This is a genomic window from Nocardia iowensis, from assembly GCF_019222765.1.
Lineage (GTDB): Bacteria > Actinomycetota > Actinomycetes > Mycobacteriales > Mycobacteriaceae > Nocardia > Nocardia iowensis.
This window is the reverse complement of sequence record NZ_CP078145.1, coordinates 3,552,823-3,610,493: the sequence shown is the minus strand read 5'-3', so window position 1 is coordinate 3,610,493 and position 57,671 is coordinate 3,552,823. Positions and strand designations below refer to the sequence as shown.

At 66.3% G+C, this 57,671-nt stretch carries 48 protein-coding genes and 2 pseudogenes (2 of these 50 only partly in view); 31 read left to right on the top strand and 19 right to left on the bottom strand.

Features of this window, described 5'->3' with window-relative positions; all coding sequences use genetic code 11:
- The 4 genes in view from KV110_RS16640 to KV110_RS16625 are tightly spaced (at most 32 nt apart) and all read left to right on the top strand, a layout consistent with a single transcriptional unit that may run on beyond the window.
- Positions 1–492: the end of an MlaD family protein gene (locus KV110_RS16640; RefSeq protein WP_218478527.1), read on the top strand. 774 nt of this gene lie to the left of the window's left edge; 492 of the gene's 1,266 nt are visible here — the last part of the coding sequence; the start codon falls outside the window, past its left edge; the stop codon is at positions 490–492.
- Between the two features lie 19 nt (positions 493–511).
- Positions 512–1,264, top strand: coding sequence for a DUF3329 domain-containing protein (locus KV110_RS16635; protein ID WP_218477114.1), 753 nt, complete (start codon positions 512–514; stop codon positions 1,262–1,264).
- Positions 1,265–1,293: 29 nt separating this feature from the next.
- Complete coding sequence (locus KV110_RS16630; protein ID WP_218477113.1) at positions 1,294–2,010, top strand: hypothetical protein; 717 nt, start codon at positions 1,294–1,296, stop codon at positions 2,008–2,010.
- Positions 2,011–2,042: 32 nt separating this feature from the next.
- Positions 2,043–3,467 carry a carotenoid oxygenase family protein gene (locus tag KV110_RS16625; RefSeq protein ID WP_218477112.1) on the top strand — a complete coding sequence of 475 codons (1,425 nt, stop codon included), beginning with the start codon at positions 2,043–2,045 and terminating at the stop codon, positions 3,465–3,467.
- Positions 3,468–3,504: 37 nt separating this feature from the next.
- On the opposite strand, the gene KV110_RS16620 is transcribed toward KV110_RS16625, so the two are convergent.
- The 4 genes from KV110_RS16620 to KV110_RS16605 form a co-directional block, all read right to left on the bottom strand.
- Positions 3,505–5,046, bottom strand: coding sequence for an aldehyde dehydrogenase family protein (locus tag KV110_RS16620; protein ID WP_246634584.1), 1,542 nt, complete (start codon positions 5,044–5,046; stop codon positions 3,505–3,507).
- Positions 5,047–5,075: 29 nt separating this feature from the next.
- Positions 5,076–6,143, bottom strand: a complete 1,068-nt coding sequence (locus KV110_RS16615) for an NADP-dependent oxidoreductase (RefSeq protein WP_425518168.1) — start codon at positions 6,141–6,143, stop codon at positions 5,076–5,078.
- A 7-nt stretch (positions 6,144–6,150) separates the two neighbouring features.
- Positions 6,151–7,608 (bottom strand): carotenoid oxygenase family protein, encoded by a 1,458-nt coding sequence (locus KV110_RS16610; protein ID WP_218477110.1) that lies wholly within the window; start codon positions 7,606–7,608, stop codon positions 6,151–6,153.
- 277 nt (positions 7,609–7,885) lie between these two features.
- Positions 7,886–8,539, bottom strand: a complete 654-nt coding sequence (locus KV110_RS16605; RefSeq protein WP_218477109.1) for a TetR/AcrR family transcriptional regulator — start codon at positions 8,537–8,539, stop codon at positions 7,886–7,888.
- A gap of 1,120 nt (positions 8,540–9,659) precedes the next feature.
- On the opposite strand from KV110_RS16605, the gene KV110_RS16600 reads away from it, so the two are divergent.
- Positions 9,660–11,009: a carotenoid oxygenase family protein gene (locus KV110_RS16600; RefSeq protein WP_218477108.1), complete on the top strand. Its 1,350-nt coding sequence runs from the start codon at positions 9,660–9,662 to the stop codon at positions 11,007–11,009.
- Between the two features lie 329 nt (positions 11,010–11,338).
- Here the strand turns inward: KV110_RS16600 and KV110_RS16595 are convergent, their stop codons facing one another.
- From KV110_RS16595 to KV110_RS16555, 9 genes are all read right to left on the bottom strand, one after another.
- Positions 11,339–12,493, bottom strand: coding sequence for a polymorphic toxin type 44 domain-containing protein (locus KV110_RS16595; RefSeq protein ID WP_218477106.1), 1,155 nt, complete (start codon positions 12,491–12,493; stop codon positions 11,339–11,341).
- Positions 12,490–12,825: a hypothetical protein gene (locus KV110_RS16590; protein ID WP_218477105.1), complete on the bottom strand. Its 336-nt coding sequence runs from the start codon at positions 12,823–12,825 to the stop codon at positions 12,490–12,492. Before KV110_RS16590 ends, KV110_RS16595 begins: the two co-directional genes overlap by 4 nt.
- Before the next feature lie 562 nt (positions 12,826–13,387).
- Positions 13,388–14,842, bottom strand: coding sequence for an MFS transporter (locus tag KV110_RS16585; RefSeq protein ID WP_218477103.1), 1,455 nt, complete (start codon positions 14,840–14,842; stop codon positions 13,388–13,390).
- A 150-nt stretch (positions 14,843–14,992) separates the two neighbouring features.
- Positions 14,993–15,937, bottom strand: a complete 945-nt coding sequence (locus tag KV110_RS16580; protein ID WP_218477102.1) for a Gfo/Idh/MocA family protein — start codon at positions 15,935–15,937, stop codon at positions 14,993–14,995.
- Positions 15,937–16,743 carry an aldo/keto reductase gene (locus KV110_RS16575; RefSeq protein ID WP_218477100.1) on the bottom strand — a complete coding sequence of 269 codons (807 nt, stop codon included), beginning with the start codon at positions 16,741–16,743 and terminating at the stop codon, positions 15,937–15,939. The genes KV110_RS16580 and KV110_RS16575 overlap by 1 nt, the downstream gene beginning before the upstream one ends.
- Complete coding sequence (locus tag KV110_RS16570; protein ID WP_218477099.1) at positions 16,740–17,564, bottom strand: VOC family protein; 825 nt, start codon at positions 17,562–17,564, stop codon at positions 16,740–16,742. Before KV110_RS16570 ends, KV110_RS16575 begins: the two co-directional genes overlap by 4 nt.
- Positions 17,565–17,630: 66 nt before the next feature.
- On the bottom strand, positions 17,631–18,662 hold the full coding sequence (locus KV110_RS16565; protein WP_218477097.1) for a DNA-3-methyladenine glycosylase family protein: 1,032 nt from the start codon (positions 18,660–18,662) through the stop codon (positions 17,631–17,633).
- 69 nt (positions 18,663–18,731) lie between these two features.
- Entirely contained in the window at positions 18,732–21,059 is a 2,328-nt protein-coding gene (locus KV110_RS16560; RefSeq protein ID WP_218477095.1) for an ATP-binding cassette domain-containing protein, read from the bottom strand.
- The gene (locus tag KV110_RS16555; protein WP_218477093.1) at positions 21,056–21,757 is read right to left on the bottom strand and encodes an NADPH-dependent F420 reductase; all 702 of its coding nucleotides are present in this window, start codon (positions 21,755–21,757) and stop codon (positions 21,056–21,058) included. Before KV110_RS16555 ends, KV110_RS16560 begins: the two co-directional genes overlap by 4 nt.
- An 88-nt stretch (positions 21,758–21,845) precedes the next feature.
- Between KV110_RS16555 and KV110_RS16550 the strand changes: the two genes are divergently transcribed.
- Positions 21,846–22,811: a helix-turn-helix transcriptional regulator gene (locus tag KV110_RS16550; RefSeq protein ID WP_218477092.1), complete on the top strand. Its 966-nt coding sequence runs from the start codon at positions 21,846–21,848 to the stop codon at positions 22,809–22,811.
- A gap of 95 nt (positions 22,812–22,906) precedes the next feature.
- On the opposite strand, the gene KV110_RS16545 is transcribed toward KV110_RS16550, so the two are convergent.
- A complete protein-coding gene (locus KV110_RS16545; RefSeq protein ID WP_423710179.1) occupies positions 22,907–24,322 on the bottom strand; it encodes a lipase family protein in 1,416 nt (471 codons plus the stop codon).
- A 36-nt stretch (positions 24,323–24,358) separates the two neighbouring features.
- Positions 24,359–25,201: an LLM class F420-dependent oxidoreductase gene (locus KV110_RS16540; RefSeq protein WP_218477088.1), complete on the bottom strand. Its 843-nt coding sequence runs from the start codon at positions 25,199–25,201 to the stop codon at positions 24,359–24,361.
- Positions 25,202–25,567: 366 nt separating this feature from the next.
- Between KV110_RS16540 and KV110_RS16535 the strand changes: the two genes are divergently transcribed.
- From KV110_RS16535 to KV110_RS16445, 19 genes are all read left to right on the top strand, one after another.
- Positions 25,568–28,249: a phosphoenolpyruvate synthase gene (locus tag KV110_RS16535; RefSeq protein ID WP_218477086.1), complete on the top strand. Its 2,682-nt coding sequence runs from the start codon at positions 25,568–25,570 to the stop codon at positions 28,247–28,249.
- The gene (locus KV110_RS16530; RefSeq protein WP_218477084.1) at positions 28,246–29,916 is read left to right on the top strand and encodes a hypothetical protein; all 1,671 of its coding nucleotides are present in this window, start codon (positions 28,246–28,248) and stop codon (positions 29,914–29,916) included. Before KV110_RS16535 ends, KV110_RS16530 begins: the two co-directional genes overlap by 4 nt.
- A complete protein-coding gene (locus tag KV110_RS16525; RefSeq protein WP_218477083.1) occupies positions 29,913–30,830 on the top strand; it encodes a nucleoside-diphosphate kinase in 918 nt (305 codons plus the stop codon). Before KV110_RS16530 ends, KV110_RS16525 begins: the two co-directional genes overlap by 4 nt.
- The gene (locus KV110_RS16520; protein ID WP_218477080.1) at positions 30,827–31,804 is read left to right on the top strand and encodes an AfsA-related hotdog domain-containing protein; all 978 of its coding nucleotides are present in this window, start codon (positions 30,827–30,829) and stop codon (positions 31,802–31,804) included. Before KV110_RS16525 ends, KV110_RS16520 begins: the two co-directional genes overlap by 4 nt.
- Positions 31,801–32,475: a nitroreductase family protein gene (locus KV110_RS16515; RefSeq protein ID WP_218477078.1), complete on the top strand. Its 675-nt coding sequence runs from the start codon at positions 31,801–31,803 to the stop codon at positions 32,473–32,475. The genes KV110_RS16520 and KV110_RS16515 overlap by 4 nt, the downstream gene beginning before the upstream one ends.
- Complete coding sequence (locus tag KV110_RS16510; protein ID WP_218477076.1) at positions 32,459–33,382, top strand: hypothetical protein; 924 nt, start codon at positions 32,459–32,461, stop codon at positions 33,380–33,382. The genes KV110_RS16515 and KV110_RS16510 overlap by 17 nt, the downstream gene beginning before the upstream one ends.
- A gap of 37 nt (positions 33,383–33,419) precedes the next feature.
- Positions 33,420–34,796 (top strand): cytochrome P450, encoded by a 1,377-nt coding sequence (locus tag KV110_RS16505; protein ID WP_218477074.1) that lies wholly within the window; start codon positions 33,420–33,422, stop codon positions 34,794–34,796.
- A gap of 41 nt (positions 34,797–34,837) precedes the next feature.
- The gene (locus KV110_RS16500; protein ID WP_218477073.1) at positions 34,838–36,040 is read left to right on the top strand and encodes a PucR family transcriptional regulator; all 1,203 of its coding nucleotides are present in this window, start codon (positions 34,838–34,840) and stop codon (positions 36,038–36,040) included.
- Positions 36,041–36,391: 351 nt separating this feature from the next.
- Positions 36,392–37,207 (top strand): N-acyl homoserine lactonase family protein, encoded by an 816-nt coding sequence (locus tag KV110_RS16495; protein WP_218477072.1) that lies wholly within the window; start codon positions 36,392–36,394, stop codon positions 37,205–37,207.
- Between the two features lie 9 nt (positions 37,208–37,216).
- On the top strand, positions 37,217–37,576 hold the full coding sequence (locus KV110_RS16490) for an FmdB family zinc ribbon protein (RefSeq protein ID WP_218477071.1): 360 nt from the start codon (positions 37,217–37,219) through the stop codon (positions 37,574–37,576).
- 142 nt (positions 37,577–37,718) lie between these two features.
- On the top strand, positions 37,719–38,753 hold the full coding sequence (locus KV110_RS16485; RefSeq protein WP_218477070.1) for a zinc-binding dehydrogenase: 1,035 nt from the start codon (positions 37,719–37,721) through the stop codon (positions 38,751–38,753).
- 29 nt (positions 38,754–38,782) lie between these two features.
- Positions 38,783–39,442, top strand: coding sequence for a UbiX family flavin prenyltransferase (locus KV110_RS16480; RefSeq protein WP_218477069.1), 660 nt, complete (start codon positions 38,783–38,785; stop codon positions 39,440–39,442).
- Complete coding sequence (locus KV110_RS16475) at positions 39,439–40,896, top strand: aldehyde dehydrogenase family protein (protein WP_218477068.1); 1,458 nt, start codon at positions 39,439–39,441, stop codon at positions 40,894–40,896. The genes KV110_RS16480 and KV110_RS16475 overlap by 4 nt, the downstream gene beginning before the upstream one ends.
- Before the next feature lie 3 nt (positions 40,897–40,899).
- Complete coding sequence (locus tag KV110_RS16470; protein ID WP_218477067.1) at positions 40,900–42,330, top strand: non-oxidative hydroxyarylic acid decarboxylases subunit C; 1,431 nt, start codon at positions 40,900–40,902, stop codon at positions 42,328–42,330.
- 8 nt (positions 42,331–42,338) lie between these two features.
- Positions 42,339–42,575, top strand: a complete 237-nt coding sequence (locus KV110_RS16465; protein ID WP_218477066.1) for a non-oxidative hydroxyarylic acid decarboxylases subunit D — start codon at positions 42,339–42,341, stop codon at positions 42,573–42,575.
- A gap of 150 nt (positions 42,576–42,725) precedes the next feature.
- A complete protein-coding gene (locus tag KV110_RS16460; protein WP_218477064.1) occupies positions 42,726–43,613 on the top strand; it encodes a DEAD/DEAH box helicase family protein in 888 nt (295 codons plus the stop codon).
- Between the two features lies 1 nt (position 43,614).
- Entirely contained in the window at positions 43,615–44,577 is a 963-nt protein-coding gene (locus tag KV110_RS16455; protein WP_218477063.1) for a radical SAM protein, read from the top strand.
- Between the two features lie 304 nt (positions 44,578–44,881).
- The gene (locus KV110_RS16450) at positions 44,882–45,448 is read left to right on the top strand and encodes a helix-turn-helix domain-containing protein (RefSeq protein ID WP_218477062.1); all 567 of its coding nucleotides are present in this window, start codon (positions 44,882–44,884) and stop codon (positions 45,446–45,448) included.
- Positions 45,432–45,791, top strand: a complete 360-nt coding sequence (locus KV110_RS16445; RefSeq protein ID WP_218477061.1) for a hypothetical protein — start codon at positions 45,432–45,434, stop codon at positions 45,789–45,791. Before KV110_RS16450 ends, KV110_RS16445 begins: the two co-directional genes overlap by 17 nt.
- Before the next feature lie 385 nt (positions 45,792–46,176).
- Here KV110_RS16445 and KV110_RS16440 read toward each other — a convergent pair whose 3' ends face one another.
- The 3 genes from KV110_RS16440 to KV110_RS16430 form a co-directional block, all read right to left on the bottom strand.
- Entirely contained in the window at positions 46,177–47,406 is a 1,230-nt protein-coding gene (locus KV110_RS16440) for an alpha/beta fold hydrolase (RefSeq protein WP_246634583.1), read from the bottom strand.
- A 699-nt stretch (positions 47,407–48,105) separates the two neighbouring features.
- Complete coding sequence (locus tag KV110_RS16435; protein WP_218477060.1) at positions 48,106–48,594, bottom strand: hypothetical protein; 489 nt, start codon at positions 48,592–48,594, stop codon at positions 48,106–48,108.
- A gap of 1,290 nt (positions 48,595–49,884) precedes the next feature.
- On the bottom strand, positions 49,885–51,006 hold the full coding sequence (locus KV110_RS16430; RefSeq protein WP_218477059.1) for an FAD-dependent oxidoreductase: 1,122 nt from the start codon (positions 51,004–51,006) through the stop codon (positions 49,885–49,887).
- A 213-nt stretch (positions 51,007–51,219) separates the two neighbouring features.
- On the opposite strand from KV110_RS16430, the pseudogene KV110_RS41930 reads away from it, so the two are divergent.
- The 6 genes and pseudogenes from KV110_RS41930 to KV110_RS16400 form a co-directional block, all read left to right on the top strand.
- Positions 51,220–51,360, top strand: a pseudogene (locus KV110_RS41930) (DUF4158 domain-containing protein); the annotation flags it as partial.
- A 589-nt stretch (positions 51,361–51,949) separates the two neighbouring features.
- Positions 51,950–53,296 carry an MFS transporter gene (locus tag KV110_RS16420; RefSeq protein ID WP_218477058.1) on the top strand — a complete coding sequence of 449 codons (1,347 nt, stop codon included), beginning with the start codon at positions 51,950–51,952 and terminating at the stop codon, positions 53,294–53,296.
- Positions 53,293–54,435, top strand: a complete 1,143-nt coding sequence (locus KV110_RS16415; RefSeq protein WP_218477057.1) for an ROK family transcriptional regulator — start codon at positions 53,293–53,295, stop codon at positions 54,433–54,435. Before KV110_RS16420 ends, KV110_RS16415 begins: the two co-directional genes overlap by 4 nt.
- Before the next feature lie 87 nt (positions 54,436–54,522).
- Positions 54,523–55,236, top strand: a complete 714-nt coding sequence (locus KV110_RS16410) for an SDR family NAD(P)-dependent oxidoreductase (protein ID WP_218477056.1) — start codon at positions 54,523–54,525, stop codon at positions 55,234–55,236.
- A 121-nt stretch (positions 55,237–55,357) separates the two neighbouring features.
- The gene (locus KV110_RS16405; RefSeq protein ID WP_218477055.1) at positions 55,358–56,557 is read left to right on the top strand and encodes a cytochrome P450; all 1,200 of its coding nucleotides are present in this window, start codon (positions 55,358–55,360) and stop codon (positions 56,555–56,557) included.
- A 281-nt stretch (positions 56,558–56,838) separates the two neighbouring features.
- Positions 56,839–57,176: pseudogene (locus tag KV110_RS16400) on the top strand (IS701 family transposase); the annotation flags it as partial.
- A 185-nt stretch (positions 57,177–57,361) separates the two neighbouring features.
- Here KV110_RS16400 and KV110_RS16395 read toward each other — a convergent pair.
- Positions 57,362–57,671 carry the 3' portion of a VOC family protein gene (locus KV110_RS16395; protein ID WP_218477053.1) on the bottom strand. 128 nt of this gene lie beyond the right edge of the window, so 310 of the gene's 438 nt are visible here — the last part of the coding sequence; the start codon falls outside the window, past its right edge — the gene reads right to left on this strand; the stop codon is at positions 57,362–57,364.

Genomic DNA, 57,671 nt, shown 5'->3' with positions numbered 1-57,671 from the left:
CAGGTCCTGGCGGGGGTGGACACTATGATCGCGCAGAATTCGCCCACCATGGTGCAGTTACTGGGGAACCTGGCCACCGTCGCCCAACTGTCCTATGTGCGGGTTCCGGCACTGCAACAGCTGTTTCGCGACGACCGGACCTCGCTGCTCGAAGCGGTGCAGTCGATCATGCACGACGGCGGCGTCTGGGCAGTGGCCAGCCTGTATTTCCGCCGCTTCTGCGATTACCCGCACCCACGTGACGTGCCGTTCGAACCGAGCTATCCCGAGCCGTTTGTCAATACCTACTGCCTGGACGAGGATCCGGCACTGCTGATCCGCGGCGCGCGCAACGCGCCCCGCCCACCGGGGGACGACACCGCTTATCCGCCACCGGGATTCGATCCGATGCAGCGCACCGATCCCACCCCGATCGGAGAACACACGATCCCCCTGCCGTACGGCGGACCGACCATGCCGCCGGAATCCGAGCCACAGCGGTACGGCAACTAGCCCGACCCCGAGGAGGACCATGCCTGACAACCAGATCGAGGACCGCAACGACAGCACAACCACCACCGAGACCGATACCGAAGTGGCCGAATTCGATTCCGCGACAAGCGAACCTGATCGCGGGCACGCCGACGACATCCGAAACGAGCCCGACACCGACGAGGCCGACATCGGCCAGACGCACGCGGCCGAGGCTGAAAGTGGGACCACGTCGGACAGGGACGACTCCGACGATGCCGACGGTTCCGCGCGGACTGCGGTCGGCAGGGGCGCCGTCGCGCGACGCATCGTCGGCTCGGCCAGGCGCGCATTGCCATTCGTCGCGGCATTGCTGCTCGTCGCACTGGCCGTCGCCACCGGCGTGCTGGGATGGAAGCTCGACCACAGCCGCGATATCGACGCGGCCGCGGCGGCGGCGCTGCGCGCAGCGTCGGACTATGCGGTCACCCTCACCTCGGTGGATACCGCCAACCTCGACGCCGATTTCACGGCGGTCCTGGACGGTTCCACCGGCGAGTTCCGCGATGTCTACACCAAGTCCAGCAGTCAGCTTCGCCAGTTGCTGATCGATCACAAAGCGGCCGGGCACGGCACGGTACTGCAGGCCGCGGTCAAGTCCGCCACCGAACGCGAGGTCGTCGTGTTGCTGTTTGTGGACCAGTCGGTGTCCAACACCGAAATGCCCGATCCCCGTATCGATCGCAGCCGCATCGTGATGACGATGCAGAACATCGACGGTCGATGGAAAGCCGCCAAGGTCGACATTCCGTGACGGTTCAGTCGCGGTGAAAGAGGTGAAAGATGAACAAAGCCACCATATCCGGACCGGTCGTGGCGCTACGCGACGATTTGATCATGCGATCGATGCTGGCCAGGGTCGGTGACATCCCCGAGGCCGTACTGCTGCCTGTGCTGCGGATGGTCAGTGACGACCGCGAAGCAGTCGACGCGGGGTGGGCCGCGCTCACGGCACATCGCGTGCGTGGCCCGCGGCTCGAACCGCCGCGCCGTTCCTACCAACGCCGCTATGGCCAGTACGTGAGCGAACTCGAATGGGTCGCTACCGAACTGACGCGGCACCTGCCGAAGCAGGATGTCAGCGAGCTGATCGCCACCGCCGTCTCGACGCGGCTGCGGCGCTGGCTGCGCTACCTGCTACCGGCTTTCGGCGCGGTCAACGCCGTGCCCGCGAGCAGGTACGCCCAAGTCATGGACATCGGCGTTGGCTTTGCCGGCTTCCTGGTCGGCCCGATCCACCGCACCGGCGTCGAACCCGACGGAACGCTGATCTACCAGATCCCGGAGTGCGCGATGCACACCGCCACCGGAACCGGTGTAGCCCAGGAGAATTCTTGCCTGATGGGCTGTAAGGCCAGCTGCGAGAGCGTATTCGACGCCGACTCGGCGATCCCGCTGGAGTTCGAGCCGCACCTGCCCGGCCTGTCGTGCACGTTGCGGATCCGCCCGGCGCAGTCGCACTCCGGTACGGCTGGATCGCGCCCGACGGCCGATGTCTGACCCCATCCCATATTTCACCCTCAGGAGAGGCCATGACTACGGCCGACAACGAGCACCGCGACTACATTCCGCTCTACGACGAATACGACTACGACATCGATGAGGTTGCGGGCGCACTGCCCGAAGATTTGCGCGGCACCCTCTACCGCAACGGTCCCGGCAAGCTCGACGCCGGTGGGCAACAGCTGGGCCACCTGTTCGACGGCGACGGGATGCTGTCGATGTTCTCGATCACCGACGGCAAGGTCCGCTACCGCAACCGGTTCGTGCGCACCAAGCACTACCGCAAGTCACTCACCTCCACGGGCGCGCCCTATCGGGCACTGGGCACCATGCGTCCCGGCGGAATCCTCGCCAACGCACTGCAATTCCCGGCCAACGTCGCCAACACCGGTGTCGTCATGCACGCCGGTAAACTGCTCGCACTCTGGGAGGGCGGCCCGCCCACCGAAATCGATCCCGATACGCTCGACACGATCGGCGTGCACCGCTTCGGCGGCGCGCTCAAATGGCTCGGCGCGTTTTCAGCACATCCCAAGTGGGACAAGGCGACCGGCGACATGTACAACTTCGGGCTCGCGATGGTCCCCAAACCCTCGCTGGCCTGTTACCGAGTCGATCGCACCGGCAAACTCGGCAAGATCGGACAGGTGAGCCTGCCGCGGCCGATGTTCAACCACGACTTCGGTTTGACACCAAGGCATCTGGTGTTCGTGGTGGCGCCACTGGTATTCCCGATCGGCAAGATGCTCGGCGCCGGGCTCGGTCTCCGTAACTACATCGAGGCCATCGAATACGACGCCGCACGCGGCACCATGATCGCGCTCATGCCCCGCTACGGTGGCAAACCCCGCATCGTGCACACCGATCCACTGATGCACCTGCATGTGAGCAACGCCTACGAAGACCGCACCGACACCGTCGTCGAACTGGTCAACTACCACGCCACCTGGGAACAGCTCAACGGTCAACTCCAGGGCGTGCAAGGCGGTCTGGCCGACACGGCGATGCCCTACGGCGGTACCCTGCTGCGGTTGCGTATCACCCGGTCCGGCCGCGTTATTCAGGAACACCTGTCGGATATGCAGGGCGACTTCCCCACCTTCAACCTGGGCTACACCAGCAGACAGAACCGCTACACCTACCTGGCGGTCGGTCTGGACGGCAGCGCGCACCCGAACGCGATTGCCAAGGTGGACAACGTATCCGGCGTCCAGCAAGCGCACCGGCTACCGGCCGATCACTTCGCCCACGAGGCCATCTACACCCCACGCCCCGGCGCCACCGACGAAGACGACGGCTGGCTGCTGGTCGCCACGCAGGACCGCCCCCGCGCCTTGGCGCATCTGCGTGTGCTCGACGCCAAGAACATCGAGAACGACCCCTGCTACGTGGGCGCGCTGCGCCACCACTTGCCGCTGTCGTTCCACGGCAACTTCACCCCGCGGGCCGCGTGAGTCGTCGGCGGACGGTCCGCGGCGGTCGGTGACGCTGTCATCTGCCGCCGCGCGGCCGAAACGGCAGTTTGCGTAGTCCACGCGCGTCCACCGCCCGCATCAGCGTCGTCACCAACCGCGACCGAGTTCGCGAAGCGGGATACCATAGCGGCTCGCGCGTCAACTCCGGACCCCTCGGCACGGTAATAGCCTGCTGACGGCAGTATTTGCGGATTCCAGCGGCACCACCCCAGCGGGCGCCGATGCCCGAGTCCTTCCAGCCGCCCATCGGTAGTGCGAAGTTGACCAGGTTCGCGAACGCGTCGTTGATATTGACCGCACCGACCTCGAGCCGTCGGGCGATGTGCTCCCCGCGTTGCCGGTCGCCGGTCCACACGGTCGCCGAGAGTCCATACGACGAATCGTTGGCCAGCCGCACCGCCTCGTCCTCGTCGGCGACCTCGATCACCGGGATGGTGGGGCCGAACGTCTCCTCGGTAACGCACGACATCGAATGCTCCACATCGACCAGGACGGTCGGTTCGAAGAAATTCCCTGTTGCGTTTCCACCGGTCATAATGCGCGCACCGCGCGCCACCGCCTCCGCCACGTGACGCTGCACGATGTCACGTTGCGTTGCGGTCGCCATGGCGCCTATGTCGTAGTCGAAACCACGACCGTCCTGCCCCTGGCGTAGCTTTTCGACTTGCTCGGTGAGACTGGCGACGAACCGGGTGTAGATCGGCGCTTCGACATATACCCGTTCTACCGAGATACACACCTGCCCCGAATTGAACAGCCCCCCATAGGCGATGCCCGCGGCAGCACGTTCTACGTCGGCGTCGGCGAGCACAATCGCCGGGTCTTTTCCGCCCAGTTCCAAACTGCACGGTGTCAATGCCGCACCGCACGCGGCGGCGATCTCCCGTCCCGTCTTCGTCGATCCAGTGAACTGCACAAAGTCGACCTGGTCGACCACCGCGCGTCCGGTGTCCGCGCGCCCGGTGACCACGGTGAATACCGGTGGTGCGCCGATCTCGGCCCAGCCGCACGCCAACTCGACCGCGCTGAGCGGCGTGATCTCCGACGGCTTTACCAGGACCGCGGCCCCGGCCAGCAGCGCCGCGAACGCGTCGAAACACGGATTGAGCAACGGCAGGTTCCACGGCGTGATGATGCCGACCAGCGGATACGGCCGAAACACCGTGATCAGTCGCTTCATTCGCCCGATCGGGCTGTGCGGGGCGGGGCGTTCGTCGGCAAGAAATCGTGGCGCGTTGCGGGCCCAGTACTTGGCCAGATCGATGGCGGCCGGTACCTCGATTTCGGCATCGAAGCGGGTCTTGCCGGTCTCCGACTGCACGACGTCGGTCAGCCGAGCGGCGTTGTCGATCAGCCAGTCCTGCCACCGCAGCAGCCACTGTGCCCGTTCGCGTACACCGCATGCCTCCCAATCGGCCTGTGCGGCCCGGAGTTGGCCGACCTCGGCGGCGACCACCGCGCCCGGGTTGTCGGGAACTCGTCCCACCTGCCGCCCGTCAGCAGGGTTGCGAACCTCGATATCCTGCTCGGTGGCCGCAGGATTGACGGTTTTATCCACCCGATGTCCCCTTTTATGAGCTCGGTCGATCAATGCGATGAATGCCGTTGCCGCGCCGGAGCTTTGGCTGGTGCAGCCGGGGAAGCAGAGTCGTCGCCGCTGCGGGGCAGATGGACGAGCATCTTGCCGATATTCCCGCCGCGCATCATGGTCAGGAAAGCCTCGACGGCCTGGTCGATGCCCACGGCCACCGTTTCGGTCACCCGCAGGGAGCCATCCGCGAGCCACCCGGCGGCGGTACGGACCCAGTGCCCGGCACGCTCGGTGTGATCACCGACCACATAGCCGCGCAACGTGATTCGCTTCCGGATCGCCAAGTTCAGGTTGTCCGGTCCCGGTGCGGGATGGTTGTAGCCCGAAATCGCACCACACAGCGCGACTCGGCCGAAGGTGTTCAGCACCGACAGCGCGGCCTGCAGGTGCGCACCGCCGACGTTGTCGAAATACACATCGACGCCCTCGGGCGCGGCCGCAGCGAGTTGCCCGGTCAGATCACCCTGCCGGTAATCGATTGCGGCATCGAAACCCAACTCGGCGAGCAGGTGCGCGGACTTGTCCGGTCCCCCAGCAGACCCGATCACCCGGGTCGCGCCGAGCTTGCGGGCGATCTGCCCGGCCGCCGAGCCGACAGCGCCTGCGGCCCCGGAAACGAAGACGACATCGCCGGCGCGGACGGGGGCGATCTCGGTCAGGCCCACGTAGGCGGTCAGTCCGGTGGCGCCCAAGACACCCAGGTAAGCCTGCGCGGGCGACCGGCGCACGTCCACCATCTGGGTGTCGGCGGCCGCCAGCACCGCGTGCTCGCGCCAACCGGCGAAATGGATGACGGTGGTACCCACTGGGATCGAATCGGCCCGCGAGTCGATCACGGTACCGACCGCGGCGCCGGTCAACGCCTGACCGAGTTCGAACGGCGGCATGTAGGACTTGCCTTCGTTCATCCGTCCGCGCATATACGGATCGACCGACAACCAATCATTCGCCACCAGAACCTGCCCGGGACCCGGGTCTTCGAGCCACGCGGTGACGAGCTGGAAGTTTTCGGACGCCGGTTCCCCTGCCGGGCGGGCGACCAGCTGCCATTCGCGTGTCGAGATGGCCACGTCAGGGCTCCCGGCTCAGCGCCTGCCGATACAGCGGACTATCGGCACTGTAGTAATTGCAGTGGAATCCACTGGGAATGGCGAACGGGATGCGGACCCGCGCCAGCGGACCACCCGACAGGTCCGCGGCGTCGAACACCACCAGCTCGGTTTCCGCGGCCCCGGCTCGGTGGACCAAAGTGAGGGCATACCCATCGAGTTCGTCCGTACCGCCGAGGCGGGGGGCGAAGATCAGTTCCCCCGCCGCAGCACCGTCGCCGAAGTGGTAGAGATCCTCATCACCGCTACGTGTGTCGACGCGCAGCACCGCATCCATCCCGTCGATCCGGCCCTCGACGGAGTGCAGATTGCTGTTCGCGAAGACGAATCGGCTGGGGCGGGTCATGAGCCGGTCGTCGGGTCGCGGGAACTGGATGTCGTGGTCGTCGAGGGTGTCCTCGCGCACCACGTCCGTCGCGGCAGCGGGATCGATGGTCCAGCGGCGCAGACTTTGCACGGAATCACGGTGGGATCGCCAGCGGCCCTTGGTATCCGGGAACAGCGAGGTGCCCTCGGCGGCGGCCACATCGGCGACGATGCGCCCCTCGTCTTCCCACACGTTGGCCTGGTGCATCATGTGGCGGGGCTCGGCCTCGAACCAGCGGACGTCGGCGGCGGTGCCGCGGCGCGGCATCACGCCCAGTTTCGTCGGGCGGTTCCCGTCCCAGGCGACGATCGGGCCGCCGGACATGGCCCGCCGGATGCTGACATCCAGCGGCGTCACCGGGAAAACGACGTAGTTCTCGGTGACGAAGAACGTATGCATCATGCTGTGATGCGGCATAGGAATGGTCTCGGTCTTGATTGGCTGGCCCGCGAAATCGATGATGTCGTAGCGGATTTCGGCAGCCGTCCCTCCGCGGCGCGCGATCGTGCCGATGTTGACCAGTTCCCCATTGTCGTGGTCCACCGTTGGATGTGCGGAGAAGGTGGTGGTGACCACTCCTCCGTAGTGCTGTTCCCCGATGGTGTCGAGGGTGCGCGGGTCCAACTCGACCGGCGGCGCGCCTTCCATCAGCGCCAGCAGCTTCCCGCCGTGCAGGATGATGTTGGTGTTGGCGGTGTTGTATCGCGTGCCCTCGGCCAGCGGGTCGGTGGTGGCCGGATTTCCGTGTACGCCGAAAAGCCTGCGGCCCGCTTTCATCTCGAGTAGCAGCTTGTCGGTGCGTACCCATCGGTTGCGCAGCGCGACCCGGCCGTTGTCGATGAAGAAGGCATAGACCATGCCATCGCCGTCGAACCAGTGGTAGTCCTCGTCCGTGGGTGGGTACAGCGGTTCGGCGCCGTTGCGATAGAAAACCCCGGCCAGATCCGCAGGCAGCTCACCGTCGATGAATAGATCTGGCGCGTCCACCTCCATCCGGCTCGGCCGATGGTGCCCGGCGAGAAACGGACTCGCACGAAAATCAGTGGTCGCCATGATCTCTCCTGAATCCTCGCAGCATCGATACCGCTCGCCGTCCGCACATCGCGAGGAGACTGTATTAGTTAGTGAGATAATTAATTAGTAACACTCGTCACTTCCCGCTGTCAATAACGACGACAACCTGGACCAGGTCAGGTCGAAAAGTCTTTCGCCGCTACGGAGTTCAGGGCGGCCCGGAGCGACAGTCCTGGCTTACCAGAGCCGCCAGTCGAGCACAGGTACCACTGAACGGGATTCACGCCCTCCCCGCCGTCGCACCGGCATCAGGAGGTCAATCGGGCCGCCCGGCATTGCCGGGCGGCCCATGCACTCCGAGCAGCAACGTCTCGAACAGTTCGGTGAGCCGGTCCATCGCGATCGGGTCGGTGGCCGCGGCCGCGTGCGCGAAGCCGTCGACTACCGCGCTGACCAACCGCGCCACCTCGATCGGGTCGAGATCGGCGGGAATGAGCCCGGCGCCCTGGCCGCGTACTACCGCCTCGGCGAGGCCCTCGTTCATCTGCACGCTCAACGCGTCGAAGGCATCGGTCAGTTCGGCGTGGCGGCGAGCGTCGATCGGGGCCGTCGCCACGAATCCGGCCAACTCCGGACGCTCGTGGTTGATCCGCATCGAGACCGTCAACACCGCACGCAGCAGATCCGGAACCGACAGCGCGCCGGCCAGCGCTAGCTGGGAGCGTTCGATGATCTTGCCGTAAACCTCGGCACACACCGCTTCGAACAGCCGCGGTTTGGTACCGAAGTGATAGAACACCGACCCCGCGGTAACACCGGCGACCGCAGCGATCTGACTGTTCGTCGCCGGACCATAACCATTGCGCGCGAAGCAATCAATCGCCGCATCGATCACCCGCTGCCGAGTCTCGACACTGTCTATACCGGCCCGGCGGCCAGGACCGGTCCGAACCTGCTTGCTCCGCGTCACCACGCCATTATCACGCACCCGATTCCAGACCCCGTGCGACGACCCTCGCCTTTGACTCGAGCCATGATCGGCGTAGGCCCGCCCGGCCAGCACAGAGCCTGGCTTGACGCTCGGTCATCGATCAGGCACTGGGCATCTCGACGGGCCAACAACGTCACTTCGGCCATAGGTCACCACGGCGCCCACATTGTTCGACCGATACTCGCGGCAGTACCGGTAGTCGAGACCAGATCTGTGTCTTCCGTCGACTTTTCGATCGTGCGAGTTATTCACAAGAAGGACAAAGCGTCATACGGCATCCCATGCGCTCGCGTGGCTCATCCCGCCACGATCATCGAGCCCGGGCACTGGTCGCGCCACACCCTGTAGGCGCTCGAATTGTCTATGCCACAGCATTTTTCGCCGTAAAGTGGAATAAGCGTCAGCCGTGCTCAAGGGGTGGTGGTCACGGCGGAGTCGGCGCGAACGGTTCACCGAGCACTTGTGTGCCGGTGGCCGTGCTGAACGACGAACTGCAGAGGTTGTCGTGTTGATCGATCCCCACCGGGAGCCGGTGTGCGCGGTGGTTGTCGCCGTGCTCACCGACCCCAGCAACGTGGACGGTTTCGGGTGGACGACGGCGGTGCAATACCTGCCCAGCGTCGATGCCCGCGGTATGCGACCCGGACCACGCCCAGATCATCCGCCGCTACGCCACCTGGCACCTGCTGTCCCAACTGCGGGGCACAGCCGAACGGACATCCCTCACCACACCCGCTCGACGCCACGCCCACGACCAAGTCAAACAAGCGACGCTGTTCCTGGAATGGCTTGCAGGACAAGGGGTCACGCTCGCCGCCAGCAGCCAATCCAGCATCGATGCATGGCACGCCCAGAACGGCTCTCACTGCCGACGCTGTCTGCGAACGTTCCTGTTGTGGTGCATGGTCGCTGTACCCACTGTCGCCGACCTGACTGACACCGCCCTGGCACAGGCCTGTCATTCCCACTGACACCTCGCGGAAAGCGTTGTCCTGCGCGTTTTCTCACCGGCTGACGACGTCGACAAGAACAAGACTGTTTCTTTCTCGATTGCCCCGGCATCCTGGCACAGCCGAGCCAGCGACAGGAGAACCAGCAGATGCCGACCACACCCAACGCCGACCTGCCTCTGCACCTCGCGGGGAACAATGCACCGGCCACCGAAGAGGTGACGGCGGAGCCGACCGACGTGATCGGAGTGATTCCTAAGGAATTGAGCGGGACCTACTTCCGCAACGGTCCCAATCCGCGCACCGGCTGGTCGCCGCACTACTTCGCGGGCGACGGAATGGTCCATGCGGTCGCCTTGGACGGCGGCCGGGCCCGCTGGTATCGCAACCGATATGTGCGGACCCCCCTGTACGCGCACCCGGGACAGTCGCGCTTGGCCCTGGCTTTCGACCAGACCACGGGACAGGTGGATTACCGGGTCACGACAGCCAACACTCACGTGGTCGCGCATGCGGGCCGGTTGCTCGCGCTGGAAGAAGGTGGCTTCCCCTACGAGATCACCCCAGAGTTGGAGACGGTGGGACCGTTCACCTTCAACGGCGCGCTGCACACCCCGATGACCGCCCACCCGAAAATCTGCCCCCGCACCGGGGAACTGCTGTTCTTCGGCGTCCGGCTGCGTCCCCCATATCTGACCTACTATCGCGCCGCACCGACCGGTGAGCTCCTGCGGGCCCAGGTAGTGCGGGTTCCACGCGCGACGATGATGCACGATTTCGCGATCACCGAAACCTCGGTGGTCTTCATGGACCTTCCCGTGGTCTTCGACCCGGTCGCTGCCGCGGGCGGTATGCCGTGGCGGTGGGACGACGGGCACGGCGCCCGGTTCGGCGTGATGGGTCGCGAGGGCGGGGACGTGCGGTGGTTCGACGTCGAACCCTGCTACGTGTGGCACACCATGAACGCGTTCGAAGCCGACGGCGTGCTCACGGTGACCGGTACTCGGGTGCCGACACTGTGGCGAGAAGGTTCCGACGACATCGGTGGCGGACTGCCCCGGCTGCACCAATGGCGGCTGAACCTGGGCACGGGCACGGTCGCCGAACAGCCGCTCGATGATGCGGCCGTCGAATATCCCCGGGTCGCGGATACCGAGATCGGACAGCGCCACCGTTTCGGCTACATCACCAGCTTCTCCCTGGACGCCGAACCCGAGCACTCGACAATCTACAAATACGATCTCACCGACGACGCGTCGCGCCAGATGCACCGGCTACCCACGGGCCACACCTGCGGCGAAGCCGTTTTCGTCCCCCGCCACGACACCGCGCGCGATGACGACGGATACCTGATGACCTTCACCCACGACCGCGCGAACGGCACCAGCTATCTGGCGATCCTGGACGCCACCGACCTGACAGCCCGACCGGTAGCGCAGATACACCTCCCCGTCCGCGTCCCCGCCGGCTTCCACGGCAACTGGCTGCCCAGCCGCTGACCTTGTCACCACCGAAGGCCGCAGGCGCGCCGGCCGCCACGCGACCCGACACTGCGTGCGCTCCGTCACCGTCATCGTGCGACGCGAGGTGACGACCCGGCCTCCGAGTTCTGAGCGGATGAATTCTCCCGCGGATTCAGTCAGATACACGTACGCAGACGGTTCGTAGAGTGCCATCTCCCGAACAAACGGTTCGACCGCTTCAACCAACGAGTATCCACTGCTGATGAAATCGCCTCCAGAATTCACCACGCGAGACAGACTCGAAGGGCCTCCGCCAGCGCGTGCGTTCGGGGCACTACCGCGTTGGCAAGGGAATCCCGGCCGGTTCAGCGTCCGCTGTCGTGTTTGATCTGCGGAACATGCTGGCCTTCGCTTTGGGCAGCTTCCATCTCGTCGATGGCCGCGACCATACCCTGGTGAAATTGCTCGTCGGTGATGTTGGGGCCGTACTTGTCATACATCGCGATGCCTGCCCGCATGGTGATCTCGTCGCCTTGGTCGTGCTGGCTGGCCATCCTCGCTCCCTCGAGCAGTGTGTCGCCGTCGAATCCTGCGTGACGGCCAACGAATCCGAAGTGGATGTTCGAATACATGTCGTAGTTCACTTGTCGATGGGTGCCGGGCTGCTGGAAGAAAAAAGCGGGATCCTGGCGAGGATCCCCTACCAAGCCGAAATCCCTTGCTATCTGCGGCTTGTGATCCCAGCGCTTTTCCGAACCAACCAGGTCACGCCAGGCAGCGAGAGCCTGAATACGGTCGACCGCAGTGCTCCGTCCGCCATGGCGCGGATCTGAGTATTCCAGCCATTCCAGAAATGATTGCGGCGAGCGCAGGAGCTCTTGGATCTGCTTGACGGAGTCGGAGTTCAGGTTTCGCCGCATTTCGTCGAGGATGAACCTTTCCGCCCTGTTGAAATGTCCTTCGCTGTGCGTGGTTTGGCTATGGCCGACTGCGTCGAACTGGGCTTTCATCGCCGTGCCGAGCGCCGATAGATCCTGCTGCAGACGCGTATCCGCTGCTTCCACAGCATCGGCCGCGGCCACGATCTGGTCTTCCCAGTTAGCTCGGACCGCCTCCCGCTCGGGGGTCGGGTCGCGCCCGGCCGGATGGGAGACGTATACGGGCATAGGTGCGTTGAGGAAGCCAAGGCCGGTAGCGGGAACGAGAAATCCGGCCGTTTCGGCGGAGGCGATGAGGTGGCGCGCGTTGCGTAACGGGGTACTGATGTCCCAGTACCCCTGTTCGAGTCGGCCTGCCGCCCCTTCCAAGGTGTCGACCAGTGCGTTGGCCGTCTTGCGGTCAGCGACGGCCCGGCTGTGCGCCGCCTCAGCGGCCACCCCTTGCCAATCGGACGCGGTGACGGTGGTGACGTAGCGCTCGAACATGCCCTCGATCTGAGTGGCGGAAGTCCTGACCTGGTTGGCGAAATCCAGCAGCGGTTGGGCGTCGTAGTTGTCGAGGTCGCTTCTGCTCGGAGTCATTCCGGGGCAACCCATTCACCGGAGGAGGAGGTGTAGGTTGCGGCCAGGATGTCGGCCGCATTATCGGCCTCGGTTGTGCGGAACTCGATCGTGGCCTGGTGCATGAGGTCCCCGATCTCATGCAGTCGACTCGACAACACGGGCACCAAACCGGTCTGAATATTGTGCGCCAGCCTCTGCATCTCGCCGATTGAGCGTAGCGAGTTCGTCGTGGGATCCAAGAATGTCCCGGCCGGACCCGCGCTAAATGTCAGTCCGGCCGCTTCGCCGCCCAAGCTGTGCAGCGCATTGGACATCATGCCCAGCTTTTCCAGATCGGCTTGCAATGTCATCGATGATCCCCCGTTCACGCGCCGCATAAGCCGCAGCGTCAGGGCCTTTTTCGCACGCGTATACTGCCGACGAGCCTTCCTTGTCCGCCCGCACTGCCGAAATGCATTGTGCCCTATCATTCTCCCGGACAGGCATCAGGGCAACTCGACTTTGGCAAGCGCATCCACGCCGGGAAAAAGCCCCGCTAGCAGTGCTGATAGCCCATCGCCAGCTGATCTCGATACGGCTGCTCGGTTTTCGACGTTGACTCCGCCGACGTTCCCGCCCCCCTAGGTCCGGAAACGCTGCACGTCTGCGGTATCGGTGGGAGTTCGCCAGCGGCAGTGATCATGGCGGTGTTGCGTGCTGGTCGGATCGGGAGACCATTGTTAACCAGCCCATTTGGTCCCGGTCCAAGTCCATCTGACCTGGCGGCAAGGACCCGACACGCCACCGTGGCCAAATAGCAGGACACTCCCCATACCGCCCCAAGATGTCCTAGCCGAACACAAACACTGATCCGCACGTGCGCGCCAGGTGACATCGCGGGCACGGTCTACGACAGCGCGCCAACAGAAGTGGTCAGGACGCGACGGTGCCCGCTGTCGGCGCGGGGGCAGGCCGGTTGCGGACGGTGAACAGCAGCGCGAAGGCCAGAACGAACGCGGCGGCGACGTACCACAGTGAGTGTGCGAACGCGGCCGGGAGGCCGGTGCCGTGGTCGAGGCGGCCGAAGAACACCACCGAGCACAGGCCGATGCCGAGGGCTTGGCCGAGCTGGGTGGTGGTGTTGAGCACGCCCGAGGCCGCGCCGGAGTCGGTTTTGGGGACGTCGGCCAGAATCAGGTCGGCCAGTGGGGCGATGATCAAGCCGAGCCCCAGTCCCATGGGCACGATCGCCACGATGGCCTGCCAGGTCGCCAAGTCCGCGGCGTAATGCACGACGAGCAGGTGATAGCCCAGCGCGCCGACGGCGGCGAGCACGGCACCGACCTGCAGGACGGCGCGACCGAAGCGCGGCACGAGCACCTGCGAGGACACCCCCGCACCGGCCATTAGCGCCAGCGACATCGGCAGACCGGCCAGTCCGGCTTTCAGCGGCGACCAGCCGAGAGCGACCTGTAGGTACAGGGCCCACGCCAGGAAGAAGACGCCGGAGGCGAGGCCGAACATCAGCTGCACGCCCAGGCCACCGGAGAAGGAGCGCAGGCCGAACAGGTGCGGCGGTACTAGCGGCTGGCCGCCGGTGCGGTCGAGACGGTACTGGTGAGCGACGAACAGCGCCAGCACCGGCACCGCACCGACCAGGCACGCGATCGACCAGGCGGGCCAACCCAGTTCGCGGCCCTGGGTCAGCGGCAGCATGATCATGAACAGCGCGGCGGTGAGCAAACCGACGCCGGCCAGGTCCAGGCGGCGGGCGTGTTCGGCGCGGGATTCACCGATGACGGCGTTGCCGAGAATCAGCCCGGCCACGCCGAGTGGCAGGTTGATCAGGAAGATCGGTCGCCACCCGAGGCCGAACAGGTCCCATTCGAGCAGCAGTGCACCGATGATCGGCCCGGCCACGGTACCGAGCCCAAGCACGCCGCCGTAGATGCCGAAGACCTTGGAGCGTTCCTCGTCGGGGAAGATGACGTTGACGATGGAGAGCACCTGCGGCACCATCAGCGCTGCGGCGGCGCCTTGGGCCAGTCGCCCGATCAGCAGCACGTCGGGGTTGGGCGCGATTCCGCACAGCAGTGAGGTGGCGGTGAAGGCGGCCAGGCCGATCATGAGGATGCGTTTGCGGCCGTAGAGGTCGCCGAGCCGCCCGCCGGTGATCAGTCCGGCGGCGAAGGTGAGCGCGTAACCGCCGACGATCCATTGGATGTCGGCGGCGCTCGCGCCGAGGTCGCGTTGCAGGCTGGGGATGGCGATATTGACGACCGTGACGTCGACGGTGTCCATGAACGCCGCTGTCAGCAGAATGGCCAGCGCTATCCAGCGGCGCGGATCGGCCGCGACCACGGGCTGGGTGGAGGTCCCGGTAACCATGGAAGGCTTCCTCTCGTCGTGCACTCGTCGGGGGATTTGACTGCTCGACGATAGGAAGCCAATAGGTCATTCAATGTCCGGTTAGCGGGCCGGTGGCTGCAGATGTGGCCGGGATCTCGGGCACCGCGTCGGCATACGCCGGGGAGGCCGTCACTGGGTGCTGTTGACGGCCCGGTCGAGGTCGAGGGTGAGTGTGAGCGCGTCGAGCACGCTGGCGGGCGTTATCTGGTTCTCGGCCTGCCCGCGCAGCACCGCTAGAACGTGGTCGATCATGGCGGTGTACTGGTCGGCGGGCGGGAGGTCGAGTTCTGTCACGCCGTGGGCGGTGTAGGCGGTGACGGTCCCGGTGGGTTTGCCGTCGAAGCCCATGGTGGAGGCGGCTTCCAGGACACCGTCGGTGAAGGTGGCGGTGTAGCCGCCGCGTGCGCCCCACGGCATCGGCATCAACGCCGACACGCTGTCGCGGACCATGGCACCGGGGAAGGTGAGCAGGGCGTCGATGGACCCGGACTTTTCGTCACGAGCGTGGGTGGCGACGGAAATGTCTTGTGGCATACCGAGAATACGGGTGACGATGTCCATGTCGCTGTGCATGGCCTCGAGCGGCAGCACCTTCAGCCCGAGTGAGGCGCCCGGCCACAGGTGGGCGGTGGTGTTCCACAGGTTCAGCTGTTCGAGCCGACCATAGGTGCCGTCACCGACGGCGTCGAACAGGGCCTGGTTGGCGGGGATGAACCGTTCGAACATGTCCACGAACACCTGCCGGTCGCTGCGCGCGGTGGCGTCGATGACGCGCTGGGCATCGGCGAGATCGTCCGCCAGCGGCAGTTCGACCAGCGCGTGCTTGCCCGCTTCCAGCGCGCGCAGCACATGGTCGGCGTGCAGTCCGATGGGTAGGCAGATGTCGACCAGGTCGAACGAATCATCGGTGAACGCCGCGTCCATGTCGGTGGCGTGCTCGAAGCCGAACTGCTCGGCAGCCTTCGCGGTCTTGTCCGGGTCACGGCCGAACATGACCACCTCGACGTCGCCGCGGGCCGCGTACACCGCGGCGTGGGCTTGGCCGAATCCGGTTCCCAGCAAAGCGATTTTCATCAGTGTTGTCCTCCTGAGGCGTGTAGTGAGCTTTCGTGGCGGCCGAGGGCGTCGATCTCGGCGATGTCGGCAGTGGTCAGCCGCAGCCCCAAAGCCGCGTAGTTCTCGGCGATCCGTTCGGGGTGAACGGATTTCGGAATGACCGGGACTCCGTGGGCGAGATGCCAGGCCAGCACCACCTGCGCGGGTGTCGCGCCGCGGCGCTCGGCCACGGCGGCCAGCGTCGGGTGATCCAGCCGCGGCTGCCGCAGCGGGCTGTGGGCTTGCAGCGTGATGCCGCGATCACGATGCGCCGCGACCAGGTCCGGGTCGTAACGAGCGGGGTTGAACTTGACCTGGTTGACCGCCGGGGCCACGCCGCTGGCGGTGGTGAGCGCATCGATCTGCTCGATGCTGTGATTGCTGACCCCGGCCGCGGCAACCCGCCCAGCGTCGGCGGCACCGAGGAACCACTCCCACACCGCCAGGTTCTCGGCCGGATCCTTCAGCGGGAAATGCATCAACCACAGATCGACGCGGTCCACGCCGAGTTTCTCGATGCTCTCGGATAGCGCACGCTCCTCGCCACCAGGACGGTATTGGGCGTATTTGGTGGTCAGGAATATCTGGTCGCGGTCGATGCCACTGTCGGCAAGCGCGCGGCCGACCTGGGCTTCGTTGCCGTAGAGGCGGGCGGTATCGATCTGGCGGTAGCCCGCCTCGAGCGCACACCGCACCGCCCGGTAGGCGTCTTCGCCCTTGATCTGCCAGGTGCCCAAACCGATCGCAGGGAGGACCGGCCTGGGCGCGTGAGCGTGGGGCATCATTGTCCCGACTTCGTCGAATCCGGTAGCGAGAACAGCCCGAACCGGTTGCCGTCTGGATCGAGCAGCCGGGCGAAGACCAGCCCGCCCGGATTGGACTCCGGCGCGACTTCGACGGTGGCGCCGAGCTTTTCGCCCCGGGTGGTCACCGCGGCGACGTCGGCGGCGAGGAAGCTGGGCATCAGGTAGTCGACGCCATCCTTGCCATGGTCATACATCCCGCCCGAGGGCCACTCGGTGGTGGTGACAATGCTGTAGTAGGGCTTGCCGCCGGCGGAGTCGTCGAATTCGAACTTCCAGCCGAAGCCTCGCCGGTAGAAGTCCTGGGTGGCCGCCGCGTCGGTGGTGCCGATCTCGAACCAACCCATCGCACCCGGCTTCGGCGCGTAGGCGGCCTCGCTCATGGCCTTGCCGCCCTGCTCCATACGCTCGGCGAAACGCTCGGACTTGGACTGGGAGAACAACGAAAACGCGTTGCCCTTCGGGTCGGTGAGCACCGCGAACCAGGTGACGTCGGCGACCTGGGTCGGCGGAATCTGGACGGTCGCACCCAGTTTCTCCAGCCGCTGAGTGTCGTCGGGAACATCTGCGGAGACAATCGACATGTTCATCGTGGTCGGCTGACCGGCTGCTTCCCTGATCGCGCCCATCGGGAACGGCGCGTTCGGTGCGATGATCCGGATGTAGCGCCTGCCATCGACCGAGGAATCTTCGTCGACTTCGTAGGTCCACTCCAGCAGCTCGGAATAGAACTTCTGCACCGATTCGGCATCACCGGTGGCGATCTCGAACCAAACGATGTTGCCAGGATCCATGAAACCCATGATGTTTCTCCTATTCGTATATCGGTGAATCTCGATGCGCGCCCGGGGATCCCGGCCGCGGAGTTATCACATGCGGATCTCGGCGGCGAGCCAGTCGATCGGCTCGCGCTGATGCCGGGCGAACAGGTCCTCGAGCATGTAAGCCGAAGCCAGGGCCCGGAACCGGCCGTAGCGGGCGGTCATGTCGGTGACCATCCGCGCCGGGTCGGCGGTGTCGGTGTCGTAGAGCAGACGCGCGTAGAGCCTGGCGTCCCATGGCGGGATGACATCGAGGCTGTCGTAGTGGTGGAAGGTCTGGAACAGCAGATAACCCACCGAGGTCGGGCCGATCCCGTAGAGCCGCAGCAGCGCCTTGCGCGCCTGGGCGCGGTCCATGGCGCGGATCGCGTCCTCGTCGTAGCCGCCGCCGAGGAACGATTCGGCGATGCGTACCAGCGATTTGGCGCGATAGCCCAGTTTCAGCGCGCGCATCGGCTGTTCACCGGCGGCGGCGATATCGGCCGGCCGCCAGAACACGAACAGCTCTCGACCGTCGAAACGGACACGGCGACCGTAGTTCTCGAACACCGCGGCGGTCATCTTGCTGATCCGCCCTGCGGTAGCCATCTGCAGCAGTGCCAGGATGCTCACCCATTCATACAACGAGAATGCGCAACTGACACGCATGCCGCCGATGCGGCCGATCGGCCCGGCCAGCACGGGATCGTCGGCGAAATGGCGGCAGAACCAGGACAGGTCGGTGTCCAGGTCGTAGCGCCAGGTCAGCTCCTCGACGAGCGAGTTCACCACCTGCTCGGGCACCGGCCGTTCGGCGAACACCGCCAGCCCGATCTCGGGATCGTCGCGAGTTCCCCGGTCCTCCAGGCGGATTCCCAGGTCGCGGCCGTCCCAGCGCAGCGTCTGCCAGTGCACCCCGGGCTCGTGATGGTGGGTGGGGTCGGGCAGGGTGGACGGTTTCGCCGTGGTCGGGTCGAAAGCGAACGGCGCGGGCGGGCTCAGCGTGCGGGTGGCGCACGCGGTGAGGTCGAACCCATTGCTGGACCGGGCCGCCGATATTCTCGGTGCCGCCGACGTCGATGCCTTTGTCTTCGATGCCATTGCTCTCGCCTTTCGGATCGAATCGCGCTGACGCCACCACGGTAGGAAGCCAATAGGACGATGAATGTCCTATTGGTCGCTGGGTGCCGCGGTGCGACCGAGGTCACGGCGCACGTACTGTGCGGTGTAGGAGTTCCGCGCGTCGAGCAGTTGGGCGGGGGTTCCCTCGAAGACCACCTGGCCGCCGTGGCGGCCGCCGTCGGGGCCGAGGTCGATGATGTGGTCGGCGTGCTCGATCACATCGAGGTCGTGTTCGATGACCAGGACCGTATTGCCGGCGTCGACGAGCCGGTCCAACAACCTCAGCAGGGTGTCGATGTCGGACATGTGCAGGCCGGTGGTGGGTTCGTCGAGAATGTAGAGCCCGCCGGACTTGCCGAGTTCCCCGGCCAGTTTCAGCCGCTGGCGTTCACCACCGGACAGGCTCGACAGCGGTTGCCCCAGTGTGAGGTAGCCGAGCCCGACCTCGACCAGGGAGCCGATCTTGCGGCGCACGGCGCGGTCGGTGAAGAAGTCGACGGCCTCCTCGGCGGTCAGGGCGAGCACCTCGACGATGGACTTGCCGCCCAGCGTGTAGCCGAGCACGTCGGGGTCGTAGCGGTCGCCGTGGCAGCGTTCGCACACGGTGGTGACCGGATCCATGAACGCCATGTCCGCGGTCACCTCCCCGCGTCCGCCACAGGCCCGGCACGCGCCCTTGCTGTTGAACGAGAACAGCCCGGCATCAACGGAATTCGCCGCCGCGAAGGCCTTACGGATGGCGTCCATGACACCGAGATGACTGACCGGCGTGGAGCGGGTGGAAGTGCCAAGGCCCGCCTGGTCCACGATGATCGCCTCCGGGTGCTCGGCGGCGAACACCTCGCTCACCAGCGTCGACTTGCCCGACCCGGCCACGCCGGTGAAGACCGTGAGCACCCCGGTGGGAATGTCCACACTGACGTCACACAGATTGTGCAAACTCGCGCCCGTGACCTTCAAATAGCCGGTGGGCGTGCGGATTCCGGATTTGATCGCGCTGCGACGCCGCAGCGCCCGCCCCGTCGCGGTGTCGGCGGCGCGCAGGTCGGCGACGGTTCCCTCGAACACCACTTCACCGCCGTGCACGCCCGCCGCCGGGCCCATGTCGACGACGTGGTCGGCAACGGTGATGACGTCACGGTCGTGCTCGACCACAAGCACGGTGTTGCCCTTGTCCCGCAGCTGGGTCAGCAGCCGATTCATCCGTCCCACATCGCGCGGGTGCAGCCCGACGCTGGGTTCGTCGAAGATGTAGGTCATCCCGGTCAGCGACGAGCCCAGGAACCGCACCATCTTCAACCGCTGCGCCTCGCCACCGGACAGGGTGGTCGTCTCCCGCCCCAGATGCAGATATCCCAACCCGATCTCGTCCAAGCGCCGCAGCCCGGCGATGGCCTGCGCGGCCAGCTGCACACCGAGCGGGTGATCGATCTTGCCCAGCACCTCGACGAGCTCGACGACCTCCATGTTCGCGTAGTCGTCGATGGTGTAGCCGTCGAGCTTGGTCGCCAGTGCCGCCTGGTTCAGCCGCGCCCCGTGGCACAGCGGGCACACGCCCTGTGTGGTGAACTGCTGCACGGCTTTTCGCGTCCGGGCCGACAAACTCGACAGGTCCCGGTTCAGATACAGCCGCTGAAATTTGTCGAGCAGCCCCTCATAGCTGGTCCACGGACCCGACCGCTCGAGTTGCACTCCATCATCCGGGCCGTAGACGAGGTTGCGCCATTCGGTCTCGCTGTAGCGCCCCACCGGCTTGTCCAGGTCGAACAAGCCGGACGCGGCGAACATCTGCCACTGCACCATGCCGGGCGCGAAGAGCGGAAACCGCAGCGCCCCTTCATTGAGCGATTTGGTCTTGTCGATCATCGCGTCCAGATCGACCGTGGTCGTGCGGCCGAGCCCGTCGCATCGCGGACACGCGCCCTCGGGAGTGTTGAACGAGTACGCTGTTGCCATTCCCGCCGACGGCTCACCGGCGCGGGAGAACAGCACCCGGATGATCGAGTAGATGTCGGTGGCGGTGCCGACCGTAGAGCGGGCGCTGCCGCCGATCGGCTTCTGGTCCACCACCACCGCCGTGCTCACTCCCTCGATGCGGTCGACCTCCGGTTTCTCGTACCGCGGCAACCGGTTTCGCACGAAGGTCGGGAACGTCTCGTTGAGCTGACGCTGGGACTCCACCGCGACGGTGGAGAACACCAGCGACGACTTGCCCGACCCGGACACCCCGGTGAACACCGTGATCGCGTCCTTGGGGATCGCCACCGACACCGAGCGCAGATTGTGCTCACGCGCGCCGTCGATGACGATCCACTTCCTCGGATCCCGAGCGACATCCCCGCGGTGATCGGTGCCGCTGCCGGTGGTGCCACTCATACGATCTTGACTCCGAATCGGCGGCCGAGCGCGAACCCGACCGCGGTGTGCAAGTGCGCGTACATCTCCATCCCGCGCGCGGACACCAGCGGCCCCAGATCCACGATGTGTGTCCAGCCGTAATCGTGGAGCAGCTGCGTGGCCACGGCTTTCGCGTCGTCGTGGTCACCGGCGAGGAACATCGTGTGGTCCCCCTCTTCGATGGCCTTCGGGTCGACGACGGTCTCCTGCTCCTGGGTGACGAACACCTTCACGACCTGGGTGGCGGGCAGGGCGCGCTGGATCTGCTCGCCCAGGCTGTCGCTGTCGCAGGGATTCAACGCGGGCATCACCCCCCACGGGGTCGGCCACGGGTGGTCGCGGGCGGGGTTGTAGACGTAGGGGACCGCGTAATCCAGCAAAGGCTTGCCGCGCAGTTGCTCGGTGAGCGGCGCAAGCGTGGCGAGCGCGTGGTCGCCGGAGATGCCGTTGATGATCACCTCGCCGTGGGCGGCGGCCTCGGCGAAGGGCAGCAGAGTGGCCATCGGATGCTGCTCGAGCCACTCCCGATACGGTGGCGTGCCCATCATGTCCGGTTCGGTGCGCGCCAGCGTCGCCGCGCGATCCCGCGTCCCGACGACCACGTCATGGCCGAGCTGTAGCAGTTTCCCGGTGTGCGCGCGGGCACCGGCCCCGGTGCCCAGTATCGCGAACCGCATCGTTGGATCTCCTTTCGCTTGCGTACGTCCCGACGGTAGAACCCCAATAGGTCATTCAGTGACCTATATGCGTGTCAGAATGGGCGTCATGCGTGATCCATCGGCTCGGTTGTTGGCGTTGTTGTCGCTGTTGCAGTCCCCGCGCGAATGGACCGGAGTGGAGCTTGCCGAACGTTTGCAGGTCACCCCCCGCACTATTCGCCGAGACATCGACAGATTGCGCGAGCTCGGCTATCCGGTGCACGCCACACAGGGCAATATCGGCGGCTACCGTCTGGCGGCGGGCACCGCGATGCCGCCGCTGCTGCTCGACGACGAGGAAGCCGTCGCCATCGCGCTCGGCCTGCGGGCCGCCGCCACTGCGGCCGTGGTCGGCATCGAGGACGCGTCGCTGCGCGCGCTGGCCAAACTCGAACAGGTCCTGCCCAGCCGCCTGCGCCGCCGCGTCTCGGACCTGTCGCACACCGAGCTCGTCGACACCCCGACCGGCCCGCCCGTGGACCCCGACACCCTCGCCGCCCTCGCCGCGGCCGCCCGCGCGCACGAGAAGGTCCGCTTCACCTACACCAAACCCGGCACCGAGGCCACCAAACGACTGGCCGAACCGCACCGCCTCGTCGCCGCCGGACCCCGCTGGTATCTCATCGCCTTCGACAACGACCGCGGCGACTGGCGCACCTTCCGACTCGACCGCATCACCGCCGTGCACCACACCGGCGTGCGCGTCCCGGCCCGCGACCTGCCCGACGGCATGGACGCCGCCACCTGGCTGACCCGCTCGCTGCGCCGCACCGTCGGCACCCGTCAAGCGCGCGTGCTGCTGCACGAACCCCTCGCCAGCGCGCAACGCCGGCTCAGTGCCCGCCAAGGCATCCTCGAACCGGCCGACGAGAACACCTGCGTCCTGACCACCTATCCCGACACCGTCGAATACCTCGCCGCCCAACTCGCCGTCCTGCCGGTCCCCTACACCCTGCTCGACCCACCTGAACTCACCCCGCTGCTGCGCAGACTCGCACACCGAGCCCTGGCCGCACTCGCCGACGACCACTGATCCCCGAGCACTGATCCTGTTCGATTCCGACACATCGCCAGACAGCGAGCTCGGTGTATCCACTGGCGCGGGCGCAACGAGGCGCGAAGCTGCCATCAGCGGCTGCCGATGGGTTGCTGGAAGACTCCCGCGAGGATGGCTCCAGCGGTTTGCAGCCACTGCGGCCAGGTCCTGGGGTCCAGGGCCATCGAGCCTTCGTCGTGCGTGCCGCAGCCGTCGGCGGGAAGTCCGGCGAAGCGGTCGGCCAGCCACAGCAACGCGCGAGGGATTCCGATGATCTCCAATGAGATGTGTTCGCTGAAGTGGTCGCGCACATACTGCACCCGCGCTCGGGGGTCGGCACAGTAGGTGTCGACCAAAGCGTTGACCGGGCCGACGGGCGCGATCCAGTCCGGGTTGGCTTGATAGATGAACATGGGGACATCAGGGACCGCGTGACCCATGCGGATGGTGTCCAAGACGGCGGCGGGCACCGGATCGTCGAGGGGGTCCCCCGGAGAGTCGATCAGGCCCTTGTTGTTCATGAACGGGAAGATCGCGGCTGAGTACAGGCACAACGAGTTCTTGATCGGCGCGATCGCCTTGCCGAAGCCGTTCATCCGCTGGTCGAGGTAGGCAGCCAGTTGCGGGTATTCGCGGGCCACCCCGAGGATTCCGGAGAGAATCAGGCCGGAGCCGAGGTTGTTGTTGGACAGGTTGATCATGGCTTTCAGGTCAGCGGGCACCCCGCCCTCGGCCGCGCCGACGATATTGAGTTCGGGCGCGTAGGAGCCGTGCTGCTCGGCGGCGTGGCCGGTGGCGATCGCCCCGCCGGAGTATCCGGCCAGGCCGACCTCGGTGTCGGGGGTCAGGCCCATGGGCGCGAAGCTCTCGGTCGCTCTGATGCCGTCCAGGACAATTCTGGCGGCCAGCGGGCCGGCCGCGAATGCCGAGTTCGGGCCCTCATGGTCGGGCATGGCCACCGCCCACCCGGCCGCGAGGGCGGTCAGGGGTGCGAGCAAGAATTCGAACGGTATGTCGAACTGGCCGGAGATGTTACCCGGAATCGAAGCCTGCTGTAAGGAGTAGGACGGTGCGCAGTATTGGGCGTTGGCGTCCTCGGGGAACTGATACGACAGCAGCGGGCGCGGGCGGCCACCATCATCGCCGCGCGGTTTCATCACCGTGGTAACCGCCGCGATCGGCTCATCGCGGGTGTTGGTGGAGCGGTAGGACAGCTGCCAGGCGTCGATGTTGAGGGGGATGACCGAGTAGAACGCGAGATGGACCTCGCGTGCGGCGATGATCTGGCCCGGCTGCTTGCCGGCGACGACCTCGGGCGGCGGCGAATAGAACTGGGAATCGAATTCTGGCGGTAGCGGCGGTATCGGGAACGGCAATGCCGGTTGTACCGGAACCGGTGGGGCCCCAGGGGTGTCCTCAGGGGCAGCGGTCGCGGCGGGCGTGCCGGCTACGACGGCCAACGCGAGCAGGACTGCCCCGCAGCGATACCTTCCGCGACGCGAGATAATCGGAACCATCGGATCCTCCTGTCGAACTCGACCCGGTCACGCCGGATCGATCAAGGTTGCTGCCAGCGCGCGATAGGCCGGCACAGGGTCCTCGCCCGGCTGGCAAAGCAACTGCAGGCATACGTGGTCGGCGCCGGCGTCGAGGTGAGCGCGCAGCCCGCCGGCAATGGTGCTCGCGTCGCCGTGCAGGGCGAGCGCGTCGATAAGGCGGTCACTGCCGCCCTGGCGCAGCTCATCGCGCGAGTAGCCCAGTCGCAGAAGATTGTTGATGTAGTTGGTCAACCCGAGGTACGGGTTGACGATCACCGCTCGACCCAGCGCCCGGGCTCGCTGGGCATCGGTATCGAACACCACCTTCTGCTCCACGGCCAGCAACGGGCCGGCCCCGAGCAGCACACGAGTTCGACGGGTGTGTTCGGGAGTCGTCAGGTAGGTGTGCGCGCCGGCCGTGCGCGACCCGGCCAGACACACGACCTTGGGGCCCAGGGCCGCGAGCACACGCCGGTCGGTGGGCACACCGGCGGCGTCGAGTTCGTCGAGCCAGCGGGTCAGCGTGTCGTAGGGTCGCTCATATCGCGCTGTTCCCTCCCGATGGCCCACCCCGATCCCGAGCAGGAACCGGCTGCCGTACCGGTCGGCGATGCGGTGGTAGCTGTGGGCGACCTCGTGGGGGGAACAGCTCCAGACGTTGACGATGCCGGTGGCGATCGTGACGTGTTCGGTTGCGTCCAGCAGTGACTCGGCCAGTGCCAGATCACCGGGCGGGGAGCCACCGATCCAGACGGTGGCGTAACCGAGTTGTTCGAGTTGCCGGATCAGACCGATCGACAGCTCGGAGGCCAGTCGCCACACTCCGATCTTTCCGATGTCCGGTCGCATAAGTGGTCCTCGGTTGGGGAATCGACAGTGCTTTCATAAAACCGGCCGAATACCCGCTCGCCATTGTTCGGTGGCCCAACAATTCGCCGCTTGCGCTAGGCGACGGCCCATTGTCCCGACGCACGGCCCACCGGACGACGGACGGTTTCGTCGACTATCCGCAGTCGCGGCACGTATCCGCAGTCGCGGCACGCGGTGATGAACGGCCCTGGCACCGGTGCTGGCCGGGTTCGGAATGGCGGCGGCTTGTGCCCGCGCATAAGGCAGCGCAGCTAAGCCGCGCCGTCGGCACAGCGTCGACAACGCCGCACGCGCCCACAGTGGAGTCGTGAGCCGAAACAATGTCCGGCGCGATGCGGAGGTGTGATGAGTACGGGAAATGATGTTCCCCGGCCGGGTATCGGCGGAAAGGCGAATAACCTTCGGATACTGGGTGATCGCGGTCTGCTCGTGCCGAAATGGACAGTGCTGGAGATAGCAGACTTTCGCAACTTCCTCGACGGTCACGATGTCGGCGCCGATTGGGAAGCGTTGATCAGCCGAGCCGAGGATCGTGAGCCGGGCGAGGCCGCCGACGACATCGCGGCGCTGTTGCGGCGGCTTTCCTCTTCGTCAGGGCTGCGTTATGCGGCCGCGCGTGCGGTGGACCGGGTGGGCGGGTTTCCCGTGGCTGTGCGTTCGTCGGGGCTGGAGGAGGACGGCAACCGCCATTCGTTCGCGGGACAATTCGCGTCTTTTTTGAATGTGCTCGATTTCGAAGCCGTGGTCGAGGCGATCATCGACTGCTGGGCGTCGGCGTATTCCGAACGCGCCCTGCGATATCGGTGCCAGCGCGGTATTCCGTTGTCTTCCGACGGAATCGCGGTGATCGTGCAGACCATGGTCGACGCCGATTGCAGCGGGGTGATGTTCACCCGCGATCCGATCACCGGAGCGCGGCGCACGATCATCAGTTCGGTCTTCGGTCTCGGCGAAGGATTGGTGTCGGGAATGGTCGATGCCGACACCATCGTCCTGGACAACCGGCGCGACGTCGTGACCAGAACCGTCGGGAACAAACAGCTCGAAACGGTGTGCGCGGCCAACGGCGGATTGGCGGTCCAATCGGTGCCTGACGCCGACCGTGCCCGTTTCTCGTTGTCCGACAGCGAAATAGGCCGACTGTGCGATCTCGCGGATCGGGTGCGGGCCGTGTTCGGCACCGATCAGGACATCGAGTGGGCCATCACGGACGACACCGTGTGGGTCCTGCAGTCGCGCCCGATCACCACCGGCCCGGCCGCAGACCTCGATCCTGGTGGAGGCGAACTACGTATCTGGGACAACTCGAATATTGTCGAGAACTTCGGCGGCGCGTCCTCGCCGCTGACCTTCACCGTCGCCGCCGATATGTACGGTCGGCTGTATCGGGAGTATGCGCGGTCGCTGGCGGTTCCCGAACAGCAGCTGTTGCAGATGGACCGCTGGCTTCCCTACATGCTGGGCAGCTTCCATCATCGGGTGCACTACAACCTGCTGCACTGGTATCGGATGGTGCGCATCGCGCCGGGATATCGGCTCAACCGCGCGATGCTCGAAGTCTCACTCGGTGTCGCGGAGCCCCTCGACGACGAACTCGCCCAGCAGCTACACCCGTTCGATTTCAGCTCACGCCCGCGCGCCCTGTGGTGGCGGACCCGCTCGGCGCTGGTGTATCTGCGCAAGATAGTGACCGTCGAACGGCTCGCCGAGCATTATCTGCGTGAGTACCCCGGCTGGCAGGCTCGCTACGAGCGCATCGACTACGAAACCTTCTCCGCTGACGAAATCTATCGGCTGCTGCGGGAATTCGAACGCGATGACGTCATCGCCACCGGGCCGATACTCGTCCTGGATGCGGTCCTGCTCACCTGCGGGGCATTGTTGTTCGGTCTGGCCAACCGGTGGCTGCCTCACGCGCCCACCTGGTTTCCCTGGGCGGTCGTCGCACCGGGACCCGACATCGAATCGGCCGAGCCCGCGGCGGCGCTGATCGAGCTGTCCACCGCGATTCAGGCCGACCCCGATGCCGCGACGCTGCTGGATCGAGTCCCGCCCGCCGAACTGCTCGACGCATTGCGGGCGGCCGGCAAAACCTCGCTGCTGGCCGACATCGACCGCTATCTCGACGATTTCGGTTACCGCAGTCCCGACGAATTGAAGCTGGAATCACCGAGCCTGCGTGATGACCCCGCACTGCTGGTCACCTTCCTACGGCAGGTACCGGTCACTCGCGCCGAGGGCAACGACGCCGCGCAGCAATATCTGGCCCAGCATCTGCACGGCCCGCGCCGGTTGGTTTTCGAATGGCTGCGCCGTAAGGTTCGCCGCGGGCTGGGCTACCGAGAACGAGTCCGCTTCTGCCGCACCCGAACCTTCGGCACGAAGAAGCGGATGATGCGTGCGCTCGGGCGTGGCCTCACGCGTCGAGGAGTCCTGGCCCGTGACACCGACGTCTTCTTGCTGCGTCTCGAGGAACTGCGCGGTTGCTTCGAAGGCACGGCCGACCCCGCAGACCTGGCCCGGGTGGTCGAGCTACGCCGAGCGCGACTGGCCGCCGACGAAAAGCTGCGTGCACCGGCACGATTCGACACCCACGGCTTTCCCTACGACGCGAACCTGTTGCGCGACGCCGGATTCGTCGCCACCGACTCCCCCACACCCAGCCAGGGACCCGTGTTGCAGGGCATCCCGTCGTGTGCCGGTGTGGTGGAGGCCGCCGCCGTGGTCACCGACACCCCGGTCGACGCCGAGGGCGGAATCCTGGTGGCCTACCGCACCGACCCAGGGTGGGTTTCGGTACTGCCCTCAGCGTCGGGACTGATCATCGAACGCGGCAGCCCGCTGACCCATCTGGCGATCGTCGCCCGCGAACTCGGCATCCCCACCATCGTCCAGGCACCCGGCATCACCGACCGCCTAACCACCGGCACCCGGCTACGCATCGACGGCGGGACCGGCTCGATCACCATCCTCGCCGCCGCCGAGCAGGCCGCGGCCCAGGACACGAACGAAAGGACGCAACAATGATCGACCTGGCTATCTCGAACGAGCCGAGCGTCGGCAGTGCTATCACGCCGCATGAGATGGCAACGCTGCTGGCCTCGGTCGCCGCGTCGGTGGATGTGCCCTCCGAGGCGGCGGTCCTGCTCGAGGGTTCACACGCGGAGGGGTTCGCCAATAGCAGCTCCGACGTCGACTTCCTGCTCATTCACCCCGGTGACCAGGAGTACCCGCTGCTGCGCAAGATCCTGTACCCGCCGGGGCGCCGCGTCGAAGTACGAATGCTGTCGGCGGGTCAGCTCGCCGTGCAACTGCGGTGGATCAAGGCCAGTGCCACGTCCGAGACCGGTCTCGACCAACTCACCGAGGATGACCTCGACCGCTGCCAACGGTTCCTGGGCGGGGTCGTGCTGGCCAACCCCGACCTCGCCGACGAACTGCGCGCTGTTTTGCCCCGCGAGGAGCTCGCCTACATCGTGTCGCGCTGGTGGGCGATGCAGGCCCGCCGATCGCTGTGGTACGCGGTGGGGCTGAACGCACTCTCGCAGCACGAGTCGGCCGCGGGCTGGGCACGCAACGGCCTGCAGCAGGCCATGAAGGCATATGTCGCGCGGCGCGGTGAGAGCTATCTGAAGATGAAATGGCTCGACCACCAACTGGATCGATGCAGTGGCCCGCTCGCCGCCGAATATCGTGATCTCCTCGACAGTGCCGGACGCGCAGACGGTTGCGGCCCCGCGCAATTCACTACCGCCGCCCTTGACCTCGCCCGCCACACCGGGTGGTCGACGGTCACCGACACACCTGCGTGCCTGGTCCTTACCCCGGCGGAGAACGTCGCGGAATTCGACTCCTCAGGACGAATGCACCTCATCCGCGACCGAACCGACGTTTTCGTGCTCAACGACAACGCCGCCCAGCTGTGGCGCAACCTACGAGCCGACCAGCCACTCACCGAGACACTCGCCGCGCACCCCGATCAAGCCGCGACCGTAGCCGAGTTCCTGCGGCTGGGCTTCATCACTCTGGGCCACGACGCCGAGGCCCCCCTGATCCCCTGGCAGCCCGAATGCCCACCCCTCGCGCCGCTGACTCCCCCGCCTGCCCGCACCGATATCACGCTGACACTATCCGGCGCCCCGATCGCACCCGACGACGACATCACCCTCTCGCCGCTGCCCGCGCCACGCTTTGCCCGATGCGGAACCGAATTGTTGTGGGCCGTCATCTTTTTCGCCGCCACTCGCGAGGACATGATCGGCGCGCTCGCACAACAGGACTGGACGGCCGCGACCGCGGCCTCGACAGCAATGCTCACCTACCTCGCCCGAGAAATCCTCACCGCCCACGGGATCGAACCGCTGCCCCCCGACAGCGACGTCATGCTCACCCTGCGCCGATTACGGTGCGAGCACCGCACCATGTTCGACTCCACCGCGCGCGCCGCGGCCGGCCCCATCAGCTCAGCCGACGATGGCGCGCACCGGCTGGGACTGCTGGACCGTTTGGCCGCGGACGTGGGCAAGGTCAGCGGCTGCGATCGGGTGCGCACCTACCTCGAGTCCAGCGAAGCCATCGAACGGATGGATCAGGTCGGGCGCACCTGGGGACAGCTCAATCTCACCCTGGGTCTGGGCCTGCGCTACGAGGAAGCCTATGGCGTGCTCGACGACGCCGGAAAGGAATCTCGATGACTCTGGCACTGGATGCGCCGCTAAGCGCCGATACCGACAAGCTGCGCCGCTATGTCGAGGAGGACCTCTATTTCTCCGAAAGCTTCGAGCAGCTGAGCGCACTGGTCGAGGACCCGGTGGCGTTCGCGCACCAGCACGCGATCTTGTTGTGCAAACCCGATGCCGTCATCGGGCGCCGACTCCAACCGTGCCTGCAATGGCTGGCGGCCAACGATTTCCGGATTGTCGCCGCCCGGTGCGGACGCCCCGACCGGCACCTGGCGCGCGCGTTGTGGACCCAACCGTGGCGCCACGCCAGCCGGGAACGGCGAATACTGGCAGATCTGCTGTGCGGACTCGCCGACGCGCTGGTACTCGTACTCACCCCCGGCACCGACACGGTTGCGGCAACGGCGGCCTTGACCGCCGCCAAGGGACCCGCTGATCCTCGTGCGCGCACACCCGGCCAATTACGCGAAACTCTTGGCGATTTCGGTTACCTGCTCAACCTGGTGCACACCCCCGACGACTCCGCCGACCTGATACGCGAGCTCGCGATCTACTTCGACGAACTCACCCGCACCCACGTCATCACCGAGGCACTGACGGGCCGCGATCGCAGTGCCGAGGCCGAGGCGCTGATCGGTGAACTCTACGACCGGACTCCGGCGCGCAGCCTGCATTTCGATGATGCCGCCGACGCGCTGGAACACTGGGCGCGCCAGCGAATCAAGCAGGCGGACAATGGTTTCGCCGACGCGGTGCGCGTCGCGTGGGACGCGGCGGGCAACGATCGTAGCGCCCGGCTGGCCGCCGTCCTGCGCCTGGCCTATCAGCACGACGAAACACCCGATCCCTGGGACAGCATCGTCGTCGGATCCGCAGTGCTGCCGATGGTCCGGACAGCTTCGGCCCGCGGGGTAGGTGTGTCATGACCGCACTGAATTTCGCGCACACCCTGGATCGGCGACTGGTGCACCGGCACGCCAACAGCGAGGTATTCGTCACCGCGGTCGACCGAGTCGACGAGAACCACTACGGCTTCGCCGCGCAACTGCCGCGCTGGCACCCGTTTTTCTCCGACGGCTGCGACGACCCGCATGCCTGCCACGATCTGCTGCTGCTCGTGGAGGTCGCTCGGCAAGGATCGTTCGCTTTGGCCCACACCTACGAGGCAGTGCCACTGCCCCAGCAGTTCCTCATTCGCTGGGTCAACGCGCAGATCCTCGAACCTGATGCCCTGCGCATCGGCGACACTCCGCTCGATGTGGTCTGTCACTGCCGGCTCGTGCGGCGTTTCCACCGCGAGCAGCAGCTCGTCGGCGCAATCTGCGAGAACGAGGTACGGGTCGGCGACCGCACGGTTGCCCGGATCGATTTCTCCGCGTCCTGGATGCCGCCGGAGCTGTTCGAGCGTCTGCGCCGCGAGTGGCGGGCCTCTTGCGGGCTGGGCTATCCCCCCTCGGCCCGGGTCGAACCGACCCGGTTACACCCCTACACGGTGGGGCGGACCAACCCGCTCAACGTGCTGATCGAGGCGGTGGTGCCGGGTGACGGCGCGATCGAGGCCACGGTCGTCGCCGACTCCCGCAACCCCACGCTGTTCGATCACCCGGTCGATCACGTGCCCGGGATGGCCCAGCTCGAGGCCGCACGTCAGCTCTCGACCATCGCGTGCCCGGCCCGGGGACGCCACCTCCAATTACGGTCGCTGCGCGCGGAATTCGCTTTCATCGCCGAACCGGATGTGACGTTGTCCTGCCACACCGAACTCACCGACGACGGTTCGACCCGCAGCCGCCTGCGCCAGCACGACAGGACCGTTGCCGAGATCAACCTGGGCTGGTCCGCTGCCTCAGCACCATCGCCGAACCGGGCCGTCGAACAGTGGGAGGTGGCTCGCACATGAACACCTCGACCACATCGAACATCGACCAGGCGCTGACCACCACCAGGGCGATCCGGCGCCGACTGGATCTGGATCGGCCGGTGCCGCGCGCAGTCATCGATGAATGCCTGCAGGTGGCACGCTACGCGCCCTCGGGGGCGAACCGTCAGGCGTGGCAGTTCCTCGCCATCGACGATCCGGCCACCAAACTGGCCGTGGCCGAACTCTATCGGCACGCCTTCGACCAATATCAAGCGCGCCTGACTATCGGATCGGAGCTGGACGTACCCGCCGAGGCACGGCGAGTGCTGGATTCGGCGCGGTTCCTCGCTCACCATTTGCATCGAGTGCCCGTGCTCGTGCTGGTGTGCCAGGACGGGCGCCCGCCATTGGCGGCGGGCCATCCCCGCCTATCAGGCTATTACGGCTCCATCTACCCGGCGATCTGGAGTTTTCTTCTCGCCGCGCACGCACGTGGGCTCGGCTCCTCCCTCACGACCGTGCACCTGGCTTACGAGCGCGAGGTCGCCGCGGTGCTCGGGATTCCCCACGAGCGCATCACGCAGATCGCGTTGCTGCCGGTGGGATTTCGCACCGGTCGCACACACCAGCCTGCTGCGCGGGCTGAGCTCACCGGCCGGGTGCATTGGAACGCGTGGAAGGAGGACGGCACCGATGACGATCGAGGTTGAATCCTCGGCCCGCGACAGTGGTTTCGGGCGGTTGACCCGGTTTGTCGCCGTGCGATTTCCGCCGTGGGTCCATGGACCTGTCGCGTTGTTGCTGGCGTGGTCGTTCGAGGCCTTGACGGTGTCGGTGGGCAGTCACCGGCCGTGGTCACCGGGGATCGGCAGCGTGGACCGAGCGGTGACTGTGGTGCTGGTGTTGCTGTTTCTGCGGATGGTCGATGAACACAAGGATCTCGACTACGACCGGATACACCACCCGGGTCGGCCGCTGGTCACCGGTGCGGTGCGGACAACCGATTTGCGGACCGGCCGGTGGATAACCGCCGGTCTGGTGTTGCTGCTCAATATGTACTCCCCCGCGCTCTGCGTCGCCGTGCTGCTCGTCCTCGGCGCGGGCCTGCTGTTGTGGGCGGTGGAGAACACCTGGCCGCCCGCGCGTGCGGACATCGTCGTCAATCTTGTTCTGGCCGTGCCCATTCACCTGCTGCTGAGCGGTTACCTCTATCTGTCACTGGTCCTGGCCGGAGCTGTGCGCGCCGACGCGAGGGTGCTGGTGGGCTTGATGGTGGTGTTCTGTGCACTGTTCATGCACGTCGAATTCGCGCGCAAGACCCGCCCTGGCGAATACGGAGAACGCCTCTACAGCGACGTGCTGGGCCCCGGTCTCAGCGCCACCATCACCGTGGCGCTGGCGGTGCTGGTGTCGGTGGTGCACGCGAGCCTGACGCGGCCGTGGCAGTTCCAGCACAGCGCCCTGGCGATCGCCCTGGTCCCGCAGCTGGCGCTGATCCTGCCGCTCTACGGCGCCCTGCGATTCCGACGCACCCGCAGCTGGCCGGTCGCCACGGCGGTGGCTTTCGCCGTGGTCTGCTGCCTGGGCTTCCTCGCCCACGCCGCACTGCCGCGGTAGCAAACGAATCCACCCCGCTTCGAGGAAGGAACAAGCCATGGATAGTTCCGCAATCCGAGTCGGCGTCGCGCCCGGACGGCTTCCGCTGCTCGGCCACGCATTGCCGGTGCGGCGCGACCCGCTGGGCTTTCTGCGTTCACTGCCTGAACACGGGGACATCGTTCGACTTCAGCTCGGCCCTCGACCGGTCTATCTCTTCACCGATCCGCACCTGGCACACGAGCTGCTGATCGGCCGCTGCGGACGGGTCAACCGCGACGGCCTGGCCGATGCCGGTCAGGCGCTGTTCGGCCGTTCCCTGGCGGTGATCAGCGGCCGTGCGCATCGGGCCCGCCGCCGCCTCTACAGCCCACCCCTGCGCGCCCAAGCCATCCCGCGTTACGTCGCCGCGATCGAGCAGCAAACGCGGGCGGTCACGGGGAGCTGGCACGACGGTGCGGCGCTCGACCTCGACCAGCAACTGCTCACTGTCTCGCTGGCCACCATGTGCGCTGCGTTGTATGGCACCCACCTCGCACCCGCACAATTGCGCACGGTCCAGACACACCTCCCCAGGGCCGTCACCGCGGCTTTCGACCTGGGGGCGGTACCGGCGCCATTGCGGTGGTCGATGTTGCGATCCCATCGTCGGCTGCGTAGCTGTGGAGCGGCATTGCGGCAGGTCATGAGCGATGTCGTGCAACAAGCACGCACCCGCGGGAACACCGGTGACCTGGTATCGGCCCTGCTGTTCGACACCGACGCCGAACTCGGCCGCCCGCTCAGCCACAGCGAAGTGGTCGACGAAATGTGCGGACTGCTCGAGGCCGGGGTCGACACACCCGCTACCGCGCTCGGATGGGCGCTCTACGAGATCGCCGAACACGCCGCGATCGCCGAGCAGTTGTACGCCGAACTCGACGCGGTCCTATGCGGCGGGCCCGTGACCGCCGAGCATCTGGACGCCTTGCCCTTCACGCGGTGGGTGATCCAGGAAGTCTTGCGGAAGTACTCGTCGTGGATTGTGCCGATGCGTACCGAATCCGACCTCCGGATAGGCGGGACGGTGATACCGGCAGGCAGCGTCGTGGCGGTGAGCCTGTATCTGATCCATCACGACCCCCGGTTCTTCCCCGACCCCGACCGGTTCGATCCGCAGCGGTGGTCACCCGAACGCGGTCAAGGATTCGGTCATGAAGCCGCGATTCCTTTCAGCGCCGGGGCCCGCAAATGCCCCGGAGACTCCTTCGCCATGACCGAACTGCTCATTCAACTGGCCACTATCGCCACGCAGTGGCGCTTCGAGCCGGTACCGCACACCACTGTTCGCACGACTGTTCGCGGTGTGGTCATCCGGCCCGAGCGGCTACCAATGGTGGCCCGGCGGCGCGGTGGCCCCAGCCATACGCCAGCTAAACAATGCGGCCGGGGTTGAACGCCGAGGTGAGCGGCATCCAGGGTTTCCGAGGAGGTGTGGTGGTGGGTCGAGTTGGAGTGCACGACGACATGGATGCGCGGGCTGAAGCGGTCTTCGGCCAGTTGCGTGATCGGGTGCCGGAATTGGCGCGCAGGATGATCGCGCGCGCCCGCGAGGTCATCCCCGAGGTCGCCGATCTCGATCCCGAGCAGCAGTCCCGGATGGAACGCTCGTTGCGGGAGGTGCTGGATCAGATCTGCAATCATTTGACCGGAGCGGATATGCGCGTCGATCATCTGTTCCTGGCTGGTTGGCAGCGCGCCGAGGCAGGGTTTCCGTTCGCCGCAATAGTTTCGGTGGTGCTCGAAACCACGCGTATGTTCCGAGAGGCGGCTGCGGCGCTGATCCCCGACGACGACCGTGTGCTGCGGGAAATGCTGAGCGATCGAATGTTCAGCGCGGTGAACGTGGGCACCCGCACACTGCTCGAGGGCTACCAGCAGGCGGCGGTCGAGCGCGCCCAGCGTGACACCCAGCGGCTGAGCACTCTGATCGAGGCGCTGCTTGCCGGGCGCGGCCGAGATCCCGACGTGCAAGGAACGGTCGCCGAATCGCTGGGACTACCGTTACGCGGTCGATTTTGTGTCGCGGTAGCGCGCCAGGACAAACCCTTCGAGGCAGTCGGTGTCGGTATACAACGCCGACCCAACGATTCAGCGCGGATTGTCCGCAGGCTCACGGCCGACGAGCAGGTCGCGATCGTGTCCCTGGCCGATTCGGACTGCCGACTCGTTCAGCAGTTCTGCAACGATCATCCCGACGCGCGGATCGGGCTCAGCATCGAGTATGCCGACATCGGTGAAACCGCCGAAGCGCTGCGGCAGGCCCGGCGTGCGCTGGCGAGTCTGGCGGGGACCACGCGACGCGCCGGCGTCTACGGAGACGACCCGCTGGCGATAGTTCTGCTGGCCGCACCGCGGGAGGCAACAGAACTCATCACCCGGCGCCTCGGCGCCGTGCGGGCGCTAGCTGTCCAGGACCGGGATATGCTGCTCGAGACGATCCGGGCCTGGTTCGACGCGGCCGGCTCGACTCCCCAGGCGGCCAATCGCCTGCATTGCCACCGCAATACGGTGCGCTACCGGCTGCAGCGAGTGCAGGAATTGACCGGCGTCAGCTTCGACGATCCGGTATCGACCGCCGAGCTACGCGTTGCTTTGCGAGCCTGCGAACTATTCCCCGACCGACCCGAGACGCGATAGACGGTGTGTGCCGGTGCCGCACGGCGTGCGGTGCATGTCGATGCCGACCGGTTCGGGGCTCGGGTGTCTGGGGGCACAACGAACGGGCGCAAGTATGGGTCCGGCGTCCATGCCCGCGGCGGGCGGGTCGTGCAAACGTGTAGCTATGGGCGTCAACAGTAGTCGCTACTGGTCGAGCCGAGGTGCACCCTCGCACTGGTGACCGGGCAATCGGTTGCCGACGTGTCCTTCGCGGGCAAGGACCCGACCCGCGTCGAGTCGAGTTCTTCTGGGAAGACCGTGCCCGCCGTGCGGTATCGGAATAGAGCAGCGGCAATCTCGTGCCGACCAAACCCCAGTCAGGAGGGTGCTTTGACCAGCCAGGACATGACGGTGCAGCTACTCGACACCGGCACGATGGAATGCGACGAAACATGGTTGCTCCTGCAGGGTGGGCGCACGATCGCGGATCGACATCATCGGGACATGCGCCGCCGCTGGGTCGGCTGCCCCACCCATGCCGTGCTGATCCGCCATCCCGATGCGACGCTGCTGTGGGACACCGGCGTACCCCGGGATTGGGAAACGCGGTGGTCAGCAACGGGATTCGAGGAGTATTTCCCGGTGCGCGAGCCGGTCGATGGTCCAGGGTTCCTGGATTCGGCGCTGGCGGAGCTGGAACTGGCTCCCGACGATATCGACATCCTCGTGCTGTCGCACCTGCATCTCGACCACGCCGCCAATGCGCAAATGTTCACCGGCGGCCACACCCGCATATTCGCGCACACCGACGAGATCGACGGCGTCGCCGGGCTGCCGGAATCGACAGGCGCCTACATCATTGACGACTTCGACGGCATCAATTTCGAGCCCGTCAGCGGCGACACCGAAATTTTGGACGGGGTCACCTTGGTCGAGTCACCGGGCCATAGCTGGGGAACCATGTCGCTGCAGGTGGATCTGCCCGAGGAGGGGACCAAACTGTTCACCTCCGACGCGGTGTATCTGGAGGCCAACTGGGGTCCACCGGCCGCGGGCGCGGCGATCGTGTGGGACAACGTGCGGTGGCTCGAGAGCGTGCAGCGGCTGCGCCAGATCGCCGAGCGCACCGACGCCCAGGTCATTTTCGGCCATGACGAACACCAGAAGGACAGTCTGCGATTCGCGCCCCACGGGCATTACCGCTAGGCGGCTGTGATGATTCTCTACGAATACAAATGCCGGCGCGGCCACCGTTTCGAACACCTGGCACCGCCGGACACCGAAATGATCTGCTCGGCGTGCGGGACACCAGCGCACCGCCTTCCCGGTGGGGGCCTGGTCGGTCACGCCGACCCCGGACCCGACCGGGCGCGGGCACCGGCCAGCTGGCGCGCGACCGGCAACGGTGATCGCGACACAATCCGCCATTGGCATCAAGTGATGACCCGGCGCCAACGGCTCGAGACGCAGTACCCGGAGCTGGCCGGCGACCGTCGACCGGTGCTCGCGCATGAGGGCCCCTTCGCGGCCCAGCCGCTCCGTATGGGTGATCGGGCAGTGCCGCGCGACTCGTAAGGAAGGGTCTCGGCTGGCGTGTCGCTGGTTGTGCGCGGGCACAGCCGCGTCGAGCAAACCCGCGCCGCACCAACAGCGTCGATGCACCCGCCACGGCGGCACGCTGAAGACAGGACAAGACACCGGACAAGGAGAGGTGACCATGCGAGCAGCTGTTGTCCACGCCACGGGTGACATCGAGATCGATGAGGTCGCCGACCCCGTTGTCCGCGAACCCACCGACGCGGTGGTCCGAGTGCACGCCAGCGGTATCTGCGGTACCGACCTGTGGCTGTACCGGGGTGACCAGCAGGTCGAGCCCGGCCGGCGGGCAGGACACGAATTCGTGGGCGAGATCATCGACGCAGGCCCGGAAGTACGCACCGTCGCCGTCGGCGATTTCGTGATCGCCCCGTTCCGGTGGAGCGACGGGACCTGCCCGTATTGCCTTGCCGGACTGCACAGTTCGTGCCCCAACGGGGGCGTGTGGGGCACCGGCGGGGTCGACGGCGGGCAGGGCGAGGCGGTGCGGGTGCCCTTCGCCGACGGGACGCTGGTACGGGTACCGCCGCCGGTGCACGACTCGATGCTGCCGAAGCTGCTTGCGTTGTCGGATGTGCTGGCCACCGGCCGCCACGCCGCCCGATGCGCGCGCGTGGAGCACGGGTCGGTGGCGGCGGTGATCGGTGACGGCGCGGTCGGGCTGTGCGCCGTGCTGGCAGCGAAATCGCTGGGGGCACAACAGGTCATCGCGCTGAGCCACCACACCGAACGAGCCGAGATAGCGAGCCGATTCGGTGCGACCGACATCGTGTCCGAGCGGGGTGAAGAGGCGGTGGCGCGGGTGCTGGAGTTGACCGGCGGGCTGGGCGCGAGCGCGGTACTCGAATGTGTCGGCGGAGCCCAGACCTGGCAAACCGCGATCGATATCGCCCGCGACGGCGCGACGATCGGCTATGTCGGCAAACCGGTCGGCATCGACGGGCTACCCCTCACCACCCTCTACAGCCGCAATATCGGCGTCGCGGGCGGTCTGTCCCCCGCGCGCGCCTATCTGCCGGAGCTGCTCGACGACGTCTTGGCAGGGCGCATCGATCCCTCGCCGATCTTCGACACCGAGGTAGTCCTCGACGATGTCGCCCGCGGCTATGCCGCGATGGCCGACCGCAAATCCATCAAGGTCATGGTCCGGCCATAGGGCTCGCGCTCAGGAAAGGAGATACGCCTATGTCTGCTCGGCACACACCGGCCCGGCTCGTCGTCGGCATGTCCGGTGCGACCGGCGCGATCATCGGGGTGCGGCTACTCGAACGATTACGCGAGATCCCTGAGGTGCAAACCCATTTGGTGATCAGCCGATGGGCGCGTAGCACCATCGAATGGGAGACATCGAGGACGGTACGGGAGGTGTCGGCACTGGCAGATGTCAGTTACAGCCCTGATGACCAGGCCGCCGCCATCTCCTCGGGCTCGTTCCGCACCATCGGCATGATCGTGGCCCCGTGCAGCATGAAGACGGTAGCCGCCATCCGCAGCGGATACGCCGACGGGCTACTCGCCCGCGCGGCCGATGTCACGTTGAAAGAGCGACGCAAGCTGGTCCTCGTGCCCCGCGAGACCCCGCTCAACGACATCCACCTCGACAACCTGCTCGCACTGAGCCGGATGGGCGTGGTGATCGCCCCGCCGATGCCCGCGTTCTATCGCCGCCCAGAAACCCTCGATGCACTGGTGGATCACACCGTCTCACGCCTACTCGACCAGGTCGAGTTGGGCGAGACCGACAACTACGAATGGCAGGGCTTCGCACAAGCACGCACCGCCAACGGTATCGGGCACGTCCCGACGCCACACACGCACGCCGCACAGGCAGGAGAAGCGCTGTGACTCTGTTGGATTCGAAGATCTGGACCGATCGCGTCTTCATCGACGGCTGGGAGTCGGCCGAGTCGAGCCGTCCCTCGGTGGAGCCAGCGACCGGTGAGCACCTCGCCAGTGTCGGGGTTCCCAGTCCGCAGGCCGCCGCCCGAGCCTGCGCCCTCGCGGCCCGCGCCCAGCGGCAATGGGCAGCAGCGAGTTATCAGGAGCGCGCAGCAGTATTGCGTCGGGCGGGTGAGCTGTTCGACCGGCACCGTGACGAGATCCAGACCTGGCTGATCCGCGAATCGGGCAGTGCACACGCGAAGGCCAGTTTCGAGATCGACCTGGTCATCCAGGAGTGCTTCGCGGCCGCTGATCTGGCCGGACGGGCCCTCGGCGAAGTGCTGCCCAGCGCGGAATTCCCGTTGAACCTCACCATGCGGGTCCCATGCGGGGTAGTCGCGGTGATCGCGCCGTTCAACGCTCCGCTGGAGTTGGCGATGCGCTCGGTCGCCCCGGCACTCGCCCTGGGAAACGCGGTGGTCCTCAAGCCCGATCGCCGCACCGCGATCTGCGGCGGAGTGAGCATCGCACGGGTCTTCGAAAAGGCAGGGGTGCCCACCGGTGTGCTGTCGGTCCTGACCGGGGACTCCTCGATCGGCACGATCATGCGCGAGCATCCCGCGGTCGATGTCGTGTCGTTCACCGGATCTACCGCCGTTGGCCAGCATATCGGTGTGCGCGCCGCGCACACGTTCAAGCGAGCCCACCTCGAACTCGGCGGTAACTCCGCGGTGCTGGTGCTGCCCGATGTCGACGTGGAATGGGCAGCACGCACCGGCGCGGCTGGCTCGTTCTTCCACCAAGGCCAAATCTGCATGGCTACCGGCCGGCACCTGGTACACGCCGATATCGCCGCAGACTACATCGAACAGCTCGTGCAGATCGCCGACTCACTGCGCGTGGGCGATCCCCGCGACCCAGCAGTCGACCTCGGCCCCATCATCGACGAAACCCAGCGCGACCGCATCCACGCCGTGGTCACCGACAGCGTCGCCGCCGGCGCCCAACTCGCCGCCGGCGGCTGCTACGACGGGCTGTTCTACCGGCCCACCGTGCTCACCGGCGTCTCCGACTCGACTCCCGCCTACGCCCAGGAAATCTTCGGCCCGGTCGCACCGGTGCGCACCTTCACCGATATCGAGCTGGGCCTCGCCATGGCCGCGGACTCCCAATACGGTCTCTCACTGGGCATCTTGACCGCCGACCCGGTCGCCGGCCTGGATCTGGCGGCCCGGATCCCCACCGGAATCGTGCACATCAACGGCCAAACCATCGCCGACGACGCCATCGCCCCCATGGGCGGCATGCGCCAGTCGGGATCGGGCTCGCGTTTCGGCGGGACGGCCAACCTCGAGGCGTTCACCGAACTGCGCTGGATCACCCTGGCCTCGGCAACGACATCGGCAAAGGTGAGCTGAACAATGCCCTACGACGACCTACGGGCGTTTCTCACCGCCCTCGACGACAACGGTCAGTTGCTGCGCATCTCCGACGAGGTGGCCGCGGAACCTGACCTGGCCGCAGCCGCCAACGCTCAAGCACGCCTCGGCGACACCGCACCCGCCCTGTATTTCGACCGGATCCACGGATTCGACGCCGCCCGGGTGGCCCTGGGTGTGCACGGTTCCTGGGCCAACCACGCCCTGGCTCTCGGGCTGCCCAAAGACACCCCGGTACGAGCCCAAATCGACGAATTCGCCCGCCGCTGGGATCAATTCCCGGTCGCGCCGCGCTGGCGAGATGATCCACCGTGGGCACAGAACACCGCCGAAGGCGACGACGTCGACCTGTTCGGGGTGCTGCCGCTGTTCCGGCTCAATGATGGCGACGGTGGCTTCTACATCGACAAGGCGGCCATCGTCAGCCGCGACCCGTACGATCTCGACAACTTCGGCAAACAGAACGTCGGGATCTACCGGCTACAGGTCAAAGGCCGCAACCGGCTCGGCATCCAGCCGGTGCCGATGCACGACATCGCACTGCAACTGGCCAAGGCAGAAGAGCAAGGACACGACCTACCGGTCGCGATCAGTCTGGGCAACGACCCGGTCACCACCTTTGTCGCCGCCATCCCCCTGGCTTACGACCAGAGCGAATACGAGCTCGCCGGCGCCCTGCGCGGCGCGCCCGCGGTGCTCTCGCGCGCCCCACTCACCGGCTTCGACGTCCCGTGGGGCAGCGAAGTGGTGCTCGAAGGTGTCATCGAAGCACGGACCCGCGAAATCGAAGGCCCGTTCGGCGAATTCACCGGTCACTACTCCGGCGGACGACGCATGCCGGTCATCCGTATCGACCGCGTCCACTACCGCACCGACCCCATTTTCGAATCCCTCTACCTCGGCATGCCCTGGACCGAACTGGACTACCTCATCGGCCCAGCCACCTGCGTGCCGCTCTACAAACAACTCAGCGCCGAGTTCCCCGAGATCCGCGCGGTCAACGCCATGTACACCCACGGGCTGCTCGCGATCATCGCCACCGGCAAACGCTACGGCGGCTTCGCCAAGGACGTCGGTCTGCGCGCCATCACCACCCCCCACGGGCTCGGCTACCTGAAAATCGTCGTCGTCGTCGACGAAGACGTCGACCCGTTCAACCTGCCCCAGGTCATGTGGGCGCTCTCGACCAAAGTCAACCCCGCAGGTGACCTGATCAATCTGCCGAATCTCTCTGTCCTGGAACTGGATCCAGGATCACAACCGCCCGGCATCAGCAACAAACTGATCATCGACGCCACCACCCCGGTCCCACCCGACAGCCGCGGGCACTACCACCAACCGGTTCGTGACCTGCCCGAGACCGGCGAGTGGATCACCCGACTATCAGCTCTCATCGCCGACCGCAGGAAATGAGGACCCCTATGTGCCCGCGCTGTGACAACACCGAAACCCATGTTCTTGCCCACGCCCCGGTAGCCGACACGTGGCAGGTACTGCAGTGCACGCGCTGCCTCTACACCTGGCGCACCACCGAACCCCCGCGCCGCACTCAACCCGAGCTGTATCCCGAACAGTTCCGGATGACCGACACCGACATCAACACCGCACCCGAGGTCCCCGCCATTCCGCCGCTGCACTCAACCGACCAGCACAGCTGATCGGCGCCACCGCCACGCTGCGCCGTATCGAACAGGGACCACCGAGCCTGTGACCCTGCGGCGAGCCTGGTCACATCCGGCACTGGGCGGACATTGGTCGTCCTAATGAACTCCTACCGTCGAACGCTCACCCCGGCCGAAGGAGTATCCATGCAACCCGTCCACCCTGACACCGCCTTTCGTGTGGTCACGTCCATGCGCCCCGCCGGGGATCAACCAGCAGCTATCGCTACCCTGGCCGCCCGGATCGCCGCGGGAGAACGACATTCGCTGCTGCACGGCGCGACCGGCATCGGCAAGACCGCGACCCTGGCCTGGCTGGCCGAACGCGTGCAACTCCTTATGCTCATCATCGCCCCGAACAAGCTGCTCGCCCGCTACCTGCCCAAGGACGCCATCACCGACGGCGCGGTCGACGCCGCCCGCTACCAGGCGCTGGAATCGCTGCTGGTTCGGCGCGACGTCATCGTCGTCGCCACCGTCTCCGCCATCTACGGCATGGCCACACCGGCCGACTACTACGACCACGCCCTCACCCTGAGGACCGGCACCACGACCTACTCGCATCAACAACTGCTCGACGATCTGGTCGCGATCGTCTACCGCCGCGACGATACTCGGTTGCAGCGCAGCGGCTTCCGGCTGCGAGGAGACACCATCGAGGTCATGCCCACCTGGGGTGGCGGGAGTTGTCGCATCGAATCCTTCGGCGACGAGATCGAGGCCATGCACCACCTCGAACCAGACACCGGCCGCCTCGCCGAGCCGACCGACAAACTCATGATCTTCCCCACCAAGCGCCACATCGCCCTGGCGCAGCGCATCCCCGCCGCGCTGATCCAGACCATCGGCCGCGCCGCCCGCAATATCGCCGGGGAAATGCACCTCTACGCCGACACCACCACCCCGGCCATGCACGCTGCCATCACCGAGACCGACCGCCGCCGCGCACGTCAACTCACCCACAATCAGCGACACGGCATCACAGCACACACCGTGAGCGCATCGCCGACCCCACCCGCAGCCGGGACGCGGTGACATGGACGGACTGTTCGCTGTCCCTGATCCCGACGCCAGTGGTGTCGATGCGTTCGGCGCCATGACCTTCCACGAACAACGCGCCAAGTCGCTGCTCAACCCGATGTCCGGCGGGGGCGAGATCGCCTGGACGCTCAACCCATACCGGGGCTGCGCGCACGCCTGCACCTACTGCTTCGCTCGCCGCGGTCACCGTCACCTGGGCTGGGACATCGGCGAGGACTTCAGCACCCAGATCGTGGTGAAAACCAACGCCGCCGCCGTTTTGCGCAGCGAGTTGCGGCGCGGCCGCGGCACCGGCGGCTGGGTCATGGTCGGCACCGCCACCGACTGCTACCAGCGCGCCGAAGCCCGCTACCGGCTCATGCCCGAGATCCTCGCAGCGTTAGGCGACTATCGCATCGACTTCACCATCGCCACCAAAAGCGCCCTGCTCGCCCGTGACACCGACTTGTTCGCCCGCGCCGCCCGCCACGCCGACGTCCTGGTCATGGTGTCGCTCGGCAGCCTCGACGACCGCGTCCGCCGCGCCTTCGAACCCGCCGCCGCGCCCCCAAAGCTGCGGCTCGACCTCATCCGGACCCTTAACCGCGCCGGGGTGCCCACCGGCGCACTGCTCGCCCCAATCATCCCCCACGTCGGCGATCACCCCGCCGCCCTGAACGCACTCGTCGACGCCTGCACCGAGGCTGGCGCGGTCACCGTCTTCCCCGATGTCATGCGCATCGACCCGGCCCTGCGTCCCTGGTTCCTGCAGCGCGCCGCCGACACCCTGCCCCCACGGCTGTACCACCGCCTCGCCGCCCGCTACCGCCACCACCGGGCCATGCCCACCGACTACACCACCGAGCTGGCCCGCCATGTGCATGCCCGCGCCGCCGGACACGGACTCCCCACCTGGAAACAGTACGTCCACAACCTGAAACCGCCCACCCACGCGGGCGAACAGCTGCCGCTACTTTGACGACTGCGAGAGTTCAAATAGTGAAATGTCGAGACTCGAGACATGCGCTATTCACCTCGATGAGTAGAGCCGCGCCGCACTGGTCCTCGACCCGACCGACCAACGCACGAACATGCGAACCGCAACTCCCGCTGGCTGTTCCAGGCCGTCGCGCCAGACAACCGCTCCGCCCGAAACCTTCGGCCAGCAGTCCACCCACCTGCACGGCCTTTGGGGAGACTGCGTGTCGATTCCGGTGCGATCCTGACCCCGTAGTTCCGGGCGAACGCTGACCCACCCTGTGCCGAATCATGAGGTGCTCAACATGGAGGACTGGGCGGGAATCCGCCGATTGCATCGGGCCGAAGGCATGCCGATCCGGGCCATCGCCCGGCGTATGCACGTCTCGAAGAACACCGTGAAGAAAGCCCTAGCTGCGCACGAACCCCCGAGATATCAACGGGCGGCGAAGGGCTCGGCGGTCGATGCGTTCGAACCGCAAATTCGGGCGCTGCTATCGGAGTTCCCGGACATGCCGACCACGGTGATCATGGAACGGATTGGCTGGCAGCGCGGCAAGACGGTGTTCTTCGAACGGGTGCAGCAGCTGCGGCCGTTGTTCACGCCGCCAGACCCGGCCTCGCGCACTGAGTATCAGGCCGGCGAGCTCGCCCAGCGCGACCTATGGTTCCCGCCAGCAGATGTCCCGTCGGGATTCGGCACTCGAAACCGTTCTCGCGCTTGGCCGTTGCCGCAGGCAAAATCATACGATGGCATGGGAATGGGTGGGTCCGACGGCGACCGGTGTGGCAGCGGTGACCGGTGTCTTCTTCACGTGGCTCAGCGGCCATCAGGGACGCAGGCAGGTGGAATGGATGGCTCGGCGCGGTGAGGAATCGGCCGCACTCAGCCGATCGGTAGCGGAACGACGTGAGGCGTATTTCACCGCGCTCCGAGCAGCTGATCTGAACTTGCGCCGCAAACGCTATGCCCGCCAGGGCAAGGCGGCCAAGCTGGCCGAGATCGAACAGACCTGGACAAAATCCGAACGCGTACGACTCGAGATGGACGCGGGCATAGCCGTAGCGACATTCGGCAGCCCCCGCGCTCGCGAGCTCATGGCGGCCTGGAACCGAGCTTCGAACGATGAGGACGAGCAGCAGATGCGCACCGCTTATCTGGCTTTTGTAGATCTCGCCCGTCAGGAATTGGGACGACTCCCGCAGGATCCGTAGCGCGCGCATCGGCATGTGCGCGCGTTTGGATGTGCTGTCAGCCAACCGGTTTGGACGGCCGTCCAACGCGCGCCCGGCGGCATGAGAGTGTACTTGCGTCAACTGAAGTCAGCGGGACGGATTCCAGAACCGTTTGATGTAGAACGACTTGCGACGTCGGGTATCGCAACTGGCAAGGCGAAAAGCGTTGCGAGCGAATAATAGCTCTCGCTCATCGGCCCGCTGGCTGGCTCGGTCAGCGCGGTCGGCGGCGATAGCGGAATGCGCCTACGGCCGGTGTTCGGCGTCGTCGGGCAGAACGAATCGATGGATGGCCGCCACGACTTTCGCAACTGCGCACCAGCTTCCAGGTGAATCAGAGTCCCTCAGGTTCCCTCACAACTCGTCAGACCCGGCCGCGGACGAGGTCGATCAACCGCCCGAGCACGTGATCGCCCGACGCGCGCAGCCCGTTGTGCTCGTACTCGTTGGTGATCCACGGCCGCAGTGTCGGGATCAACCGCGCGGTCTCCTCGGAGAACTTCCGCTCGACGTACATGTCGTTGGCGTAGATCGCGGCCGCCGCCGGGACCGTGCACTCGCGCAGCACGTCGGCGTCATACAGGCGCGGCCACTCGTGTGCGGCGAGCAGCTCGGCGGTCTCCTTCATCGGCCGGAGACCGTGGAAGTCGTCGAAGAGCCAGGGGAACACGTGCTCTCCGGTGAACAGTGTCCGGTCGGTGCGGAACATGTCCGGCAGCACGCGCTCGGCGGACCAGCGGGTGGGGAATCCGTCGGAGTAGGACGACTCGTGGATCACCGAGTACAGCGGATTGCGCGTGGTGAACGGCAGCGAGTTGGCGACGTCGTGCGCGAAGGCGGAGGACTTCGGGTCGCGTTCGAGCAGATAATGCAGCGCCTCCTCGCCGCCGCTGGCACCGAGGACGTACCCGAGCTGCTGGAACAACCGCGCGGTGAGCGGACTGCCGTCGGGCAGGACGACGGCCCCGTCGTCGAGCATCGGCAGCAGCGCCTCGACCCGGCCGCGATCGCCCGGATAGCGGAGGTAGTACTGGCGGTTGCGCTCGATCAGGTTGGCGAACGTCGCGGTGTAGACCTCGTCGGGATGCCGCGCGATCGGCGGCAGCCCGCCGGTGAAGAAGGCCTCGGCCAGGGCTTCGGGAGCGTGGGAAAGGTAGGCGAGCGTGCAAAACCCGCCGAACGACTGCCCGAGCACGCTCCACTTCTCGACGCTCAGCTGCCGCCGCACGAACTCCGCGTCGCGGACTATCGCGTCGGCGCGGAAGTGGGTGAGGTATTCGGCCTGCTCGGCCGGAGTGCCGGACAACGTGCCGACCGGCGTGGACCGTCCGGTGCCGCGCTGGTCGAGCATCAGCACTCGGTACTCCTGCAACGCCCGCGGCAGCCAGCTCGGCGCCCCACGCGACGGCCGCGGCGCCTCGTGCCCGGGCCCGCCTTGGAGGTAGAGGAGAAACGGCCGGTCGAGCCCGTCCGGATCGGCGATCTCCCGAGCGAAGACGGTGATCTTCGGGCCGTCAGGGCGGGAATGGTCGAGGGGGACGGAGAACTCGTGCTCGGTGAGTACCAGGCCGGGGATGCGCACGCTGGTTGCCATGCGGGCGATTCAACCAGAACGGGCTCTGGGGCGGCCACGTGAATTGACCTGAGAGTCCAGTGTATTCGGCCACGTTTCGACCGATCGGACGGTAGCGGTCGGCACTGAGACCGGCTATATGGTGCGTCTCGCCCCCCGAGATGATCTCGGCAGGTTGATCTTTCGAGCATGCCGCATGACCGCCTCGAACCGCGCGGGTCGCGGCAAGAGAGTGCGTTCCGATCGGCCATGAGCATTCGGTTCGTCGGAGCGTTCTGCGAATTCTGGGCGTGGCCCACTCAGACTCGCCTAGTACTGCAACTGCACTCGCGTGGTTCGGTGCCGGTAGACCTGTCGGCTGGTGTCGGATCGTGCTCGTGGCCCAGCGACCATCACCAAGATCTATGGCCGGGTCGGCGCGTCCGACCACGACCAGGCGGTTTCAGAACACCGGAGAGCACGCGGTAATCGCCTATACCGGATGTACTGCGCCGCAGTCGATCTCGTCACGCAAACGCCCGCACCGCGGCAATACCGGACGTTCGTGAGGCGCCGAGCTGCTGTTCGCCAAACGTGACAACACTCAGCTGCCGACAGCTCCTGTCGTTGGTCATGTTGTGCGTGGTCTCCGGTGTGGGGGATATGAAACCGCCTCAGCTGGGCCAGGTCGCCCGGCTGAGGCTATCGAGAGACACGCCCTAGTGTTGTGTCATTGCAACGCTAGCTCGTCGCGGGCTCACTCGTCTCGGGCCGGTGCTGCCGCTCACTCAGCACGAGCGCGCCCGCCGCCAACAGGTAGAACGGCGACAAGAGCAGCAAATCCCATCCCGCCGTGTCGTTGTGCTCGAGCGCCTTCATCCCGAGATATCCGTCTACCGCGCCGAGAACGGCCAGAATGCCTGCGGCCCAGCGCGTTCCGAGCCGGTAATGCCTGCGCGGCAGCGCGAATACGACTGCGGGCAGCAGCACCACGAGGCCGGACTCTGCGACATATACGAGCCATTGCTCGAGCAGCGGCCGCGTCGGCAGGTAGGCCACCCCGATGGCCTTGAAGTGGATCGCCTCGGCGTCGCTGTGGATCGCCCCGGCGTCGCTGTCCGGCAGCTCCGGGAAGTCCGCAGTGAGCACCTGTGGTAATGCGACCAGGACCAGGGTCAACACGCGCCAGCAGGTGACGCAGCGCCACCACCGCCCCAGCGACACCATCATGCCTCCGTCCGATCTGAGCGACCTCTCCGCGGGCGACGCTACCCGCGCAGCCCATCCGCAGCGAAATCCTGTACCCGGCGTGCCTCCGGCCGAAACCCACAGGCCGACAACGGATCCGTCAGAAGGCATGCCGGGATGACGAAGATGGATGCTGCAGACTGCGAACGCCCGGGACACCAGAACTACGGCACCCGGAGCTGACAACGAGGTGCGCGAGAACGTCCAGCACGCTGCTCTCGATGCCATGCTGTCCATGCTTCATGGCCTGATGAGGACTACGGGATCGTTCCCCGACAGCCGGTATTCGGCAAGACCGGATGTTCTGCGCCGCAGTCGATCTAGCCACGCAGAACGCTCGCGCAGCGGCAGAAGAGTGTGTTTTCCAGCCGGTCGATGATGCACCTCATCGGCGGATGAGACGGCACTAGTGGGCATCCCCAGCTGAGCCGATGCACTGAAATTGGCATGAGTGCAATGAGTTGAAGCGGCCAGGCACCGTTATTAGAGAACGTCCGCGTGTGGTTCGGCCGGTTGCTGTGCGTAGCATCCCGCGAAAGATCAACGGCCCGAGGTTAACTCGGGCCGTTGCAGGGTGTGCCGATGTCCAGCCATCAGCAAGCAATCGCCGGACGTACCGGCCATCTCGGTCCCTGGGACTGGCGGAGTGGGTTATGGCTGCTTCGAAAGGTTGATGCCATTCCAGCCGTTCCAGCAATCAATTTCGTCGTATCGCCCCTCGCGCATACTGGGTAGTTCGCTGTCATGGAACTGCTCTGGCGCCTTGGCGGTAATCCGCACCTTGTAGTCGGGGGTGATGCACGGCCCGCCCGAGCGGTGTCGGGAGATCGGGCGGCGACCTAGTTTGTCGGCAGAATCGTCGCGGCCGGTGCGGCGACGACGGGGGGCGCGGTGACAGCCTCCGCGGTGGTAGCGGCCGAAACAGTTGCGAGCCCGCGAGTCTCGCGAGCGGGTGTTGGTCGCCGCCGCTCACCTTTTCGCGTAGTGCCGGTACGCAGTCACGCTGCCGGATTTGCGGGCTTCCTCGAGGTAACCGCGCCATTTCGCGCGGGCACAAACAGTCCGAGGCTCGTCGCTGCCGCTGATCTGCTGCGTCTGGTCGCCGCGTTCAGACCGCCGTCGAGTACGCCGACGTTGTCCAAGCGTTGGTCGCGCGCCGATCGAGGAGCATCCGCTCGACGCCAGGCGCTGAACTCCGGCGCCGTCCTGATCGTCGCCGTGCTGAGCAGGCCGCACGTTCAAGGCGGGAATGCTGAACTCATGGTCCTTCGTTCAGGGGTTATCGAAGAGAGTGACTACGCTCTGCGGTGCGTCCGGGCCGTAGAAGATCTCCAGGTTCTGCGCCGAGCGGTCGGCGACCTCGCTACTACGCGGGAATAGCCGCGCTTCGTAGGCGGCGAGCGCGACCTCGATGTCGGGTTGCTCGACCAGCTCGCTGGCCAGGTCGGCACCGTCGTACATGGCGAGGTTCGCGCCCTCGCCGGAAAAGGGTGACATCAAATGAGCGGCGTCGCCGACGAGCGTCACGCCGGGCGTCCGGTCCCATCTGAGCCCGACGGGAAGGGCATAGATGGGTCGGAGCAACGGTTTCGCGTCGCTCGCTGTCACGAAGGCGGTGAGCAGCGGTGACCAGCCGTCGAACTCGTCGCAGACTTGACGCAGGCCAGCGGACGGGTCGCCGAAGTCGATCGACCTCATCCACCCCTCGGGCTTGTTCAGCACCACGTAGCCGCGCACGAGCCCGTTGGCGTAGCGATGGACGGTGATGCCTTTGCCCGGCGCGGCCGCTATCAGAGTGCCGCTGCCGATTGCGGCCACACTAGCCCGATGGTTCGGATCGCCTGGGGCAAGAGCGATCTCGATGAAGCAGGTTCCGCTGTAGCGAGGCGTGGCAGGGGTGAGCAGCGGACGCACCGTGGACCAGGCACCGTCCGCGCCGATGACAATGTCGGCGCGCGCGGCGGAACCGTTCGCGAAGGTGAGGTCGCAACCACCTTCCGGACGGTGCCGGATCGAGGCGAGCTTGTGGCCCCACCTGATCGTCTCGGGCGTCAGCGAGTCGATGAGCAGGCGCCTGAGTTCGCCACGATCCACCTCCGGACGGGCCGAACCGGGGTCTGCGGGTCGGTCGAACAGGATCGTGCCGTGGCGGTCGACCACGCGTTTGGCGTCCTCGCCGGGGCGCACCAGAGTGCGAAAATCGTCGTACAGACCGGCTGCGCGAAGCGCGACCTGTCCGGTCTCTTCGTGGATGTCGAGCAGGCCGCCCTGCGCGCGGGTCGTCGCCGAAGTCTCGCTCTCGTAGATCGTCGTGGCGACGCCGTGAGCCTGAAACACCCGGGCGAGCGTCAGCCCGCCCAGTCCCGCTCCGACGATGGCGATGGTCTTCTCCATATTGCGCTCCTCTGTTGTGCCGGCACGCGCCGGTGCTGGTCGGCGCCGGGAGCGGACGGGATGCCCGATCTCGGCAAGGAGACGCTCATCGATCAGAACGGTCCTGTATCGATGTATGCGCGATGTTCGGCGGGCGGCTGGCTCCGCGGAGCATCGTTTTTCGCGACCTTGGGACTCTATCCCGGCATCCGCCTCGCGGGCGACCGGGGCTGGGTGGCGGTGGCGCGGCTGGCTGAGCAGTTGAAAGTTGATGCGGCGCAGCTTCGTTCGTACGGGCGGCGTGCGCAGACACGCACCGAGCATGTGCGGTTGGTGGCGCGGTATCTGGGCTGGCGCCCGGCGGGTGCGATGGAGTGTGATCACGGGCATCTGGAGGCGCTGGATTTGTCGTACAACTATCTGCGGCAGTTCACCCGGCGGTGTTGTCGGCGGTGCCGTTCGCCGGGGGTACCGCGGCAACGGACCTGCTGATCGCGGTCGCGATGTTGCGTGAGTGGAACGCGACCGGGCGGCGCAAGGTCGACATCGACGCCGAACTTGCCCAGCTGGGGCGCCCCGCCGGGCCTGTCTGACACGCCCGGCGATTGGACCCGCTGATGGGGTGACGTCGAAATTCATGGATACGACCGCGCCCGCGGATCACCTCTGAGTGACGTCAGAATTCCCCGATAAGTGGCGCCAGAATTCGTACTTGATACTGCAACGACACTCGCCGGTCAGGTGAGGAGTGGCCGCAGGCTCACGCCGGCGAGCCAGGCCCCGCAGGGGACGCAACGGTTGTTGCGGCAAGCGGACCGGGATGTCGACAGGCTCCGTGACGACGTGCGTGATTACGTGGTCGAACAGTTGGAAAGCGTTGGCCGCGTTGACGTATCAGCTGTTGCGGATTACCTGGTCATACTTTAGTGTTCGTCGCACATAAAGGATTCGCGGGGAGTTGCAGATGACCTTGGCCGTAGCGGACCAACCGTCGATGTCGCCGAGGCGAGCTCGGTTCGTCCGCCACTGGACCAGTAGGCTGGTCGCGTTCGGGGAGTTCATCGACGGCTACGACCTGCTGGTCATCGGTGCCGCGATGCTGTTCCTCCGGCCCTACTTCGGCCTCACGGCCTTCCAGGTGGGGGTGGTCACGGCGGCGGCGTTCGTGGGTGCCGCGGTGGGCCTGCTGGTGTTCGGCGACCTGTCCGACCGGTTCGGCCGCCGCGTGATCTTCATGATCAACCTGGGCTTCTTCGTGGTGGCCTCGATCGCCGCGGCGTTCGTTCAAGAGGTGTGGCAGTTGGTGGTGGCCCGGTTCGTGCTCGGTGTCGCGGTGGGTATGGACATCCCGACCTCGCACGCGTTCCTCACCGAGATCGCCCCCAAGTCCCGGCGTGGCCGCATCGCAGGCAGCCTGCCCAACATGATGTGGCTCGGTGGCGCCATTGTCTCGGTGCTGCTCGCACTCGCGCTCGCCCCGGTGTTCGGCGACGAGACCTGGCGGTGGTTGTTCGGTCTGGCTGCGCTGCCCGCGGCCGCGGTACTGCTGGCGCGGCAGTTCCTGCCGGAGTCGCCGCGCTGGCTCCGTGCCAAGGGCCGCGCTGAGGAGGCGCAGCGGGTTTATGACGTGCTGGGGCTGGAGCCGCCGAAGTGCGAGGTCGTCGAGAAGCGGAACTACCGGGCGCTGTTGGCCGGTGGGGCGTGGCGGCGGCTGGTGACGGTGACGGCGTTCTTCGCCATCCAGGCCTTCGGCGGCGCGGTGGCGACGGTCGCGGGTCCGTTGATCATCAGCAGTATCGGCATCGGAGTGTCCAACACGCTGTACTTCTCCTTGCTGAGTTTTGTGGTGGGGCTGGTCGCGGTGGTGCTCGGCACGTTGGTCATCGACCGGATCAACCGCCGCTGGCTGGGTGTGTGGACGTGCCTCGGCGTGTTCGCTGCCGGGTTGGGTATCGCGGTCACTGGCGAGCAGCCCGGCGTTGGCCTGGTGATCTTCTGGGTCGCCTACGCCACGTTGACCTGGTTCGGCCCGGGTGTGCTGTCCTGGGTGTGGAGCACCGAGGCGTTCCCCACCGCGCTGCGGGGCCTAGGTTCCGGTATCGCTCAGTGCGCGACCCGGCTCGCAATCGGGCTCAACGTGTTCCTAGCGCCCATGCTCGTGCAAAATCACGGCATCACGGTTGTCGCGTGGTACTCCTGCGCATTCCTGGTCAGCGCGTTGATCGTGCTGGCGGCGCCGTGGCTGGCCACCACCGGTGTCGAGCTCGAGGAAGCCAACCGCGTCGAGTCCGGGAAACCGGTGCAAGTGTGAACCAGCCAGCCCTCAGCGGAACCCAACCGCGCCAGGCCCGGCAGGCCAACACGGCCGCCGTGCTCCAGTTACTTGTCCAGCGCGGCCCGCTGGCGCGCGCCGACATCGCCAAGGAGCTTTCCCTCAACCACGGCAGCGTCAGCAGGATCATCGAGCCTTTGCTGTCCGTCGGCATCGTCCGTGAACTCGTCGAGCAGTCCACCGGGGTCGGCCGGCCCCGGGTGCCGGTGGAGCTGGACCCGTCCAGTCGGTACGCGGTCGGCGTGCACTTCGGCCTCGAGCGAATTACGGTCGGACTGACCGATTTGGTCGGTCATTGCCTCAGAGCACACACCGAGAACCACGATCCGGCCGACCGCATCGGCACGTTGTGGCGCGCCGCCGAACTGGCCGCCGAGATGGCCGGTTGCGCTCCCGGCCCAGTGCTTGGCATCGGTGTGGCAGTCGGCGGCGAGGTGGACCGGGCGGCTGGCCGGGTCGTGCGCAACGACGTCCTGGGGTGGGTCGATGTCCGGGTCGCCGATCGGTTGCGTGAGCGGACCGGGTTCGACGTCGTGGTGGATGGCAACGTGTGCGCCCTGCTCGGCGCCGAACTCACCTTCGGAGCAGGGCTGGGCCAGCACAGCGTGCTGTACCTGTTCGTCGGCAACGTCGCGGAGATGGGGTTCCTCGGCCGACCGAGGGCGACGGGCCCGGACGGCATCGTCCAGGGCAGCTTCGGCCGCATCCTCGTGCCCGACCTCACCGGCGGCGGTTACGCGCGCCTCGGCGAGTGCGGGACGGACGTGGCGCTGCTGGCCGCGGCTCGATCCGCTGGACTCGCGGTGACCTCGCTGACGGACCTAATTCGCCTGGCCGAAGCGGATCCGATCGCGATCGGGCTCCTCGAGGCGCGCAGCGCCCAGGTCGCCGCGGTTGCCGACACGGTGTACGACCTGATGCGGCCGCGCCTGATCATCCTCGGTGGTAGCGGCGCACCGTCGGACCGATGGCTCGAGGTGGTGCGCGACCGCGTCGAGACGACCCCACCGGAAGCGCTGGTCCGGCCGCGTTCAACTGGCAACACGCTTGTCACTGCGGCGGCTGGACTCGTCGTGCGCGCCTTCTTCACCACCGGAAGCGCCGAATGGAATGTGTGAGTTGTTGCGGGACGGGCGATTTCGTGCATGCCGCGTGAATGGGATCACGCCGGAACTCGCCGATCCTGCCTGGGAAGGGATGTGGTTGTGAGTGGTGTAGTGGTGCTCGGCGGTGCGGGTGGTATCGGCTCGGCCATAGTGCGTGCGCTCCTGGCTGAAAGACGACAGGTCGCGGTAGTGGACATCGCGCCACCGCCGCTGGAGCTGGCAGACGTGCCGTGGATCGTCGGCGACGCCACCGACCCAGCCGTGATCGGCGCCGCGTTCGACGCGCTCGGGAGCACGACCGGGCTGGTGCATTGCCTGTTGAGTGAGCATCGCGCCCCACTGGCCGAGCAGACTTCGGACGCGGTGCTCAGCGTGCTGAACATCGGTGCGGTGTCCGCGTTGGAGCCGTTGCAACAGCTGCTCGCCCGAGCTGGTGGAGAGCCGTGCGCCGCGGTGCTGGTCAGTTCGATCCACGCGGCGTTGTCCTGGGGTGGGCAAGCGCCGTACGCGATGGCCAAGGCCGCGTTGGAGGCACTCGGTCGCGCGGCCGCCGTGGAGCTGGGCCCGCGCGGGCTTCGGTGCAACGTCGTCCGGCCCGGGTTCGTCATGGTGCCCCGCAACGCGCATCGCTGGCAGGATGCGGCCACCCGTGACGCGTTGACCGAGGTGCAGCCGCTCGGCGAACTGGCTCAGCCGGACGACATCGCTCGGGTGGTGACCTTCCTGCTCAGTGATCAGGCCAGGCTCGTCTCCGGCGCGACCGTCACCGTGGACGGCGCGATGACGGCCGTACTGCGCGAGCCGACTACGTAGTTGATACCGACCAACGAATTTCGCCGTCGTGGAAGGCCATCACCACTTCTCGACAGCGACCAACCCGCCTTCGTCGACCGTCGCCGGGACGCGAGCGTCCCGCCACAGAGAGGACAGTTCCGTGTCGTCATCCACACTTCCCTTACCGAACAGTGCGACGTGTCCCTTCGGTCCCCCGCCGGAGATCAGTGCTATCCGGGAAAGCGCGTCGCTGCCGCGGGTTTCGTGCCCGACCGGAATCGAGGCCTGGCTGGTGACCCGCTACGCCGATGTCCGCGAAGTACTCGGCGATCCACGCCGGTTCAGTGTCCGGGCAGGCACGGCCGGACACATCCTGGCGAACCACCCGCCGGACGCCCCGATCAACCCGGGGGAGTTTCCGCGGATGGAGGGCGCCGATCACCTCCGGTTCCGCCACGCGCTCGCCCCCGCGATTTCGACCGCGAAGCGGATGACTGCGATCCAGCCGGTGGTACAGCGCATCGTCGACGACATGCTCGATGAGCTTGCCACCCGAGCACAGCCGGTCGACTTGCACGAGCAGTTCGCCAAACCGGTCAACTCGGCGGTGATCGCTGAACTGCTCGGCGTGCCCGCCTCGGCGCGAGAGCTGTTCCTGCGGGGTGCCGAGTCGTTCTTCAACGGTGACGCCGACGACTTGGACGCGGCGAAGATGCCGCTCTATGCCTGCCTGCAGGACTTGATCGCACGACGCCGGACCGAACCGGCCGAGGATGCGCTCGGCATCCTCGTTGGCCGCCGCGAGGACTTCACCGATCTGGAACTGCTCATCACGGCCGTCACCCTGCTGTTCGCCGGCTACGACACAACGTCGAGCATGATCAGTAACGCAACTTTGGCGCTGCTGGCAGACCCCGTACAGTTCGCCTTGCTCCGCGAGGACCCCGCAGTGGTACCCGGAGCCGTGGAGGAGTTCGTGCGCCAACTCGGCGTGGGAACCGGGTTACTGCGCATCGCCGAGACCGACACCGAGATCGCCGGCACGCCGATCACCGCCGGAGACTACATCGTGGTGTCCGTCCAGGGCGCGAACCATGACCCGGCCCAGTTCTCCGATCCCGACCGGCTCGATTTCCGCCGTGACACCCGCGAGCACTTGGGCTTCGGCTTCGGTCCGCACCGGTGCGTCGGACAGCAGCTGGCCCGGCTGGAACTGACCGTGGTCCTCAGCACCCTGGCGCGCCGCATCCCGTCCCTGCGCCTGGCGGTTCCGTTCGAGGAAGTCACGTTCAAGACCGGCACCCCCAACACCGCACCAGCGCCCTTGCCGGTCGCTTGGGACGAGATCCGGCCCGGCTAGTACCGCAACAACCCCTGTGCGAGTCGCTGCTGGTAGATCTGGACCCCGCGAAGACGACTGGGCACGACGCCAGATCGACGGCACTTGGACGACCGGGCGCGGACTCTGGCTGCTGACCCGGCGCAGCATCACCAAACCCACCGATATCGCCTACTAACTTGCGACAGCCCGGCCACCGCCCGCCTGCCCGACTCTCCCACTACCGACGTCGCGGCCACCCCTCACCTGAGTAGGCGCTGGTAGTTCTGTTGTGTGGTGTTGGCGCGTGTTGTGGCGGAATTGTGCGCGATTACGTCATCGAACATCTCGGTGACCCGGAGGCGGTGCTGGCCGCCGATGAGACCGGGTTCCTGAAAAGGGTGTGAAATCGGCTGGGGTGCAACGGCAGTACTCGGGAACGGCCGGACGGACCGAAAACTGCCAGATCGGAGTGTTTTTGGCCTACGCGTCCCGGCATGGGCACGCGTTGATCGACCGGGAACGGTATCTGCCCCAGTCGTGGACCGGTGACCGTGACCGTTGCCGGGACGCGGGCATCCCCGGCGAGGTCGAGTTCGCCACTAAACCGCGGCAGGTGATCACCATGCTGGAGCGGGTACTCGCCGCCGGGGTGCCGTTTCGGTGAGCACCACGCGGTTCGTATGCGGGTACGTCAGGCGCAGAAGACAGAGTCGGCCTACAAAACTGGCAACCCTGGGCCCGCCTTTCGCTATCGGTCCCCGATTTGCCCTTGGTGCGACGGCAGCGAAAGGCGCCGCCGGGCGCAGAACCGGACTGTTCAACGCGCCAGCGACGCCCTCGCGCTCAGTCTTGTGTGGTGTAGGCGTTGGATTCCCAGACAACGCCGTACTTGTCGCGCACGATGCCATAGACCACGCCCCAGAACTTCGCCTCCAGGGCCTCTAGCACCTCACCGCCCTCGGCGAGCTTGTCGAACGCCTGCTTCTGGGCCGTGGTGTCGGTGTACTGCAATCCGATATGGATGTTGTTGCCCACCGTGGCGCCCTCGAAGTTCAACTCCGCCACACTGAGAGCGCTGCCGTCGCTGAACTGGAGCTTGGAGTAAACAGCCTGCTGATCCGCGCCAGGAGTGTTCTCCATGCCGGGCACCTGA

Bases quoted from the DNA above. Each gene is read 5' to 3' on its own strand.
- KV110_RS16635 (WP_218477114.1), top strand. From the start codon at position 512: ATGCCTGACAACCAGATCGAGGACCGCAACGACAGCACAACCACCACC.
- KV110_RS16630 (WP_218477113.1), top strand. From the start codon at position 1,294: ATGAACAAAGCCACCATATCCGGACCGGTCGTGGCGCTACGCGACGAT.
- KV110_RS16625 (WP_218477112.1), top strand. From the start codon at position 2,043: ATGACTACGGCCGACAACGAGCACCGCGACTACATTCCGCTCTACGAC.
- KV110_RS16610 (WP_218477110.1), bottom strand. From the start codon at position 7,608: ATGGCGACCACTGATTTTCGTGCGAGTCCGTTTCTCGCCGGGCACCAT.
- KV110_RS16600 (WP_218477108.1), top strand. From the start codon at position 9,660: ATGCCGACCACACCCAACGCCGACCTGCCTCTGCACCTCGCGGGGAAC.
- KV110_RS16595 (WP_218477106.1), bottom strand. From the start codon at position 12,493: ATGACTCCGAGCAGAAGCGACCTCGACAACTACGACGCCCAACCGCTG.
- KV110_RS16590 (WP_218477105.1), bottom strand. From the start codon at position 12,825: ATGACATTGCAAGCCGATCTGGAAAAGCTGGGCATGATGTCCAATGCG.
- KV110_RS16585 (WP_218477103.1), bottom strand. From the start codon at position 14,842: ATGGTTACCGGGACCTCCACCCAGCCCGTGGTCGCGGCCGATCCGCGC.
- KV110_RS16580 (WP_218477102.1), bottom strand. From the start codon at position 15,937: ATGAAAATCGCTTTGCTGGGAACCGGATTCGGCCAAGCCCACGCCGCG.
- KV110_RS16575 (WP_218477100.1), bottom strand. From the start codon at position 16,743: ATGATGCCCCACGCTCACGCGCCCAGGCCGGTCCTCCCTGCGATCGGT.
- KV110_RS16570 (WP_218477099.1), bottom strand. From the start codon at position 17,564: ATGGGTTTCATGGATCCTGGCAACATCGTTTGGTTCGAGATCGCCACC.
- KV110_RS16565 (WP_218477097.1), bottom strand. From the start codon at position 18,662: ATGGCATCGAAGACAAAGGCATCGACGTCGGCGGCACCGAGAATATCG.
- KV110_RS16560 (WP_218477095.1), bottom strand. From the start codon at position 21,059: ATGAGTGGCACCACCGGCAGCGGCACCGATCACCGCGGGGATGTCGCT.
- KV110_RS16555 (WP_218477093.1), bottom strand. From the start codon at position 21,757: ATGCGGTTCGCGATACTGGGCACCGGGGCCGGTGCCCGCGCGCACACC.
- KV110_RS16550 (WP_218477092.1), top strand. From the start codon at position 21,846: ATGCGTGATCCATCGGCTCGGTTGTTGGCGTTGTTGTCGCTGTTGCAG.
- KV110_RS16540 (WP_218477088.1), bottom strand. From the start codon at position 25,201: ATGCGACCGGACATCGGAAAGATCGGAGTGTGGCGACTGGCCTCCGAG.
- KV110_RS16535 (WP_218477086.1), top strand. From the start codon at position 25,568: ATGAGTACGGGAAATGATGTTCCCCGGCCGGGTATCGGCGGAAAGGCG.
- KV110_RS16530 (WP_218477084.1), top strand. From the start codon at position 28,246: ATGATCGACCTGGCTATCTCGAACGAGCCGAGCGTCGGCAGTGCTATC.
- KV110_RS16525 (WP_218477083.1), top strand. From the start codon at position 29,913: ATGACTCTGGCACTGGATGCGCCGCTAAGCGCCGATACCGACAAGCTG.
- KV110_RS16520 (WP_218477080.1), top strand. From the start codon at position 30,827: ATGACCGCACTGAATTTCGCGCACACCCTGGATCGGCGACTGGTGCAC.
- KV110_RS16515 (WP_218477078.1), top strand. From the start codon at position 31,801: ATGAACACCTCGACCACATCGAACATCGACCAGGCGCTGACCACCACC.
- KV110_RS16510 (WP_218477076.1), top strand. From the start codon at position 32,459: ATGACGATCGAGGTTGAATCCTCGGCCCGCGACAGTGGTTTCGGGCGG.
- KV110_RS16505 (WP_218477074.1), top strand. From the start codon at position 33,420: ATGGATAGTTCCGCAATCCGAGTCGGCGTCGCGCCCGGACGGCTTCCG.
- KV110_RS16490 (WP_218477071.1), top strand. From the start codon at position 37,217: ATGATTCTCTACGAATACAAATGCCGGCGCGGCCACCGTTTCGAACAC.
- KV110_RS16485 (WP_218477070.1), top strand. From the start codon at position 37,719: ATGCGAGCAGCTGTTGTCCACGCCACGGGTGACATCGAGATCGATGAG.
- KV110_RS16480 (WP_218477069.1), top strand. From the start codon at position 38,783: ATGTCTGCTCGGCACACACCGGCCCGGCTCGTCGTCGGCATGTCCGGT.
- KV110_RS16470 (WP_218477067.1), top strand. From the start codon at position 40,900: ATGCCCTACGACGACCTACGGGCGTTTCTCACCGCCCTCGACGACAAC.
- KV110_RS16465 (WP_218477066.1), top strand. From the start codon at position 42,339: ATGTGCCCGCGCTGTGACAACACCGAAACCCATGTTCTTGCCCACGCC.
- KV110_RS16460 (WP_218477064.1), top strand. From the start codon at position 42,726: ATGCAACCCGTCCACCCTGACACCGCCTTTCGTGTGGTCACGTCCATG.
- KV110_RS16455 (WP_218477063.1), top strand. From the start codon at position 43,615: ATGGACGGACTGTTCGCTGTCCCTGATCCCGACGCCAGTGGTGTCGAT.
- KV110_RS16450 (WP_218477062.1), top strand. From the start codon at position 44,882: ATGGAGGACTGGGCGGGAATCCGCCGATTGCATCGGGCCGAAGGCATG.
- KV110_RS16445 (WP_218477061.1), top strand. From the start codon at position 45,432: ATGGCTCGGCGCGGTGAGGAATCGGCCGCACTCAGCCGATCGGTAGCG.
- KV110_RS16440 (WP_246634583.1), bottom strand. From the start codon at position 47,406: ATGGCAACCAGCGTGCGCATCCCCGGCCTGGTACTCACCGAGCACGAG.
- KV110_RS16435 (WP_218477060.1), bottom strand. From the start codon at position 48,594: ATGATGGTGTCGCTGGGGCGGTGGTGGCGCTGCGTCACCTGCTGGCGC.
- KV110_RS16430 (WP_218477059.1), bottom strand. From the start codon at position 51,006: ATGGAGAAGACCATCGCCATCGTCGGAGCGGGACTGGGCGGGCTGACG.
- KV110_RS16420 (WP_218477058.1), top strand. From the start codon at position 51,950: ATGACCTTGGCCGTAGCGGACCAACCGTCGATGTCGCCGAGGCGAGCT.